Genomic DNA, 57,671 nt, shown 5'->3' on the forward strand with positions numbered 1-57,671 from the left:
GGACATCGACCAGATGGAGGGCCTCGACGTCGCACCCGGCGCAGAGACCTCGGATGCCGGATCCCGCCTCGCCGAGCTGGCCGACCGGGCAGAAGCACTGGAAGGCCCGGCGACCGACACCAAGCTGGCCGTCCTGATCACCCAGCTGAAGGCTCTGCTCAAAGAGGGCTACCACCCCATCGTCTTCTGCCGGTACATCCCGACCGCGGACTATCTCGCCGACCAGCTTGCCGGCAAGCTCGGTCGCAACGCGGTGATCCTGGCCGTGACCGGCGCTCAGTCGCCCCAGCAGCGTCTCGCCCGCATCGAGGAGATGGCGGAGGGTGCCGGGCAGGACCCGACGGCCCGACGCGTCCTCATCGCGACGGACTGCTTGTCCGAGGGCGTGAACCTGCAGCACCACTTCGACGCCGTCGTCCACTACGACCTGGCCTGGAACCCCACCCGCCACGACCAGCGCGAAGGCCGGGTGGACCGCTTCGGGCAGCGCCGGGACAAGGTCAAGGTCGTCACGGTCTACGGCAAGGACAACGTGATCGACGGCCGCGTGCTGGAGGTGCTAATCCGCAAGCACCGCCAGATCCGCAAGGACCTCGGGATCTCGGTCTCCGTCCCGGACGCCGCGGCCGCGGGCGTCACCGAGGCGATCGTCGAGTGGCTGCTGGAGCACCGCCGGATGCCGCAGCAGGAAGCCCTGTTCGGTACCGATGCACTCGACCTCGGCCCGCAGCAGATGACGTTGGACGAGGAGTGGAAGTCCGCTGCCGAGCGGGAGACGACCACGCGCACCCGGTACGCCCAGCGGTCGATCCACCCGGAGGAGGTGGCCAAGGAGGTCGCGGCGATCCGAGAGACGCTCGGACGAGCGGGGGAGATCCGGGAGTTCGTCGAGCACGCGCTCACCTCGCTGGAAGCCGTCCTCCAGCGAGACGACGACGGTTTCACAGCCGACCTCTCGGGCACCCCGGTGGGCCTGCGGGACGCCCTGTCGTCGACGCTCGGTCGATCCGTCGAGAAGGTCCCCGTGTCTTTCCGCGCCTCGGCCGCGGTCGCCCGCGGCGAGGCCGCCATGGTCCGCACGGACCCTGTGGTGGGCGCCTTGGCCGGGCATGTGCTGAACGCGGCGCTCGACGTCAAGGCCGGAGGGCCGAGACCCGCCCGACGCTGCGGAGTGGTGCGTACCGACGCGGTGACGGCGCGGACGACGCTGCTGCTGGTGCGGTACCGCTTCCACCTCACTCTGCCTTCGCGTGGCGGCACTAGGGAGCTTGTTGCCGAGGACGCCAGAATGCTCGCCTTCACCGGCTCGCCCGGCTCGGCGCAGTGGCAGACGCCGGAGGAGGCGCTCGCCCTGCTGGACGCGAAGGCGAGCGCCAACACCGACCCCGCCTTCGCCGAACGCACCTTGGACCGCATCCTCGGCGCGCTCGCCGAGACCACCGAGCACCTGGAGTCCTACGGCAAGCAGCTCGCCGCCGAGCTGCTCGCGTCGCACCGCCGGGTGCGGAGTGCCTCCGGTGAGATCGTCCGCGGCGTACAGGTCCGCGCGCAGGCTTGCCCTGACGTCCTCGGCACCTACGTCTACCTCCCGGCCTCGGGAGGGGCTGCCTGATGTCCGCTGTGAGCCGCACCCAGGTCTTCTCCGCCATCCACACGGTCGGCGGGCTGTTGCCCGCCGACATGCTGGTCCGCATCTCCGAGGGCAAGGACGTCCCGGGCTCGATGCCCGCCGAGTACCGAGTCATCGGCAAGCGTTCCGTCCGGGACGAGGCCGAGCGCCACTGGGACTACCTCCGCTCGGTGTGGAGCGAGCTCCGCGACCAGCTGCCCGTCGACGAGCTCCGCACCGACAGCACCGGAGTCGCGCGGTCGCAGTGGCTGCTTCCCCTCTTCAGCGTTCTCGGCTACGGCGAGCTGACCCAGCTCGGTTCGACCGGCGTCCCCTCGGACGACGGCACCACGACCTTCCCCGTCAGCCACCGCTGGACCCACGTCCCGATCCACCTCGCTCCCTGGCACAGCACGCTCGACAAGCGCTCCGGGGGCGAGATCCCCGTCCAGTCGCTCGTCCAGGAGTGCCTCAACCGGAGCGAGAGACACCTCTGGGGAATCGTCAGCAACGGTCGCCAACTGCGCCTGCTCCGCGACTCCAACGCCCTCGCCACCGCCGCCTATCTGGAGTTCGACCTCGAAGCGATCTTCGACGGAGAGCTGTTCAGCGAGTTCGTGCTGCTCTACCGGCTGCTGCACGTCAGCCGCCTCGCCGTCGCCGAGGGCGCGTCACCGTCCGGGTGCTGGCTGGAGCGCTGGCGCGGCGAGGCGATCACCTCCGGCGCGAGGGCACTCGCGCAGCTGCGCACCGGCGTGCAGGCCGCGATCACCACTCTGGGCACCGGATTCCTGCGCCATCCGGCGAACGGGGAACTGCGCGAGAACGTCGACGTCGGAACGTTGCACGGGGCCCTGCTGCGTCTGGTGTACCGGCTCCTGTTCGTGTTCGTCGCCGAGGATCGCGACGCCCTGTTCACCCCGACCAGCGATGCGGTCGCCCGCGGTCGATACCTCTCCTACTTTTCGATGGCTCGGCTTCGCGATCACGCGCTGCGCCGCCGGGGCACGGCCCACCACGACCTCTACGCGGCGTTGCGGATCGTGCTGGACGCCCTCGGCGACGAGCGGGGCCGTCCGGAACTGGGGCTACCCGGTCTGGGCGGCATCTTCGACCCGGCGCCGGCCGATGCGCCGCTGGACGGGCTGGCGCTGTCCAACGAGCACCTGCTGGAGGCGGTGCGGCACCTCGCCCGGGTCCGGGACACCGCGTCGACGCGCTGGCGCGCGGTCGACTACCGGCACCTGGGCGCGGAGGAGCTGGGCTCGATCTACGAGTCGTTGCTGGAACTCGTGCCGCGACACAGCGCGGTCGACCTGACCTTCGACCTGGTCGACTCGGCCGGCAACGCACGCAAGACCACCGGCTCCTACTACACGCCCGCGTCGTTGATCGAGCTCGTGCTGGACTCGGCGCTCGACCCGGTGATCGACCAGGCCGTGAAACGTGGCGAGCAGGCGGCGACCGGCCCGGACGCGACCGGGGCGATCGTCGGGGAGCTGCTGTCGCTGACGGTGTGCGACCCGGCCTGCGGGTCCGGGCACTTCCTGGTGGCTGCGGCCCGGCGCATCGCCAAGCGAGTGGCGGCTGTGCGGGAGGGCAACCCCGAGCCCACCGCACCCGCCGTGCGCACCGCACTGCACGAGGTGATCGCCCGCTGCATCTACGGCGTCGACCTCAACCCGATGGCCGTCGAGCTGGCCAAGGTGTCGCTGTGGCTGGAAGCCCTGGAACCCGGCAAGCCCCTCAGCTTCCTCGACGCCCACATCCAGTGCGGCAACGCGCTCATCGGCGTCACGCCCCGCCTGCTCAGTGCCGGGATCCCGGAGGCCGCGTTCACCCCGATCATCGGCGACGACGCGACCTTCGCCCGCGGACTGGCGAAGCAGTCCGCTAACGCGCAGATGTCGCTGCTGGACGCCGCGGCGGAGATCCCGACCGCGAACGTGGGGGTGGCCTACGGCCTGCGGACGATCTTCGACGCACCGGCCGACACCCTCGCCGAGGTGCACGAGCAGGCGGCCCGCTTCGCCGAACTGGAGGGCTCACCGGAGTTCCGGCGGGCCACCCTGGCCGCCGACGCCTGGTGCGCGGCGTTCCTGTGGCGCAAGACCCCCGACGCGCCGACCCCGATCACCCAGGACGTGTTCCTCGCGCTGCAGGACCCGGAGAACCCCGACCCGCTGACCGCGACCCGGGCGGAGATCGCCCGGCTGCGGGCGCAGTACCGCTTCCTGCACTGGCACCTGGCGTTCCCCGAGGTCTTCACCGTCACCAGCCGGGCCACCGAGGTCGACGAGAGCACCGGCTGGGCGGGCGGGTTCTCCTGTGTGCTCGGGAACCCGCCGTGGGAGCGAGTGAAGGTCCAGGACAAGGAGTTCTTCGCCCAGCACGGCCGCGCCGACATCGTCGAGGCGAAGACGGCGGCGATCCGCCGGACGATGATCCAGCAGCTGGCCGACGAGGGCTCTCCGCTCCACGACGCCTACATCGAGGCGCTGCGTACCTCCGACGGCACCAGCCACGTGCTGCACGACAGCGGCCGGTACCCGCTGACCGGGCACGGCGACATCAACACCTATAGCGTCTTCGCCGAGACCTTCCGCACGATCGTCGGGCCGGAAGGCGCGGCCGGGGTCATCACGCCGACGGGTCTGGCCACGGACAAGACGACGGCCCCGTTCTTCGCCGACACCCTGAGCGCGAACCGGTTGCTCGCGTTCTACGACTTCGAGAACGAAGCAAAGACCTTTCCCGGGGTCCACAACCAGTTCCGGTTCGCGGTCACCGCAGTCAGCGGCCGTCGGTGGACAGCGGACCGCAGCCGGTTCGCGTTCTACACGCGTCACGTCGAGGACGTCGTGGACCGCCGGTTCGACCTTGCTGCTGACGAGGTTCTGGCGCTCAACCCCAACACAGGTGGTTTGCCGGTGTTCCGCACCCGCGCCGACGCCGAGGTCACCCTCGGCGCCTACCGCCGGCATCCCGTCCTGATGCGGGACGCGGACGGACCGGACCCGTGGGGCCTGTCGTTTAGCACGTTGTTGCACATGTCGAACGACTCCGGGTCGTTCCAGCAGCCGGAGGCGTTGGCCGACGCCGACTTCGACGGCTGGTCCTTCCACCGTGGCCGGGACGAGTTCGTGCCGCTCTACGAGGCGAAGATGCTCGGCCACTTCGATCACCGTTTCTCCACCTACCGGGACGCGACGCAGGCCCAGATCAACAAGGGCACGCTGCCCCGGCCGACCGCCGAGCAGCACGACGATCCGGACATGGAGCCGCTCGCCCGCTACTGGGTCGCCCGCCCGGCCGTCACCAAAGCACTCAGCACCCCGACCCGCGAGCGCGGGACACTCGGCGGCCGGGACCGCCCCGGCGAGCACCGTCGTCCGCAGTCCTCGGCGAGGAGCCGGTGGGATCGGGGCTGGATGCTCGGCTGGCGAGACATCACCAACGCCAGCAACGAGCGCACCTTCGTGCCCTCGGTCCTGCCCACCAGCGCCGTTGGGCATGTCTTCCCCGTCGCATTTCTGGGCGATCCATCACAAGGCCCGGAGCTGCACGCTGTGTGGTCGTCTCTCCCCTTCGATTACCTCGCCCGTCAGAAGCTCAGCGGCACGCACATGACCTACTCGGTGCTCCAGCAGCTCGCCTGCCCCACCCCCGCCACCTTCGCCGCACCGGCCGCCTGGCAGTCCGACCGGTCACTGGCCGAGTGGGCCGTCCCATACGTCCTGGAGCTGTCCTACACCTCGTGGCGGCTGCAGCCCTACGCCCGCGAGATGCACGACGACGGTCCGCCCTTCCGCTGGGACCCCGGGCGCCGCGCCCTGCTGCGCGCCGACCTCGACGCCGCGTTCCTGCACGTCTACGGCCTGACCCGGCCGGAGGCCGAACACGTCCTCGACTCGTTCTTCGTGGTCCGGAAGTACGAGGAACGTGACCACGGTGAGTACCGCACCCGCCGCCTCGTCCTCGACGCCTACGACCGCATGGCCGCCGCCGTCGAGGCGGGCGGAACCGGCTGGACCCCGCTCGCTGACACCCCCGCCGGCGACGGCCCGCGCCATCCCGCCCCCACCAGGACGGCCTGATGGCACCGCGCTCCTCCCCGGCGACCCGCACCACCGTCTACCGGCTCGACGACGTCGCGGAGCTCGCCCTAGCGATCCGGGACAAGTACCGCGACAGCGACGCGTTCACCACCCGAGCGACGACGGTCGACGGCCGGGAGGCCCTACTCGTCTCGGGTGCGATGGTCACCGAGCGCGTGTCGTGGGCCTCTACCGTCCGCGCGCTCACCTCGCTCGACGTGACACTGGGCAACACCACCTCGGCGGCTGTGCTGCTCATCCGGCGCGGGGAGGACGGCGCCTGGGCGCTCAGCTACGGCATGGGCTTCCAGCTCCTCGACCAGAGCGTCGTCGACTCCGCGTTCGGCCAGCGCATCGCCGTGCGGGTCGCCGACCCGGCGAGCCTCAGCTCGTTGACCCGCACGACGCTGGACCAGCGGGCACGCACCGACCGCCTCTCCATTCCTGGCGGGGACCATCTGCGTGGTTTCGGAGCCGGCGACTTCGGTGAGCTCGTCACCCGCCTCGTCGCGGAAGCCGAGATCCCGGCCTTGACGGCCGGGGAGCAGCCGATCCGGATCCGTGGTGCGGCCGCGCTGAGTGTGCCGCTCGGCAAGCGCCCCGACCGTCTCGTCGTCGATCTCGACCGGTTGGACGAGATCCTGGATCTTCCGGCCGATCCACAGCTGGCGATGCTCGAACAGCTCGTCGCGATCAAGAACGCCCCGGAGCTCGTCGACGAGCTCGAACAGGCACTCGACGCGGCACTCGACGCACCGGCATCGGCGCGGCTCGGGCTGTCCTGGCCCCACGAGCGGATCGACGAGAACGGCACGCCGTCGTCGTTCCGCATCACCGGCCTGCGCCGCCGTCGGCCACCGGCGCAGGACGGCGTCCCGGACCTGGCGGCGGTCCTCGCGGCCGTCGGTGAGGGCGACCGGCCGCTTTCCCGACTCCGGAAGCTCCAGATCCAGCTGTTCGGCGACCCGGCCGGGGACGACGCGGTGAGCCCGGTGATCCCGGGTGACCGCTGGGTGTCGTTCGAGGTGGACCGGGACGGCAAGCGCTACTGCTTCCAGGACGGCCGCTGGTACCTCATGGATGAGCGGTACGCCGAGAAGCTGCGTCGGCAGGTCACCACGATCTTCGCCGGAGCGTCCCCGGTGGCACTTCCGGACTGGCCGGCCGGCCACGACGAGAAGGACTACAACGAGCTCGCCGCACGCGAGATCGGAGGGGTCTGCCTCGACCGTCGCCTCATCCGGACCGACACGCACCCGCGTGGCATCGAGGCCTGCGACGTCCTCGATCGGTCGGGGACGCTCGTCCACGTCAAGAACCTCGACGGGTCCGCCGCCGGAAGCCACCTGATCGGCCAGGCTCTGGTCTCCGCCGACGCGCTTCTCTACGACGAGCAGGCCCGCGCGGCTTTGCGCGCCCGCGTCATCGAGCGCGGCGGCGACCCGGACCACCTCCCGGACCGCGTGCACACGGTCGTGCTCGGACTGGCCCGAACCGGCAAGAAGGTGACCGCGGACAGCCTGTTCACCTTCACCCAGGTCACGCTCGCGCGCGGTGTCAACCAGCTGGAGGGACGCGGTGTCCGAGTCCTCATCGCGCCCATCGATCGCAGGACGGCCACCGATGCGCAGTGACGATGCTCCGACCCGGAACCGTCGTGTCGGTACCGGGGCACATTCGGCCTCCGGGATCTCACTCATCCCCTCCGCCAGGACGAGGGGACGAGGTCGGTCGTCGTGACGTCCTACAGTTTCGGGTGGCGTTGGGTCGGGATCACGGCGCTGCGGGAGCCACCCGCGGCCGAGCCTCTGCACCGGATGGCCCTCCGCCTCCGCGATGCTTCCCACAGCCCGGTGGTGAGCGTCGCGGGGAGCGACATCGGTGTCGACGAGCTGCTGCGGCTGCTCGGGAGCATCCGGTACCGGGCCGGGCTGAGCGGCTTTCCGGCGCGTGCTCAGGAGTGCCTCCGGATCGAACAGGCGATCCGGGCCGGGCGAAGCCCGAATCTCCGACCCTGGCTGCGAACCAAGATCGCAGAAGCGCAGGGACGCGCCGGTGCCCCGCGACGTCGCACGGCGCCGTCCGCCACTGCCCCACCGCGTAGCGGACCGGCGCAGGCCTCGACGCGGCCCGGGTCGGTACCGGCCGGCCCGGGTGCACAGCTGATCGAGACGAGCTGGGCCACCGCGTGTCCCGAAGCCCCGGATTCACCGTGGCTTCCGCCGATCGCCGAACGCCTGACGGCGGAGCTCGCGCGGCTGGGGCTTACCCACACCGGTGGGACGACGCGGTGGATCCGCTGGGCGTGTCTGCATTCCAGCTTCCTCTACGAGCAGGTCCTCGACCCGCCGGTCAGCAGCGGCGCACTCGATCTCCTGGCCGCGCTGGGCAAGGGATGGCTCCGCATCGCGATCCTCGACCGAGTCCGATCGCAGCGGGGCGATTTCGCCTCGAACCGTGAGGTCAGTCGCGTACTCGGCGTGGCGGAGGGGCATGCGCGATCGCTGATCGGGGAGTGGGTGGCCAGGCTCGATGCGGGTCTGTATGGACAGGGCGAGCGAGCTCAGCTCGAGGCAGGGCATCCCAGCAGGGCACCCGAAGCCGTCGGTCTGCAGATCCTCGGTGCCCTGTCTCTGGTGACCGGGTCCCAGGCACCGGTCGACGCGCTCCTGGAGACCCTGGCCTACGAGCCGCCGAGCCCAGAACCCGAATGGCAGGCCCTCCTGACAGCGGCATTGCGGCAGGAACCGACATACGAACTGATCGAGCATGGAGCAGACCACGAGAAGACGTTCACCGCCGTGGTCACCGCCGAGGGTCGATCGGCGCGGGCGAGCGGGAGATCGAAGAAGGCAGCTCGGAAAAGCGCTCAGAAAGAGTACGTCCTCCGCCACCTCCGGCGCACACTTCCCGATCCGACACCCGTCGAGGTCCACCGGCCGCTGCCCTATCCGGCGGCGCCTCCTGATCACACGCAAGCAGTTCGGTGGGCGGCACAGGCGTTCGAGACCTTCGATCTCGGACTGATGGCTCAGGCGCTGACTCACCGCTCCTGGGTCTACGAGAACCAGGAGCGCGTTTCGCACGCAGGACAGCGGGACTACGGGACGCTCGCGACCGAAGGCGCGGAGATCCTCACCACCCTCGTGCGACATGCGCACGCGCTACAGGTGCTCAACGCGACCACCACCCCCGACGCTCATCACGTCAATCCCAACGTCGACGGCGAGCACGTAGCACTCCTGTTCGACGCGATGCCCGTCTCCGCGGGCCTCCTGCGGTCGAGCGGTCTACGTACCCTGTCGACCGACGTCAGAGCGGACGTCGCGCAAGCCATCGTGGCCGCGGCGTGGAGGGCCAACGGGGACCGCCTCGCCGAGCGGCAACCCGCCGTGTTCGCGACGTGGCTCTCGGCGTTCCGACCGCCCGACGACCCGACCACCGAGCTGCAGGAGTACTGCGCACGGGCCCGGATCGCCTTCGACATCACCTACGAGCGGCGCGGCGTCGACCACCAGGCCGAGTTCCGGGCGACGTTCACCCTGCAGGTCGAGGGAACACCGTCCTGGCGTGGTGACTGGTCCACCGGCAAGACGCCCGCCAAACACTCGGCCGCGGCGACGGTGCTCGCCGCCGTCGTCGAGACACCTACCGTCGAACGACAGGGCGAACGGGTCGGGGGCGCCGACGCCGTGATCCGGCGAGCGTTCGTCGCGGAGCTGCGCGGACTCGACCCGACCAACGTTCTGGCCCGACGCGATCTGGCGACCGGCACCGCCGCCGTCGACAGGCTTGCCGTGGGCGACTACTCGGGTTTCACCCGGTGGGCGGCCGCACGGTCCAAAGTGCTGCGCGGGCCGGACGTGGAACCGACGGGCGTTCTCCTCCCGTTCTACGAGTCGGTGCTCCGGGCACACCGCCGCGACCTCGTCAGCACATGGATCATCGAACACAGTCCGGGTCGGGGCGGGCGCGTCGCCGACCCGGCGGAGCGGATCCGCGCCTGGTGGGCAGGACCGCAGCCGGGATACCTCGCGCTCGTCGGGGACCTGCTCGCAGCACTACGGAAACCGGATCGCCGGACGGCGGTGCTCGACTTCGTCCGGCGCCAGGCGGCGGTGGCAGCGGATGCGGCGCGTTCCCGGTTGGAGATCCAGTCCTCGACCGACGTCGCAGGGGTATCGATCAGCGTTCGAATCCCCGGGACGAATCTCGATGCAGCGTTCGATCCCGTGGTCCGCGTCGTCGACCTCGCAGGCCTCGGAGTCCGCTGGACCCGTGACGAGGACGCCGTCGCCGCCCTCGTGCCGGCCCTACCGGATGCCGTCGATGCGATCGCCGCCGCCGGACTTCGGGCCATCGGACAGGCGTTGGCCGACAGCTGGCTCGCAGATGTCGAGAACGCCCTCGGGCGCTTCCTCGCCGTGACCGAGGACGTGTTCGGCGCGCCGGGCGCGGTCCCGTCTCCGGCGCGAATGAACGAGCTCTCGCTGGCCGAGCTCGGTCTGATCCTTCACCTACGTGGCTCTGACGAGCGAGGAGTGTGACCGTGCTCGGCTACCGCACCTATTTCGAAGTCGCAGACCGCGCCGCAACGGTCGAGGTCTGCCTCGACGAGTTCCGTGCGTGGCTCCGCGGCAAGGGCTACGACCCCGATGCCATCGGCGATAGCCTGCCCGCCGAGATCGCCACCGGAGTCGAGGCGTCCCTTACCGGAACGACGGGACCGACGGCGACCATCCGTGGACAGGTCATCGAGCGGCAGACGACGGGCCTCTGGACGAGTGAGCTCACCGTCCACGTCCCCGAGGACATCACTCGGTCGGCGTCGGTCTTGCTCGACATCCACAGCCCGGCCACAGACGTCGCCGACCGCATTACCACCGGCGTCCCCCGTCTCGCCCGAAAACTCCTGACCAGGCTGGAGGCCAAAGACTCCCTCGCCCGCCTCGCCGACCGTCCGGAGCTGGTCCACTCGGATCAGGTCGACTCCCTTGCCGCAGCGATCCACGATCCGGATCGGCGTGGTCTTCTTTTCGTGGCAGGGAGTGCAGACTCGCTTCCGCTGAAAGCATGGGCCGACCTCGTTCGGAAGCTCCTCCGGCAGTCCGCCGGTATGGCCTCGGCCTACGTGCTCGACGCCGAGGCGACCCGTCTCCTGGAAGGGATCCTCGGGCCCGCACACGCCGTGGCCCCGGCACACTGCGGACATTCCACCCGGGCGTCGACAGCGGCAGCCATCTCGACGCTCGCCGCCACCGGATTCTCTCGACGACCAGGATCGTCAACGACCGGAGCGAATGGATCGCACAGATCCTCGGTCGGCGGGCTCGGGACAACGCCCTCGAAGCAGAGTTGCCGCCAGCGTTCTCAGCCATCGTCGAGGAGCTCATCACCTCGTCCGACGATGCACTTCTGACGAAGGCGGCACCGGCAGGACGAGCCCCCGCGTCGCCCGAGACCGGTTCGCAGGTCGTCTCCCCGGCCGACGAGGCGTTCCTCGCGGCGGCGGCGGTCATGAACGACGTCCTCGGAGTCTCGGATCCGTCGCTGGAGGACTGGGCGAGGCTCGCTGAGCTCGCGCGGTCCGGACTGCGGGCCGAGACCGCTCAGGCCGACGTCGCAGCCCGCGTCCGTCAACTCCGCGTGGAGCTGAGCGAAGCCACCCAAGAAAGACGCGCGCTGACTCGCCGGCTTGAGGACGAGCAGCTGGAGAACGCCGCGACCTACTCCGATCTTGTCATCGCCGACGACGAGCTACGCCGACTCCGCAAGGTGCTGCTGCGGACGGAGCGGGCCGCCGAGGTCTACGTGGCGCACGAGCGCACGGACTCAGAGGAGTCTCCGACCTCCTTCGTCGATCTGATCTCTCAGGTTCGGGACCTACCCGGTGTCGTCTTCACCGGTGACGAGGCGGTGACCGTCCGACTCGACGTCAACGATCCACTCGGTGTGTGGGCAAGCAAGACGTGGGGGATCCTCCTGGCACTCGTCGACTACGTCGAAGCGTCCCTCGACGGTCGGTGCGAGCGCGACGTGCATGGCTACCTCCAGAAGCTCCCCGACGGGTGCCGCGGCTACTCGGCGAACAAGCACGCCAGGAGCGAGTCCGAGGACGTACAGAACAACACCAGATTCGCCGCCGCGAGGATGTTTCCGGTTCCTAGCGCTGTGGACCCCGATGAGGTGATCTCCATGTTGGCCCACTTCCGGATCGCTCAGTCCGGCATGATGAGCCCCCGCCTGCACTACTTCGACGATGTCCGGCGGACGGGGAAGGTCTATGTCGGCTACATCGGGCCACACCTGCCGACAAAGATGACGAACTGACGGCGACGCGGGAGTGTCCGATCTACGCTGTAACCGGCTTTGATGGGTATCAGGTAGTCCCGGGGACGATACGGCCTTCGAAAGTGATCGCGAACGTGTTCGGCGCTGGCTTCCACCGCATCGACCATCGAGCCCGGCCTCTCCCGGTCGGGTCCAACGAGCGGGTGACCAGGTAGAGGCACGAGCAATGCTTGAGACCTGTGGATGAGCCGGGGTCGGGTCGTATCCTCCCGATCATCTTGAGGGCCCTCAAGCAAGGCCGGCACGCCAACGCCGGTCGGGAAGGCACGACCCGTGCTCACCGTAGTTCCTGGACCGGGGAACACCGAAGAGCCCCGTCCCGCGGACGGCCCGGCGTTGATCGACGAGTTCGCCCGCGAGAGTGCCCGCCGGATGCTCGCTCGTGCTGATCGAAGTCCGCTCTGACGGCCGGAAGGAGCTCGTCGCCCTGGCCGATGGCTACCGGGAGTCGGCCGAGTCCTGGGCGGACCTGCTGCGCGACTGCGCGCGGCGCGGCATGCACGCACCTGTGCTCGCGGTCGCCGACGGCGCTCTCGGGTTCCGGGGTGCGCTAGGGGAGATCTTCCCCGAGACCCGCGAGCAGCGTTGCTGGGTCCACAGAAGCCGTCAAGGATTAACCTGTCGGCGTGTCAGCGAGCAGTTCGGTGGCGGTGCGGTAGCGGACTGCGGCGGCGGCTGGCAGGTGGCCGTCTCGTTCGAGCAGCGGGCGGGTTTCGCGGACGACGGCACCGATCAAGGAGCGGCTGACGTCGCCCAGGGCTTCGGCGAGGGCGTCGAGGGTGGCCTGGTTACGCATGTAGAGCAGGGCCAGCAGTATCCGTTCGCTGTTGGGGATCTTCTGGGGGAACACGCCGCCGCGGGCGCCGGCCTGACGAGGCCCGCCGCGGCGCTGGTGAGCCAGCCGCTCGCCCTGGGCGGCTTGGCGGGGCGCAAGGCGCTCGATGAGCCGGCGTAGTTCGTCGCGGGGCATGCCGGTCAATGTGGGGTCGCTGAGCGCCTCGATGATCGCGGTGCGCCCCGGCGGGGTGTCGTGGTCGAGGAAGGCCAACAGCTCGGCGACGGTAGCGAACCGGACCGAGGCGAAGCCAGGGTCGTGTCCGTGGTCTTCGAGGACGTCGCGGGTCTCGTGGATCGGGGCGCCGATGGCGTATTGGCTGACTTCGAGCAGGTCGGCCAGCAGGCTCATCGAGCACACCTGCCGCTGGTAAAGCAGGGTGAGCAGCAGCCGGGCGGGATCGTCGAACAACGGCTTGCCCCGGAGTTTCCCGGTGGCGCGGCGGGCCCGGCCGCCGCGCTGCTCGCTGTAGCGCTGCTGCGCGCGGGCTGCCTGAGCTGGTGCCAGCGCGGCCGCGAGCACGTCGAGCTCGGCGGCGGTCATGCCGGTCAACCGTGGGTCGGCGAGCCGGGTGAGCATGTCCCGGCGGCGCTCGGCCGGTCCACCTTGCTCGCCGACCACGACCGCCGCGTCCGGGTCGAGAGGGTCGGGGCGCAGGGTGTAGTTCCAGGTCCCGTGGGTGGCGTGCCGGTGCAGGGGCAGGGCGGCGAAGCGCTCCTTGCTGATCGCAACGCCGGTCGGGTAGTCCCCGGTGTCCAGCGCAGCTTCGACGCGCAACCCGGTGCGGGTGCGGACCGCTTCGATGGTGTTGATGACGACTTCGTGGCTGGTCAGCGGACGAGCCCGCCAGTTATGGGTGATGTGGGAGAACAACCGGTGCTCGATTTTGTTCCATTTCGAGGTGCCCGGCGGAAAATGACATACCGTGATCGCCAAACCGGTTTCAGCGGCCAGCGCCGCGAGTTCGCTTTTCCAGACTCGGTAGCGGTAGCCGTTCGAGCCGCCGGCATCGGCGGTGATCAACAGCCGGGTGGCGGCCGGGTAATCGCGGCGGCCGCGGGCGCGCCACCAGCGGCGGATGGACTCCACGGCGAACACCGAGGTGTCGTGGTCAACCCCGACGTTGACCCAGCCGCTGTTGCGGGCGATGTCGTAGATGCCATACGGGATCGCCTGTTCCACATCCGGGCCGGTGAAGAAGAAGTGGTGGTCTTCGACCTCGACCGGCTCCCCGGCCGGACGCCATTCGCGCCCGGCCATCGGCAGCCGCCCGAGCTGTTCACGCTTCTTGGTGTCCACGCTGATCACCGGCTCACCCGCGGCCTGATGCTCTTTGGCCTGATCGTTGATGTAGCCGAACTGGGCGTCGCGATCGGGGTGCTGGGTGCCCTCGAGGGTCTTGGTGTTGGCCTGCAGGCTGAACCCCGCCGCGCCCAGCAACCGGCCCACCGTCGGCGCCGACACCTGATGTCCCTGGCGGGACAACTCATCGGCCAGGTGCCGCAACGACTTCGTCGTCCACCGCAGCGGCGATTCGGGGTCCCCGCGCTCGTCCGGCTCAATCAGTGCCAGCAGCGCCGCTGCCACGGCGGGATCGTTGTGCTCGACCGGCTTACGCCCGCCGCCCGACATGCGGACCCGGCCCTGCGGCAACGGGGCCTCGCCGGCCTCGAGCTCGGCCATCCCGCGCCGCACGGTGGTCTCGCTCATCCCCGCGGTCCGGGCCACTACTCGTACCCCACCGTGGCCGAGCAGCCGAGCCTCGGTGGCCGCCGCCAGCCGCCGCTGGCGCTCGTTCAGATGCGGCAACAACACCCCGAACCGGTCCCCGAGCTGGGAGACCACCGCCGCGTCGATCGCCATACCACACCAACGACGAGCAAGATCTAAAGCAACGAGTTGTTTCTTGACGGACCCACAAGACCGCCGACGTCCTCGCCGCGCTACCCAAGTCCGCGCATCCGGGGGAGAGGAAGGCCCTGGCCGAGATCTGGAACGCCGAGGACCGCCGCCACGCCCTGGACGCGCTCACCGCGTTCGAGGGCGCCTACGGGCGAAGTTCGCCAAGGCCGTCGCGAAGGTCCGTGGCAACCTCGACGAGCTGCTCGCCTTCTACGACTTCCCCGCCAAGCACTGGCAGCACCTGCGCACCTCTGACCTCCTCGCGAGCCGCTGCTCGCATGTGCGACGGCATCACCGACTCCCGATCGGGCTTGCTGACTCAGAGCTCGAGCGGGAAGCGGGCGATCACCTGGGCGGCGAGATCCTGCGTCCGTGCGTCGATGTCGGCAACAGTCCACGAGTCCTTCGCCCAGAGACCCGCATTGAGCGCCAGCCCGTTCCGGTAGCCGATCTCTCGGCCGTGGGAGTCCTTGCGGTCGCGCTTCTCGGCGAACGACTTGTTGCCGAGGGTGCTGTTGTACGCGGTGATCGTCAGGTTCCCGAGCCGGTGAGTATGGGCCTCTTGAGCGGCTGCGGCAGCCTCGGGGCCACCGAGCATCTGCACCCATGCCGGAGGGAGGTTCCGCCCTTGGGGCAGCACGTGCTCGATGGTGAAGGTGTAATGGCCCTTCTCCTGGATCCAGAGGTCACGCCACGTCTCCTTCGTCATTGCGTCCTCGGCCAGCGCCACGAGGATGAACCGGACGACGTCGGAGTTCTCGTCATAGACGGGGCCGTCCAGGCGATCGCGGAATTCGGCGTCGCCGGCGGAGACGCCCACCAGATCACGGGTGATCCTCGCGACGACGTCGTCCCCCGTCACGCCGTCGAGCTTCTCGACGATGGTCATGAAGAGCTTCGGAAGCGCGTAGGTCTGCGGGAACCCGGTCAGGTTGCGTCGGACGAAGAAGCTCGTGAGAAGTCGGACCACTCTGACCAGGTGTGCGTCCGAGACGGCGAGTTCTTGCCGCCTGGAGAGCAGCCACATCACGAGGATGTAGGACGGAGCACCTTGGGCACGCATCAGCTGGCGGAACGCCGTGTCGAGCGACGTCGGCTCGTCGAGCTCGGTCACGCAGGTGATGCGGCCGTACACGGCGCTCGCGGCGACGAGCTCTTCCATACGTGCCCGGATGTCGCCGGTTAGCAGCTTCTCGTAGATGCGGATCAGCTTGCTCTTGGTGGCGACCTGCGCGTTCGGCACCTCCGGAAGCTCGGCCTTGAAGGCGTTGTAGAAGTGCCGGAGGAACCGCTCCTGAATTGCATACGAGTCGCCCAGGTTGGTGAGCATCTCGTTCCACAGTTTGAAGGCGTCGTCGACGTCGAGGCCGTCCCCGGCGGAGGCTGCCAGGAGATGGTTCTTGATCAGGTCGACGGGGGTGAGTGCCATCCCGCGGTTGTTGAGCGACTCGAAGAGGACGAAGGCGTCGGCGTGGCTCTCCACCTCGATCTTGACGAGGATGGCCTGCTGCGTCGTCGTGAGTACCCGACGAGCGGCATCGACGGGGCCGACGGAGTCGGACTCGGCGAGTTCGCTGATGGCGGTGCGGAAGTACTGGTAGCACTTGTAGACCTTGCGCGCCTTGAAGTAGGGCTGCTGCTGAGAGTCGACGTCGAGGCCAGCGAGGGTCAGGACCCGACGGTAGTCGTCCAGGTTCTTACCCTGGGTCTGCGGGGTGACCCTCAAGCGACCGCCGTCGAGGACGAGTCGCTTTCCCAGACTGATCATCGCGAACTGGCCGTTCCCGTCCAGCTCGGCCTCGTGCTCTCGCAGGACAGAGTAGATGGCGGCGAGGAGCAATGAGAGGGTCGTGGCGCGCTGCTGGCCGTCGATCAGTTCGAGAACCGTGCTGTCGACGGCGTCCTTCGTCTGGTTCAGCGTGATGATCGTGCCGAGGAAGTGGGCGCCCTCGGCCTCCACGAGATCCTGGAACAGGTCCTCCCACTGCGCCTTCTGCCAGGAGTACTCCCGCTGGTAGCGCGGGATCCGGTAGACGATGTTGCTCTCCATGCTGAAGAGTGCGTGGATCGGGTACTGGTTGGCGGACTTGATCACAGTGGTGGTGTCCTCGGCTGCAGTGCGGTTGGGGAGCGTGAGTAGGTCAGCGTCGGTCTGTCATCCGGAGCCCTGGCCTCCCGACTCCGCATCACGGACGAGCGGGGCCACCTGGTCCAGCCGCGCCCGGATCACCGACCCCACCTGGCGGACGTCGAAGCGGGCGGCGGTGGCCCGGTAAACGGCGAGGGGATCACTCCATCCGAGACCGGCGGCCTCCTCGGCCATGACCGCTGCCAGCTCGGCGGGAGGGATCTGGTCGAAGTAGCGCACGCCGCGCGGGCGCACGCGGACCTCGGGTTGGTCGGGAAGGCGGAAGGTCGCGTGCTTGTGGCCCGCTTCGCCGAGGGGAGCATCCTTGACCAATCGTCCCTGACGGAGCGCAGTGCTCAGCGCCGAGTTCAGCGCCTTCGTGATCAGGGACCCGACCCGCTGTCCGTTCGCACCGTGGACGTAGGCCGTGTGCAGACGGGCTCCTACGACCGGACCCTCGACGGCCACCACGGCGACCAGGCCGTCCACTAGCTCCCGTGATGACGCGCCCTGGGCGGGCACCGTCGACCCGGTGAACTCCTCGTATCCGATCTCGACGGTTTGCGGTGTGCCCGATCCTCCGACTGGCCCGGGTTCTACAACGGCGCCCATGGGGACGGGACTCCCGACGGCCACCGGGTCCGACGGGATCAGCTCATCGACAGCCGGTCCTGACACACCAGGGGTAGGCACGACCGGACTCGACACGAGCCGCGCCGAGGCGGTCGATTCGGTCGTCAGCGGCGCGGGTTCCGGCAGATCAGTGGGCAGGGATGGGACTGTCTCGCTCACGAGCGGCTGGACCATCGGAAGTCCGAAGGCCGGGGTGACGGCCTCGCTGTCCGACTCGTCGTACACGTCGGCGGGTTCGTCCGTCGGGCCTGCCGTCATCCAGCCCACCGGGTGGATGTCCAGCTCGGCGAGCGTCGCCCATAGTGGCTCCAGCGCAGCCACCGGGTCCCGGTAGAACTCGGACTCCAGGATCCGGTGGAAGCGCCAGCCGCAGCGCTCCAGCTCCCGCTGTCGGCCCATGTCCCGCTGGTAGGCCTCCGGGCCGTGCCAGAAGTCGCCGTCACACTCGATCGCGAGCCGCCGCGTGGGGCCGACGGCGACGATGTCGATCGAGTAGCCGAGCGACTCGAACTGCGGGATGAGGGTGTAGCCGCGGCTTGCGATGCGGTTGTGCACCCGCTGCTCGAACAACGAGCCGAAGGGAGCCACCGGCATGTCCTCGGGGACGAGCCCGGTCGTCGCACCCTCGTGCTCTCCGACGCCGCGCGCGGCGATGCCGTAGCAGTAGTCCAGGAGCTGGTAGCGCATGTCCTCGGGGTTGGTGAGGGTCGCGCGATCCACCGAGTGGAACACCCAGAGCTGGTCCTTGGCGCGGGACGCGGCCACGTTGTAGCGCTGCACGTACATCGTCTGCGTCAAGGCCGTCAGCCGACGCTCGGGTCCCGGCGCCGCCACCATCGACAGGAAGACCACGTCCCGCTCGGAGCCCTGGAAGTCCGCCGCGTCGCCGCAGCGCAGGTCCCGCGCCGCCCACTCCTCCGGTGTGATCCGGTCGAGCAGCGCCTTCTCGATAGCGTTGGCCTGGCCCGTCCCGAGCAGCGAGATCACGCCGATGGTCCGTCCGTCGTAGGCCGGGTCGGCGATGCACTTCTCCACCTGCGCCACGATGGCGTCGACCTCGGCGGGATTCGTCCGGGTGCTTGAGGAGCCCTTCTCATAGCCGCCGGGAACGAACACCGGCTTCACGGGCTCGAGGCGGTCCGCCCCGAATTGACGGACGGGGATGAGGCGGACACCGTCCGGCTCGTAGGCGATCCGGTTCGAGAAGCCGATGATCTCCGGCACGCAGCGCCTGTGCTCGACGAGCGTGATCATCCCGCTGAAGCGCATCTTGGCCTCGTCGAACAGCGACCGCTGCGGGTCCTGCCACGTCGAGCGGAACTGGTCGTCGAAGAGGTACTGCGAGCCGAGGTCGCGCAGCTCCTGCTGGTCGACTCCGACGGCCGACGGCGAGACCTGACGGTCGTCGCCGATCACGACGATCTTGGGGGCCAGATACTGCAGGAACGAGGCCTCGATGCCCGCCTGGGAGGCCTCGTCGACGATGACGACGTCGAACATGTCGGGCTGCACGTCGAACTGGTCCGCGATCCGGTACAACGGCATGATCCACACCGGCACGGCGGGACGGCATCGATCCATGGCCGAGCGGATCTCGCGCCGCCGCTGCGCCGCGTACGTCCCGGTGCCCTTGCCCAGTCGCTTGACGAGCGCGGCGTACTGCTCGAGGGATGCCCGCGAGCCGCGGGTGAGCCTGCCCGGAGCGACTGCGTGGTCCCAGGCGCGGATCGCGGACAGCTCGGTGACGTGGCCCCGGATGCGCTCGTCGACGACGAGGATCTCGCGCTGTAGCGCGTTGACGTCCGCAGCATCCTGGGACGACAGCCAGCTCGACGCCACGGCGTGGCGCCACCCGTCCTCGATCTCCGGAATCCGCTCGTCCCACACGTGAGAGTCGGGCGTGCTTGCGACGGCGGCCGCGAGCCCAGGGGCACCCGCGATACGGGAACCGAGCTCGTCCCGGTGACGAAGCAGCTCACGAACGTCCCAGAGTCTGGCGAGACGTTGGTGCGCGGCCGCGTAGGCGCGGTCGTCGCGTGAGCGGGTCGCTCGAAGAAGGTTCGAGAGCACCGGTGCGGCATCTGACTCGCGCTCGGCCTCGACCAGCGCGGAGACGGCGTGATCGATGCGCGCCGTGGCCGAGGCGGCCTCCTCGGCCGTCTGGACGGCTGTGAGTACGGCGAGGTACCGCTCGACGGAGCCCGGGTTCAGCCAGGCCGGTCTGGGCAGATCGAGAGCCGCCACACGGCCGTCTTCGGCCATCAGACGGGCGTCCAGCCCGAGGAGCCTGCCGAGCGATTCCGCTTCGGCCCGGTGCCATTCGAGCCGCTCGGCCGGCGTGTCCTCTGGTGGGATCACGACGGACGCGGGCCAAGCGCGGTCCAGAGCATCCAGGACGTGATTCGCCTCGACCCAGAGCAGGAACGCACGAACCTGCGGTGCGGTGGTCGGCGCGAGGCCGTTCACCCGGACACGTGCGAAGAACGACTCGGCGGTCTTCACCGCGCGTGGCGTCAGCAAGCCCTGCTTGGGCAGCCCGTCCGCGCCCAGCTTGATCGTGTTCCCGGCATCGAGATGCGCGCCGACGCCGTGCGCGCCAGGGACGAGGAGACCGATGTCGTCACCCTGGACCGTCACCGTCGTGGCAGGCCCGAGGTCGGAGACCAGTCGGCCGGCCTGGTCGATCAGGCGGCCGAGCTCACTGTGCCGCCCTCCCCACACCGAGCCGCGACCGCGTGCGAGGTCGGTAGCGGCTTCCGGGATCCAGTCCTCGTGACCACCGAGGAGCTCGCGCGTGTCACGGAGCAGCACCTCGATGCGGTCGGCGAGCAGCCGCCGTGTCTCCGCGTCCAGGGCCGATGCGGGTGCGTACACGGCGTCCGTCCGCAGAGGGGCGTACGAATCGGCGACGCCACGAGCCTGGCGCTCGGCGTGGACCAGCGCTGCGAACGCCGCGGCATCGGGCAGGGCGTCGAGCGGAACGAGTCGGCGACCGGCCTCGGGCTCATCAGCGACGAGTTCCGTGTCGCGCAGATGACCGCGCCAGGCTGCGAGCTCCACCGCGGACAGCGGGGCCAGGCCGCTCGGGGCGTCGACCAGCTCGGCCAGCCAGCCGTGCCGCTCGTCGCCCGCGCGGACCTCCCGGGCGATGGCGGCCGGGGATCCCCGGTACCCGTCGAGATCGACCTCGACCACCTCGCGCTCGCGCGCCGACTGCAGGCGGTGGCCGAGCTCCGCACGCAGCCGACGGAGGTCATCGATGCCGTCGAGGTGCCGGCGGATGGAGTGCGCGGCGTCGCCGGCGTCATGCTCGGAGGCGGTCGCCGCGATCCGCTCCACCGCCACCCTCAGGTCCGACATGTCCTCCCGAGATGAACCGACGACAGCGACCGCCAGGGGCTGGATGGCCTCGGGCAGCTTCTCGCGCACCTCCTTGAGCGCGCGGTCGGTGTGCGCGGTGACCAGGATGCGCTTGCCCTGAGCGAGCAGGTGGGTGATGAGGACGGCGGCGGTGTGGGTCTTGCCGGTGCCGGGCGGTCCCTGGATGAGGGTCTGTGCCGTCGTGTCTACCCGACGCAGGATCTGCAGCTGACGGTCGTTGACGGGCAGTGGGAGGAACGGATCCTCCTCGACGTGAATCACCGCACCCGCGCCGTCGAAGCTGCCTTCGGTGCCGCTCGGCTCGTGATCGGCGTCGACCAGGGGTCGGATGCCGTCAGGCACTTCACCGGACTCACGCAGCTGCTCGACGATGTGTCTGAAGATCTCCAGCAGGCCCTTCTGCGAGCGTTTGCGCAGCAAGAGGGCGGGGGCGAAGGAGGTGACCGGGGTCGCAGCGGCGACCGTCTGGTCGTCCGCGTCGCGGTACTGGGCGTCGGCGGCGAGCTGGTGGGTGACCCTCCTGCCGAGCTCGCCCATCCTCTCGCGGTCAAGCGGGTGCGCCTCGGTCTCCCGGGCCCGGTCGCGCAGCTCGTTCACCAGACGGGGCTGTCCGATGAGGCCAGGGTCGAGCATGTCCAACTCAAGAGTCGCGCCCTCGACGGTCTCGTCCGCCAGGAGGGCCAACTGGCCGGTGTCCTCGTCGAACTCGATGCGGACCGCAGTGGTCAGCAGGTGTCGCCGAACCTTATTGCCGGCCGGCACTACCCAGGTGAGGAGGCTGGTCCCGAGGACGAGCTCGAGTTCCTCGGGATGCCCCGCAGCGGAGACATGGATGGAGAACAGCTCGTTGTAGTAGTCGCGGGCGGGCTGGTCGCGGAGCTCCTGCTCCGCCCACGCCTGCCAGTGGGGCAGGTAGGCGGCGAAGGCCTCGTCGATCTCTGGGCGCTCGCTGCGCTCCACTCGACGACGGGTGGTTCCGCCGTGATCATCGTCCACCTCGAGTGACCGGTACTCCCGCAGCACCGGCTCACGGCGCGGGTCGACGGGTGACTCGTCCAGCCAACCCGCGAGTGCGGTATCCGGCTCGGGAGCGGCGACCGTGGGGACGCGGTCGATCGTCAGCACGGCTGGGTCGCCCTCGACGTGGGCGTGGCGGACTCCACCGCTGACAGCGGGATGAGCCGGCGCGTCGGCCAGCCACAGCACCGCGCCCTCGCGCCGGTAGGTCTCGAGGTCCACGACGGACGTATTGCGCAGACGCTGGGCCTCGCCGAGGAAGGTGAAGAGGCGTACTGCCCGGCCGACGAGGGGATCGTCCGCCTTCTCCGGAGCGGTCGTCGTCTCGTCGTCCATGCCTCGTGCCTCGTGCTCCTGGGCGAACATGCGGTTCGCGGCCTCTCTGTCGTGCAGCTTGTCCGGCGTCTCACCGATGACCCGCGGGTACCAGTCCGGCACGGCGCGCTTCCCGGCCACCGCCATCACCTCATACGACCGAGGTGACTACGCTGAGAAGCCCAATCCATTGGGCTGTCGAGATGGCCGCGAATGGTGTTTCGCTCGGGGAGGTCCGATCATCATTTTCGATGATCGCGGCGAGGCCGGTCGTTCACGGTGTTGTCCATTCGCCTGGTTGCCGCTATCGGTCGGGGCAAGCTCAGCGGTGACACGTGAACGGGACGACGACAGGGTCCGTCGCAGCTCGTGAGCTGTGAGCGGAGCCGTCGACTCAAGCCCTCGGGCGACGGCGAGATCACACGATGAGCCCCCGCGCCTTCGCCGTCGTCATCGTCGCCGGTCCGCAGATCCACCGATCCGCCGACCCCTGACGGGTCGCCGTCCGCCGCTGTACCGAACGGCAGCGTCGCCACCATGTCCGTCGTGCACCTGATCGATGTGGTCGGCCCTGAACCGGTCTCCGGAACGGATGACATGACCCGCCAGCGGTAACCCCCCACCCCACCGGATGCAACACGCCGGGCAGATTCCCGGTCCGGACACGGGGGCCCCGAGCAGGAGGTGCGCGATGGGTGTCGGCCGCTACGTCCTGGCCGCGACCGTCGCCGCCGTGTTCACCGTCGCCGTCTGCACGGCCGCGCCCGGCGTGGACCGGTTCGCCGCCGCGTCGCAGCTCGAGCTCCCGGCGGCCGTCGCCACGACGGCGGCGAGCACGCCGTTCCGCGTCGACGCCGCTGCGGCCACCCTCGGCCGCGCGGTCGACGACGCGATCACCGCGACCCGCACGGAGCGGGACCGGGCCGCGGCGGCGAGGCGGTCGGTCGCGGTGCCAGTGCCGGCGGGCGACTGCGCGCAGCGGCGATGGCGGCCGGCCGATTCGACCCGTCGTGCCCGGCCTACCAGGGCTACCTCGACCCGGGCAGCTCCGCGGGGCGGGCCCCGACCAGCGGTGAGACCCAGCTGCAGTTCCTGTGTCAGAAGGGCCTGGTCCCGCGCAGCGAGTGCTGAAGCGGACCGGCGACCCAGCCGTCGACCTCGCGCGGTGACCGCAGCCGCACCACGGCCAGCGCCGGATGCTCCCGGGCGACCGCGGGCACCAGCGCCCGGTACTTGTGCCGGGTCGAGACGGCCCAGCGCAGGATGTTCTCCCGGTCGACGAACAGCCGGCGCAGTGGCGGCTCGACGTTGCCGTTCCACAGCACCTCGCGGTCGCGGCTGCGGCGCCACGTGCGGCGCAGCACCCGGGGGAAGGTGACCGTCCAGAACGGCAGGTCGAGCCACACGAGCAGGTCCGCGCGTGCGGAGAGCCGGGGACGCGCCGTGCCGTACTGCCATTCGGTGACCCAGGCGTCGGCGGCGGTGAGCCGCTCGACGTCGTCGAGGAACGACGGTCGCGGCACCCAGCCCGGCCCGTGGAACAGCGCGTCGATCTCGGTGTGCGGGGCGCACAGCAGCGGTGCGAGGCGGGCCGCGAGCGTCGTCTTCCCCACCCCCGACACCCCCGCGACGACGACCCGCCGCGGTCGGGCGGGCAACGGCTCGTCCCAGCGCAGCACCCCTCCACCGTAGGAACGGACGCCACCGCAATTCCCGCGACGGGGCGGTGCGGCCCGGCAGGCGTGCCCCCGGCCGTGCACCGGCCCGAGGAGGTGGGACCCGCGACCGCGGTTCCGACACGGGCGCTTCGCCCGGGCGACGGCAGGTCGTACCGCAGAGCTACGCGCACTCCCGCGCCCTGACGCGACGTGCCGCACGACGACGCCACGAGGAGGAGGCCCCGGACTCAGCGGGCGCCGGTGACCTCTCCCGAGGGGAGGACGAGCAGGTCCTCACTCACCGGGGTGCGGCCGCGGAGGCGGTCGTGCAGCCACTCGACCTGCAGCGTCCGCCACCCGGGCCCGAACGCGACCGACGAGGCCTCGGTCATCGAGTACCGGGCGCCGGTGTAGAGGGTGACCGAGGTCGGGGAGGGGGACCGGCGCGCCATCTCGTGGACCCAGGACGAGGGGGAGAGGTCGTCGGCCGTGCCCCCGACGATCTGCCACGGCACCGGCATCGCCTCGGCGTGCGGCCGCAGGTCGTACCGGGCGGCCATCGCGTCGAAGGCGTCCTCGTCGTCGTAGAGCCCGGCCATCCACATGTGGCGCGCCTTGAACGTCGGCGGGGCCTGCTCGAAGATCGTGTGGGCGCCGGGCTCGAAGCAGGGCAGGGCCACCGAGCAGCCGAGCAGGCCGGGCTGGGTGGAGGCGAGCTGGGACATCCAGAACGACCCGAAGCTGGTGCCGGTGGCCACGACCCGGGTGGCGTCGAGCTCGCGACGGCCGCGGATCCAGTCCATGACGGCGTCGCCGGCCTCCGCCCACGCGGTGGGGGTGACGTGGACGCCGCGGATCGCCGCCTCGCCCTGGCCGGGGCCGTCCAGGGCCAGCACGGCGACGCCGCGGGCGAGCCACGCGCTGCCGGTGCGGGCGACCAGCATCTCGCGGGGCGCGTCCATGCCCCCGACGGCCAGCACCGTGGGCAGCGGACCCTCGACGCCGCGGGGGAGATGGAGCCATCCGGGAAGCGCGGCGTCGCCGAACGGGACGTCGACCCGCTCGACGCGGTGTGCGGCGCTGCGGGCCCACGCCAGGTAGGCGGCGTTCTTGCGGTCGTCGAGCTCGTGGGCCAGCGCGTCGTCCTCCCAGACCGGCCAGCACGCGAGCGACCACATCTGGGCTGCGGCGAAGTGGTGCACCGCGGCACTGTCCGGGTGGCCACGTCGCTCGGCGTCCTCGGCCCGGCGCGTACGGCGCTCGGCGAACGACCGCACCACCGGGACGTAGTCGGCGAGCTTGCTGATCCCCGCCCGGAGGGCGGCCGTCTCGGCCGGCGCGAGCTCGTCGCCGACGGCGCCCAGGTGGTAGCCCAGGCGGGGCTGGTCGAACTCGACGTCGCGGACCCGCAGGGCCTCGTCGACCAGCCAGCGCTGCTCCCGGAACCGCCGTGGTCCCCGGCCTCGGGTCATCGTCGTCGTCCTCTCCTCGTGCGGTCTCCGTCGCCCGGCCCGCCCCCGGACGCCCGGTCCACGGCCTCGCGCACCGGCCCGCGGTGCACGGGGCCGTGTCCGGGCAGCAGCAGGTCGGCGTCCAGTCCGGCCAGGACGGTCAGTGCCGCCTGCATCTCGGCGTCGGTCCCGTGGTCGAACCACGCCGGGAGCAGCTGGGGCCCGGTGACCGGGGACAGGGCGTGCCCGGTGACGAGGCCGTCGCCGGTGATCACGGCGCCCGAGGCCGGGAGGTGGAAGGCGGTGTGGCCGGACGTGTGGCCGCCGGTCGGCACCGGCACCGGCGCACCGGGCAGGTCGAGGGCCTCCCCCGTCGGGAACGGTCGCGCGTGCGGGGCGGCGACGTCCCTGCCCGCCCCGGCCCGGGCGACGCGGACCGCCCAGGGCAGGACCCCCGGCCGCCACAGTGCGGCCACCACCCGGGCGGGCGCCAGCTGTTCCAGGTGCTCGCGGCGGGCGTGGGCGACCTCGACCGGGTGGAGGTGGACCGGGGTGCCGTAGCGGTCGTGGAAGGGGTTGACCGCCCCGAGGTGGTCGACATGGGCGTGGGTCACCAGGATGGCGACGACGTCCCGAGGGTGGAGGCCGAGGGTCGCGACGGAGTGCTCGACGGCCGGCACGTCGGCGGGGTAGCCGCCGTCGACCAGGGTGAGGGCGTCGCCCTCCCGCAGCAGGACCCAGTTGACGTTGGTCCCCGTCACGAGGAAGGTGCCCCGGTCGACCTGCTCCACCACCGGCGGGCCGGCGGGTCCCGACCTCACCGCCGGTCGGGGGCGCGGGCGCCGGGACGCGGTGCGGCCAGGGCCGCCACGCCGACGGCGATCCCGACCGCGTTCAGCCCCGCACCGAACCAGTTGCTCCCACTGCGCGGTGCACGCACGGCGGCGGCGAGGTGGTTGAGCCCGAACAGGGTCGACAGCACCGCGAAGCCGCGGACCTGCGCGCGGTCGGCCTCGGGCCCCAGCCCGGCCAGACCGGCCGCGGTGACGAGGGTCCCGACGTTCCAGACGGTGATCTCCCGCTGCCATCCGGCGTTGCGGCCCCAGGCGGTGCCCCGGGCGAACCGCCGCCCGAACACTCCCTGCAGCACCGCGGCGAGCGTGAAGCCGGCGACCCACACGTTCCGCGCGGTGCGGACCGACGGTCTGCGCATCGTCGCCCTCCGCCTGTCGTACCCACTTGTTGAATCGACGTACAACAGGCGGCGACGCTAGTAAGCTGCCCCTCCCATGTCAAACACCCCGTCCGGGCCGGCGTTCCGGCGGCTCGACACCGCGACCCGCCGGCAGCAGCTGCTCGCGACCGGGGCCGCGCTGTTCGCGACGCAGCCCTACGACGAGGTGTGGGTGGACGACGTCGCCCGCACGGCGGGCATCAGTCGCGGGCTGCTCTACCACTACTTCGGGAGCAAGCGCGGCTTCCTGTCCGCCGTGGTCGAGCAGGAGGCCGCGACGCTGCTCGCCGTCACCGAACCCGACGACCGGCTGCCGCCCCCGGAGCGCCTGCGGGCCGTCCTGGACGCCTACCTCGACTACGTCCGGGCCCACCCGCACGGCTACCGCGCCCTGTTCCGGGGAGCGCTCGGTGCCGACACCGCCATCCGGTCCATCGTGGACGGGAACCTGGCCCGCCAGCAGGAACGTGTGCTGCGGGCCGTGGTCGGCCCCGGCCCCGCACCGGAACCGGTGCGGCTGGCCGTGCGCGGCTGGCTGTCGTTCCTCGTCGCCGTCTGTCTGGACTGGCTGGAGAACCCCGTCCTGGACCGGACCGCGGTCCGCGAGCTCTGTGCGGACACGCTGACCGGGGCGCTCGGTGCGAGCGGCCACGGGGCGCCGCCCACTCCCGGGCCCGCGACGGACGCGGGCCACCGTGCCCCACCGCTCGACGAGGGCGGCGGGTAGGGCCGCCTCCCGTTCCGGCTTCCGGCGCCGGGGCCCGGGCCGCCCCCCCGCGCTCACCCGCCGGTCGCCGCCGGCGAGGTCGCGGGCAGCGACGCCAGCCAGGCCGCGGCGTCGTCGAGCCGGTCGTTGCCGAACACCCGCATCGGGAACGGCAGCAGCGCCCCCGCGAGGTGGGCGAGCTCGCGCACCCACCCGATGTCGCTCACCAGTGCGTAGCCCTGGACCAGGCGCGGCATCGTGGGGTGGTGGAGCCACATCCCGGTCTTCTCCCACGCCGCCCCGGCGGTGAAGCCCCCGTAGTCGGGGCCGAGCTGCAGCAGCAGCCGGAAGGGCCGGTGCAGCCGGATCGCCTCCTCGACGATCGGCTCGATCGTCGACGCGAAGTCCGCGCGGTCCAGCACGCCGACGGCGCGCAGGCCGACGACGCCCTCCGGGACGGTCGGGATCGTCTCCAGCATGGTCACTCCCCGGTCGGTGGTCCGGCCCGTCCGGCCGCTCCATCCAGCGTCGACCCCGACCGCGCAGGGCACGATGGCCGGACCGCCTGTGTCGCGGGGGCCGCTGGTCCCGGTCCGGGCACGCCGGGTGCGGACCGCACCGGCACCCCCGCTCAGCCCGCCGGCACCAGCGCCTGGCGCAGCCCCTCGGCCGCGACGGTGTCCGGGGCGGTCGCCGCGTGCGGCGGCCCCTAGACGAGCACCGTCACCACCACCGACGGGTCGTCGAACGGCGCGGCGGCGGTGATCCAGTTGTCGTACTCCTCGCCGGGCAGGCTGCCGTCCTGGGCCGTCCCGGTCTTGGCGCCGACCGGGAACGGCAGCCGGGCGAGCGCCGAACCGGTCCCGCCCGCCACCACGGCCCGCATCCCGTCCCGCACCGGACCGAGCGTCGCGGCGAACGGCAGCGGTCGCGGCGGCGGCGCGGGCACGGGGGAGAACCCGGTGGCGGCGCTGCCGGTGGCGACCGCCAGCCGGGGGGTGACGAGACGACCGGTCGCGATCGCGGCCGTCCACCGGGCGTTCTGCAGCGGGGTCACCTCGACCGGGCCCTGCCCGATGCCGAGCTGGACGGTGGTCCCGACGTACCACGGCTCGCCACCCGCCGACGGGGAGCCGACCTGCCCGCCGGACTCACCGGGCAGGTCGACGCCGGTCGGGGACCCCACGCCCAGCGCCCGCGCGGTCCCGACCAGCCGTTCGGGCCCGAGGGCCAGCGCCAGCTTGTAGAAGTACACGTCGTTCGACCAGGCCAGGGCCTCGGTCATGGCCATCGGCCCCATCGGCCGCCAGTTGTGGAAGGTGTGCCCGGCGACGGTCAGCTCGGCCCCGGTCGGGACGACCAGGCCGGGGTCCTGCACCCCCGGAGGCGGTGTCGGCGGCGGCCACCACCAGCTTGAACGTCGAGCCGGGCGGGACCGCGGACCGGGTGGCGTGCTGCAGCATCGGCCCGCCGGGCGCGCGTGCCAGCGCCGCCGCCGCGGCCGCGTCGGTCGGGGGTCCGAACACCGCGCCGTCGTAGGCGGGCAGGCTCACCATCGCGCGGACCTGGCCGGTCCGGGGGTCCAGCGCGACCGCGGAGGCGATCGCCCGCGGGTTGCGGGTCGTGTCCAGCGCGCGCTGCAGGCTGCGGGCGAGCCGGGTCTGGAGGGCGGTGTCGACCGCGAGGACGACGTCGGCGCCCCGGACGGGTGCGCGCCGCTCGGCGGGTGCGACGGGGGCCCCGGCCGGGGTCACGGAGAAGCACTGCTGCCCGTCGACACCGCGCAGCACCGCGTCGTACTGCGCCTCCAGACCGGCCCACCCCACGACGTCGTCGGCGGTCAGGGAGGAGTCGGTGCGCAGGTCGGCCGGGCCGGGCCGCCCGACGAAGCCGAGCAGCGGCCCGAACAGCGTGCCCGTCGGGTAGGCCCGCCGGACCGAGGGCCGGACCAGGACGCCTGCCGGTCCGGTGCGGTCGATCCGGTCGCCGAGCCCGGGGGCGACCTCGGCGACCGGCAGCGTCGGTGTCGTCGCGGGCACCGCGGCCAGCCGGGCGCGCAGCGCGGCCTGCGGCGTGCCCAGCAGGGCCGCGAGCCGGGCGAGCCCCGCCGGGTCGGCGAGCAGCATCGCCGGGACGGCGTCGACCCGCGACGGCGCGGTGCGCTCCGTCGCGCCGGCCAGCACCGCACCGCCGCGGTCGAGGATCGCCCCCGGGTCGCCGGGACCGGCACGCAGCGGGTCGACTGGTCGTGCGCGGTCGCGGCCAGGGCGGCCCCGCCGGCTCCCTGCAGGGTCGCCGCGGTGGCGACGAACCCCAGCAGCACCGCCACGACCCCGGCGGCCAGCACCCGGACCAGGCGCGGCCTGCGGCGCAGCGACGGCGGCGACCAGAGCGCCCGGCGGACGCCGTCGCGGCGCAGGCCGAACACCGACCCGATCGCGACGAGGTGCACCACGAGCGCCGTGCCACCGAAGCTGACCAGCGGGAACGGGACCCCGGCCAGCGGGAGCAGACCCAGGTTGCCGCCGGTCGAGACGACCACCTCGACGCCGAACAGCACCGCCATCCCGGCCGCGACGAGGCCGGCCTGCGGGGTCCGGCACTCCCGGGCGGCCACGGCCAGCCGCCACACCAGGACCCCGGCGGCGAGCGCCAGGACCGCACCGGCGACCGGCCCGAACTGCTGCATCACGCTGGCCGGGGCCAGGTCGGTGTCCCGTTCGGGAAGGTAGGAGGCGAGCAGACCGGCCAGCGGGTCACCGGCGTGGCCCCACATCGGTGCGGAGCCGACCGCGACCCGGGCCTGCTCGACCGCCCAGCCCGCCCCGCCCGGGTCCTGGCCCGACCCGCCGAGGAATGCGGCCAGCCGCTCGGCCTGGTACGGCCGCAGCAGCCCGACGGCCAGCGGCGCGGCGACGACGGCGGCACCCACCAGGCCCGCGACGGCCCGCACCGACACCCGGCTGGTGACCAGCACGGCGACGGCGGCCAGCGCGAGCAGCGTCGCCGTGCTGAGGTCGGGCTGCAGCGCGGTCAGCGCGACCGGCACCGCGGCGACCACCAGCGCCACCGGCAGGCGCTGCCACTCCGGCCGGCCCGAGCCCAGCACGACCGCGAGCAGGAGCAGCACGCCGGCCTTGGCCAGCTCCGACGGCTGCACGGTGAGCGGCCCGACCGCGATCCAGCGGGTCGCGCCGTTCGCCGACACCCCCGCCACTCGGACGACGACGAGCCCGGCGACCGCGACCGCGTACACCCCGACGGCGACGACGGTCAGCGCCTCGGCGCGCAGCCGCCGCGCGAGGACCATCAGCGCCAGCCCCACGACCGCCACCGCCGCCTGCTTCCCGGCCGGGGTGACGCCGTCGACGGCCAGCAGGTTCGCCAGGCCCAGCAGCACCAGCACCCCCGCGGCGACCGGACCCGCCGCACCGGCGACCCCGCCCCCACCGGTGGGGCGGACGCTCCCCGGCCGGGCGGCCGGCCGCGGGGCGGCGGCCCCCGCCGGCCGTCCACGCGGGACGGGTCGCAGCAGCCGGCGCGCCCGGCGCAGGCGGCCCGTCAGCCGGCGCAGGGCCCGCGCCCTCCGCCCGGCCCGGCCGGTCACCGGCCCGCGCCCACGGTGCACTCCGGCCGGGCCGGGAGCAGCATCGGCGCCCCGACCGCCACGGCCGGGGCCGTGACGAGCGGCGAGACGGCCAGTGCCGCGCCGCGGGGCAGCACCACGTCGGTCACGACGTCGAGGCGGCCGCCGGGGCCCGCCGGCACCGGCAGCCGCCGGTCGGGGGACTCGGTCCGCGCCCCCGTGCACAGGTCCTCGACGCGGACCCGCCAGGTCACCTGGGCCGGTCCCGGCCCGGTCAGCCGCACCTGCAGCCGTACCGGGCAGGTCGCCCCGTCCCGGCAGGTGTCCAGCGGCCGCAGGTCCACACCGGCCACGGTCCCGCTCGCCGCGGGCTCCGCCGGCGGGCTCGGAGCCCGCGCCGCGACGACGGCCTGCGCCGGTGCGTCCGGCGCGCCGCCGGTGATCCGCCGGAGGTCGGCGGCGATGCGGTCGCCCAGCAGCACGGTCTCGAGGACCAGTACCGCGACCACCGCCAGCACACCGAGCGCCATCCGGCCGTAGCGCACCCACGGCCCGTTCCCGGCGGGCGTCCCCCCGTCCATCCGCGCCTCCCGTCCCGGTCCTCCCGCCGATCGTGGACGGTCGCGCGGACGGGCGGCAGGGCCGTTGGTCATCCGGGCACGAGCCGGTGCGCGGTGCCCGCGGCGGCGGGACCTCCGGCCCGTCCCGGCCGGCGCCGGACCGGTCAGCATCGGGCCCACCGGAACGCACCCGGAGGAGGACGGACATGGGGCCGATGTCGACGGTGCGGGCGTCGCTGCCCCGGCTCGGGGAGCTGGTCCGGCGGTTCAACCGCCGGTGGCTGAACCCGGCGATGCTCCGCCGCGCGGGGGACCGGCACTGGTACGCCGGGTTCGTCGAGCACCGCGGCCGCCGGAGCGGGCGGATCCGCCGGACGCCGATCGTCGCCCACCCGGTGGAGGGCGGGTTCGCGGTCGCGTTGCCCTACGGGCCCCGGGTGGACTGGCTGCGCAACCTGCAGGCGTCGGGGTCGGGGCGGCTGCGCAGCCACGACCGGTGGTACCGGGTGGACACACCGAGGGTGGTCCCGATCTCCGAGGTCCCGCCCGGCCTCCCCACGGTCACCCGCCGGATCGCGGAGAGGTCGGCGGCACCGTGGCTGCTGCTGGCCGCACACCCGCTCGACCCGTCCGACGCGACCCGGGGGTGACGCGGGTCAGGGGTGCCGTCCGAGGAAGGCGGCGAGCCGGTCGGGCGCCGTCGCCCCGGTGGTGGTCGCCACCTCCGGCCCGAACATCCCGGGCATCCGCATCTGTGGGGTGATCATCGCGTGCGCGACCCCGTCGGCCACGGCGACGGCCCGCTCGTCGAGGGTCGCGGGCCTGCCCAGCGCACGGGCGAGGTCCCAGCCGTGACCGGCCTGCTCGACGACGAGGAAGCCGACGAGCTGTCCGCCGGTCGTGTCGCCCCAGGGCATCGCGAAGACCTCGTCGAGCCGCCCCGGGACCGACCACGCGGAGACGGCCGCCCGGGCGGCCTCGCGGTAGGTGCCCGCCGCGGCCGGCCGGTCGACGGCCGGTCCGTCGAAGGCCGGGCCGCCCTCGTGGCGGGCGACCCGGGTGAACCCGTCGAGACCGCCGACGAGGTGCCCGACGAGATCCCGGACGGGCAGGTCCGGGCAGGGCGAGGCGGCCTGCCACGTCTCGTCGTCGACGGTGTCGACGAGGGCGGCGACGTCGTCGACGAGCCGGCGGAGCGCGTCCAGGGTGGTGGTGCCGGGCAGGAGGTCCTGGTCAGGGGTGGTCATGTCCCGAGCCCACACCCGGTTCCCCGAGGTCACCAGGACCGTTGGTCCCGTCCGGGCCGGCGAGGGCGTCGAGCTCGGCCCGCACGTCGGCGACCTGCCGGTCCGGGGCCGGCGCCGGGGCGCCGGCCGGTCGCACCGACGGTGCCGTCCCCGGCCGGCCCGGACACGGGCCCTCCGACCCGGTCCGGGCGGACCGAGGGCCACTGCCCGGCGGACCGGGCCGGCGGCACGCTGGCCCGGGACCGGGAGGTGGACGTGGGAGTTCCGGAGGGTGCGGTCGTCGTCGGCGTCGACAGCGGCCCCGTGAGCCTGGAGGCCGTGGACTGGGCGGTCCTGGAGGCCGTGCACCGGGCCGCCCCGCTGTACCTGCTGCACGCGACGGGCGCGGACACCGGCCCGTGGGCCCTTCCGGCGTCGCCGAGCGGGATGCGGGCGCGGGGGCGGACGCTCCTGCGGCGGGCCGTCGGGCGGGTCGGCGCGGCGCGGCGGGAGGTCCCGGTCCCGGTCGACGTCGACGTCGACGACCGGCCGCCGGGCCCGGCTCTGCGGGCGGCGTCGGCGCGGGCCTACCTGGTCGTCGTCGGGGCCGTCGGGCACGGATGGGTCCACGACATGACGGTCGGTTCGGTGAGCCTCGAGCTGTGCTACCGGGCCGACTCCGACGTCGTCGTCGTGCGCCGGCAGGAGGGCCCGGGCGCGCGGCGGGTGGTGGTCGGGGTGGACGGCTCCGACGGCGGTGACCGTGCCCCGGTGTTCGCGGCCGGGATCGCCACGCGGCGGTCGGCGCCGCTGACCGTGCTGCACTGCTGGAGCGCGCACCGCCCCTCCGACCTGGCGGTGGCCGCGGCCGACGTCGGTACGGGTGCCGAGTCCCACGAGCGGCTGCTCCGTGCGGTCGTCGACCGGTGCGTCCCGCCGTCGGCGGTGCAGCCCGACCGGCAGCTCGCCGCGGTGCGTCCGGGCTCGGCGCTGGTCGAGGCCTCCCGGCACGCGGCCCTGCTGGTGGTCGGTGCGCGGGGGACCGGCGGTGTCGCCGGGCTGCACCTGGGCTCGGTGGTCCGGTCGGTGCTGCACGACGCGCGGTGCCCGGTCGCGGTCGTGCGCCGCTGAGGGCCGCGGGGAGCGAGGGCGTGGACCGGCTGCTGCGGATCCGGACGGCGCGCTCGCCCTCGCGGCGGCGACGGCCGTGGGCACCCGGGCCACTCGCTGCTCGGGTTCGGCCCGGTCGACGCGCTGCAGGAGACGGTCACGACGATCACCACGGTCGGCCTCCGCGAGGTCGACCCGCTCGGTGCCGGCGGCACGGTGTCCACGACGGCGCTGATCCTCACCGGGGTCGGCACCGTGCTCTCCGCGTCCGGCCCCTCCGGCGCCGGGACCCGGCTGAGCCCCGGGCGCAGCCGGGCGAGGGCCGCCCGTCGTGACGGTCAGCCGACCCGGGGGATCCCCAGGATCCGGCGGCGCAGCGCGTCCCGGTCGCCCTCGGCCGGTGCGGTCCCGTCGACGAAGTCCCGCAGCAGCCCCACGAACCGGTCCGGCTGCTCGGCGTGCGGGAAGTGCCCCGCACCGTCGAAGACCTCCAGCCGGCTGTCGGGCAGCCGGTCGTGCGCGGCGAGGGTGTGGGCGAGCGGGATGACCCGGTCGCGGTTCCCCCCGACCAGGAGCACGGGCACCTCCTCGAGCAGGTGCAGGCGTTGCGCCCCGTCGAGGCGCTGGCCGGACGGCTCCAGGGCACCCCGCGCGGTCTGGACGAACGCGCCGCGGGTGCCGCGGTCGGCGAAGGTCTCCAGCGCGGTGTGCACACCGTCGATGTCCGAGCGCGGTGCGGCGCCGACCCGGTGGGCCAGCCGGTGCGCGGCGCGGCGCATCCACGGCGGGGTCAGCGACGCCGCCGAGCGGAGCACCAGCTCGGTGCCCGGCAGGCTCGCCGCGCGCAGCGCGAGGGTCAGGTCGTGGCCGAGACCGCCGGAGGACACGAGCACGACCCGCTCGGTGAACTCGGGGAACTGGTGCGCGAACTGCATCGCGATGCCGCCGCCGAACGAGTGCCCCACGATCGTCGCCCGCTCGACGTCGAGCGCGGCCAGCAGGTCCCGCAGCCCGGTCGCGTAGCCGCCGAGGGAGTAGTCGCCGCTGCGCGGGGCCTCGCTGGCACCGTGGCCGAGCAGGTCCGGCGCGATCACGTGCAGCCCGCCGCCCAGCGCGTCGAACACCGGGGCCCAGGTGCGTGAGCTCGCGGCGAGACCGTGCACGAGCAGGACCGTCGGGCCCTCGCCGCGGCCGGTCTCGCGGTAGCTCACACGTTGTCCGTGCAGCAGGATCTCGCGCTCCTGGGGGGACTGGTCCGCCACTGGGCACCTCCGTACGTCGACGTCTCCATGATCCCCTCCGGACGGGCCCGCGGCGGTGGGGTGCGCCGGTGTCCTGGAGGCGTCGGCGAGGGGGGTTGTCAGGGGGTGGCCGCGCCGTCGAAGGACACCCCGGCCCGCTGCTGCGACAGGTCCCACACCCGGCGGGCGGCGTCGGCGTCGCGCAGTGGGCGGTAGAGCTCCTGCTCGGCGGGTGGTCCGCCCACCCGGCCGGGACCCTTCGGCCCGTAGAACACGGCGTGCCCGGCGTCCGGTGCGGTCGCGGCGAGCAGCGCGGGCAGCCCCGCCGAGTCGGCGGTCCCGACCAGCAGACCGGCCCGGGACAGCGCCCCGATCACCCGTCGCCCGGCGGACCGCCGTTCCCGGCCGAGATCGGGCCGGGCGTTCAGGAGGTTGGTCGGCGCGACTCCCGGGTGCGACAGGTTCGCGGTGATGCCCCAGCCCGCGGCGCGGCTGCGCCGGTCCAGCTCCAGGCCGAACAGCCCGAACGCGATCTTCGAGTGCCGGTAGGCGGCCATGCCGTCGTAGGAGCGCTCGGAGTCCGGGTCGTCCCACAGGACCGTGCCGCGGGCCGCGGCGACGCTGATCTGGCAGACCACCCGGGCGTGGCCCTCGCGCAGCAGCGGCAGCAGGTGCGCGACGAGCGCGACGTGGCCGAGGTGGTTGGTGCCGAACTGCAGCTCGAACCCGTCGGCGGTGGTGCGCCGCTCCGGCGGGGTCATCACACCGGCGTTGTTGATCAGCAGGTGGACGGGGCGTCCCTCCGCGCGCAGGGTCTCCCCGAGCGCGGCGACCGAGGACAGCGAGGACAGGTCGAGCTCGCGCAGCGAGACGGCGGCACCGGGGCACCGGTCGCGGATCCGGTCGGCGGCGGCGGCGCCCTTCGCGGCGTTGCGGACGGGCAGCACGACCTCGGCACCGGCGGCGGCGAGCCGGTCGGCGATGCCGAGCCCGACGCCGTCGCTGCCGCCGGTGACGACGGCGCGGCGCCCGGTCAGGTCGGGGAGGGTGAGGTCAGGGGTGCGTGGCATGGGTCCAGCCTGGCCGGGTCGTGGCGCGGTAACCACGGATCGTCGATCCGTGGTTGCGGGCGCGGTGCGCACGGTAGGACCGTCGGGGAGCCGCGGTCGCTGTCGGTGGCCGGGGACCCGCGCGACACCGCGCTGCGCCCCCGACCGTTCGCAGCCGCGAACGTCGGCAGATCCCTCCCGGAACGCCGCGCGGACCCGCGGTACCCCGTCGTCACCTGCGGCAACACCTGTGGCGACAGGAGTCACACGTTAGGTGTGTGATCATGTCCCCCGATCGACGTGATACCGGCAACGGCGGTTGCAGAGGGTCCCCGCCTCGGTAGCGTTCGGACCGTGTCCACTCCGATCAGCCCGCGCAGCCGTCGTCGCGTCCTGCATCCCGTCGCGAGGACGGCGACGTCGCTGTTCGTCGTCGGCGCGGTCGCCGCGGCCGGGTGCGTGGGTGCGGTGGGGGCCACGGCCACGCCGGTCGCACCCGTCGCCTACACGTCGGTCCCGGCGGCGGGCCTGTCCGTCGCGGCGACGGTGACCATCGACGGTACGCAGTACCCGAACCCGCTGCGCATGCTCGACGGCACCGGCGTCACCGACGTCGCCCAGTGGGAGGGGACCCGGCGCGCGGAGCTGCTGGCGGCGTTCCGCGAGAACGTCTACGGCCAGCCGCTGCCCAAGCCGACCAAGCAGACCTTCGACGTGCGGACCAGCGACGACGGCGACGTCACCCTCAAGAAGGTCACGATCGGCATCACCGGGCCGGAGGGCACCGGGAAGTTCACGCTGCGGCTGTTCGTCCCGAAGGGCCAGACCCCGCGCGGCACCTTCCTGATGATCGACCACCGGGGCTCGGTCTCCGACGACCCGGGGCAGTCCTCGGACTACGCACCGGTCTCGACGATCACGAAGGCCGGGTACGCCTTCGCCCAGATCGACGCCAACGACATCGCCCCGGACGACAGCGGCAGCTACCGCAGCAAGATGATCAACCTGTTCCACCCGTCCGGGAGCGACCTGCCCGACGACGCCGGCCGGGCCGTCGCCGCCTGGGCCTGGGGCGCGAGCCGGGCGATGGACTATCTCCAGACCGACAAGGACATCGACCCCTCGAAGGTCGCGGTCATCGGGCACTCCCGCAGCGGCAAGGCCGCGCTCTGGGCGGGCGCCCAGGACCCGCGCTTCGCCGCGGTCATCTCCAACAACTCGGGGTCGACCGGCGCGAAGCTCGCCCGCCGCGGCGACGGGGGAGTGGGTGCCGAGACGGTGTCGCGGGTCAACAGCTCCTTCCCGTACTGGTTCCCGAAGACCTACCAGGCCTACGGGAACAAGGTCGACGAGCTGCCCGTCGACCAGCACGAGCTGATGGGGCTGGTCGCGCCGCGCAAGCTGGTGATCGCCAGCGCCAGCGACGACTCCAACGCCGATCCCGAGGGCGAGTTCCTCGCCTACGAGGCGGCGAGCAAGATCTACGACCTCTACGGCCTCGGCGACAACGGACTGGGCACGACGGGCTGGAAGCCCGCCACCGACACGGCCTTCTCCGGGCCGGCGATGAGCTACCACCTGCGTTCCGGTGGGCACGGCCTCAAGGCGGCCGACTGGAACATCTATCTGAAGGGCGATCTGTTCACGCAGGCGTCGCCGCGCTGACCGCCCACGATTGGTACGGCCGTACTCGAATGACCGTTTCAGGCGATCTTCCTGAAATGCACACGTCGAGCGTTTGACGTCCCGGGGAAGTGTGCCGTCGTCCCCGGAGGCGGGGACGGTCGGGCCGCGATCCCGCGGTCCCGCAGGTGGAGCGCACGCCGGCGGCGTCCGTGCCCCAATTCCGATGCGGTTCCGGTCCCTTGTCCGGAATTGCCGGACAATGGGTCGGCGCGGTGCCGGAGTGGGTGTGCCGGGACTTGGGCGGTTACCGTCGTGATCGCGACGGCAATTCTGCGGGAAAGCCTTCGGGAATGGTGTGCGGAGCGCGGTTTCCCGTCCGACAAGTACTCCCGCGACGTGGGGAGCGGGTTCCACCTCGTGGGACGGCGCGCGTCTCGTCGTCCGGTGTCAGTGCCCCTGTGGCAGGTGCTGTCGCTGCTCACGGGCTCAGACTGACTGCCGGATGTGGCACTGGTCACACGACTGACCAGGTAATTGCGATGCGCAATGCAATGTTGCATAGCGGAAGAATGCACCGGAATGCGTCCGACCTGCGCCGATGTGTTTTCCGTGAGGATCGGGCCGGACGGGACGTCGCGATCCGCTCACCGACCGTCGCGTGCAATTCCGTGTTGCTCGGCGCAATGGCGGCGGACGCAATGGATTCGTAACCGGAGAACCGCGATGCTGTGGTTACCGTGCGACCCACCACCGAACCGCACCGGCCGCCTGCACACCACGCGGGGAGCGGCCGTCCCGGACAGACAGGACTCTGATGCGATCACCTCGAGTCGCGGCGCTGCTCGCGCTCTCCCTGACCTCCGCGCTGGTGCTCAGCGCCTGTGGCGGCGGGGGGGGCGGCACCACGGGCGACGCCCAGGGCGCCCCCACGATCTCGGTCTACGGCACCGAGCCGGAGAACGCACTGCTGCCGGGCAACACCCGTGAGGTCGGCGGCAGCAAGATCCTCGACGCGCTGTGGTCCGGCCTGGTCGACTACAACCAGCAGGGCGAGCCGGAGAACAAGGTCGCCGAGTCCATCGAGTCGACCGACTCGCAGAACTGGACGATCCGCCTGAAGGAGGGCTGGACCTTCCACGACGGCACGCCCGTCACGGCGAAGAGCTTCGTCGACGCGTGGAACTACGTCGCCCTGAAGACCAACGCGCAGTCCAGCTCGGAGTTCTTCTCCAACATCGCCGGGTTCGACCAGGTCAACCCGGACGAGGGTGAGCCCACGGCGCAGGCGATGTCGGGTCTGCAGGTCGTCGACGACCGCACCTTCACCGTCGCGCTGACCGCGCCGTCGCCGATCTTCGTGAACACCCTCGGCGACGTGGCGTTCTACCCGATGCCCGAGTCGTTCTTCGCCGACCCGGCGGCCTTCGAGGCGAACCCCGTCGGCAACGGCCCGTTCCGCTACGAGTCCCGCGTCCCCGACCAGAACGTGACCGTCACCCGCTACGAGCAGTGGGGCGGCGAGCAGCCGGTCTCCGTCGGCGGCGTCGAGTTCCGCTTCTACGCCGACAGCGAGGCCGCCTATCAGGACGTCGTCAGCGGCAACCTGGACTTCCTCGAGTCGATCCCGGGCTCGTTCCTGATCGACAACCTGTACCAGCAGGACCTGGCCGACCGGAACGGCAACCAGCCCTACGCCGGCATCAACACGATGACCTTCCCGATCTACGACCAGCGCTACGCCGACCCACAGCTGCGGCAGGCGATCTCCATGGCCGTCGACCGGCAGGCGATCATCGACAACGTCTACAACGGACTCGTCCAGCCGGCCACCGGGTTCATCCCGGAGGGCGTGCCCGGCAAGGTCGACGACCAGTGCGGTGAGCTGTGCACCTCCTCCCCCGAGCGGGCCAAGCAGCAGTTCGACGCCTCCGGCTTCACCGGCCCGATCGAGCTGATCTCGAACGTCGACTCGGCGATCAACCGCGAGTGGATGCAGGCCGCCTGCGTCAGCATCAGCAACACCCTCGGCGTGCCCTGCAACTTCGTCCCGGTCCCGACCTTCTCGGAGTTCCTGGACCAGCGCCGGGCCGAGAACCTGACCGGGATCTTCCGCTCCGGCTGGGTCGCCTCGACCCCGACCATGGAGTACGTGCTGCGCCCGCAGTACACGACGGGAGCGGCGAACAACAACAGCGGCTACACCAACCCGCGCTTCGACGCCCTGGTGAACCAGGGGTCGACCGCGGCCACCGCCGAGGAGGCCTACGCGCTGTGGGCCGAGGCCGAGCGCGTCCTCATCCAGGACATGCCCGCCGTCGCGATCAACGACCAGTCCGCGCAGTTCGGCTGGTCGCCGCGTCTGCAGAACGTCGAGCTGACCTACGGTCGTGAGCTGGACCTGGAGAGCGTGACCGTCCAGGAGTGACGCCGTCCCACCACCACACCGGCGGCCGGGCGACCCCCGGCCGCCGGTGCACGTGCCCGGCGCGAACCGCCGGACCCCGAACCCGGAGGTGACCCGTGGGGCGCTATGTCCTGCGACGACTCCTGCAACTCGTGCCGGTGTTCCTCGGCACCACGTTCCTCATCTACTTCATGGTCTGGGCGCTGCCCGGCGACCCGCTCGCCGGCAAGTGCGGTGACCAGGCCTGCCCGCCCGCGTTCATCGAGCGCATGCGCGAGGAGTACGGGCTCGACCAGTCGATCTTCGTCCAGTACGTCACGTACCTGGGCAACCTGCTGCAGGGCGACTTCGGCGAGAACTTCCGCGGCCAGGAGGTCGCGACGCTGATCGCGAACGCCTACCCGGTCACGATCAAGCTCGCGGTCGTCGCGCTGGTCATCCAGGCGATCATCGGCCTGACCGCGGGCGTGCTCACCGGGCTGCGGCCCGGCGGGTTCCTCGACAACGTCGTGCTCACCGCGACCCTGTTCCTGGTCGCCGTGCCCGTCTTCGTCACCGGCTACGTGCTGCAGTCGGTCCTCGGGCTGCGGCTGGGCCTGATCCCGCCGACCGTCCCGGCGAACCCCGGGTTCCTGGACCTGGTCGTGCCCGGTTACGTGCTCGGCAGCCTGTCGCTGGCCTACGTGGCCCGGCTGACCCGGACGTCGATCGCGGAGAACCTGCGCGCCGACTACGTCCGCACCGCGACCGCGAAGGGCCTGACCCGGCGTCGTGTCGTCGGGGTCCACCTGACCCGCAACTCGGCGATCCCGGTGATCACCTTCCTCGGCGCGGACTTCGGCACGCTCATGGGCGGGGCGATCGTCACCGAGGGCATCTTCAACATCCGCGGGATCGGTGGGCTCATCTTCGGCTCCATCCAACGGCTCGACGGGGTGGTCGTCACCGGCGTCGTCGTCCTGCTGGTGATCGTCTACCTGCTCGCGAACCTCGTCGTGGACGTCACCTACGCGCTGCTCGACCCGAGGATCCGCCTTGACTGACCCCACCACCGCCACCGCCGAAACGCCCGTCGCCACCGCCGGCCGCGCCGAGGCGACGGCCCGCACCCGCAGCCTCAGCGGCGACGCCTGGCACGACCTGCGTCGTCGCCCGCTGTTCCTCGTCGCGGCGGGCCTCATCACGTTCCTGCTGGTCATGGCCGCGTTCCCGCAGCTGTTCACCTCGGTCGACCCCACCCTCGGCGACCTGTCCCGGGCCCGCGAGGACCCGTCGGCCCAGGCCTGGTTCGGCTACGACCACCTCGGCCGCGACGTCTACGCGCGCACCGTCTACGGCACCCGCGTCTCGATCGTCGTCGGGGTGCTGGCGACGACGGCGGTCGTAGTAGTCGGCGCCGTCATGGGCCTGATCGCCGGGTTCGCCGGCGGCTGGGTCGACTCGCTGCTCGCCCGCGTCGCCGACGTCTTCTTCGGCGTGCCGTTCATCCTCGGCGCGATCGTCGTGCTCTCCACCTTCCGGGCGTCGGTCGGGCAGAGCGTGATCGGCATCAGCGGCCTGGTGATCGGCACGATCGGGCTGCTGTCCTGGCCGATCGTCATGCGGATCATGCGGTCCGCCGCGATCGCCGCCCGCAGCCAGGACTATGTCAAGGCCGCCCGCGCGCTCGGTGCGAGCCCGTGGCGGATCATCCGGCGGCACATGCTGCCCAACACCATCGCCCCGGTGATGGTGTATGCGACGATCGCGCTCGGTGCGTTCATCGGGGCCGAGGCTACGTTGTCGTTCCTCGGCGTCGGCCTGCGCGACCCCGTCGTCTCGTGGGGCGTGATGATCAGCGAGGCGCAGAGCTACCTGCGGACCTCGCCGCACCTGCTCCTGTTCCCCGGCGCGTTCCTCGTCGTCACCGTGCTGGCCTTCGTGCTGCTCGGCGACGCCGTGCGCGACGCGTTCGACCCGAAGGGCCGGTCATGACCCCGCTGCTCGAGGTGGAGGACCTGCACGTCGAGTTCCGCACCCGCGACGGCGTCGCCCGGGTGCTGAACGGCGTCGGCTACCAGGTGCACGCGGGGGAGACCCTCGCCGTCCTGGGGGAGTCGGGGTCGGGCAAGTCGGTCACCGCGAACACGGTGATGGGCATCCTGCCGACCCCGCCCGCGACCGTCACCGCGGGCTCGGTCCGCTACCGCGGCGAGGAGCTGCTCACCGCGACCGAGGAACGGCGCCGCGAGCTGCGCGGCGAGAACGTCGCGATGATCTTCCAGGACGCGCTGTCGGCGTTGAACCCGGTGTTCACCGTCGGGTTCCAGATCGGGGAGCAGCTGCGGACGCGGCGTGGGATGAGCAAGCGCGACGCGCGGGCCCGCGCCGTCGAGCTGCTCGACCTCGTCGGGATCCCCGGGGCGGCGCAGCGGGTCACGAACTTCCCGCACGAGTTCTCCGGCGGGATGCGCCAGCGCGTCATGATCGCGATGTCGCTGGCGCTGGACCCGGACGTGCTCATCGCCGACGAGCCGACGACCGCGCTCGACGTCACCGTGCAGGCCCAGATCATGGACCTGCTCGCCGAGATCCAGCGCGAACGGGAGATGGGGCTGGTCCTCATCACCCACGACCTCGGCGTCGTCGCGGAGGTCGCCGACCGGATCGCGGTGATGTACGCGGGCCGAATCGTCGAGCAGGGCGACGTGCACCAGCTCTTCGCGAACCCGGCCCACCCGTACACCGAGGCGCTGCTCGCGTCGATCCCGCGGCTCGACAGCAAGGGCACCGAGCTGCGGGCGATCACCGGGCTCCCGCCGACGCTCACCGCCATCCCCGACGGCTGCCCGTTCCACCCGCGCTGCCCGCGCGCGGTGGAGCGCTGCCTCGGCACCGACCCGCCGCTGATCCCGCTGCCCGGAGCGCGGGCGTCGGCGTGCCTGTTCGCGGAGGACCTCGTATGAGCGAGCCCGTTCTCGAGGTCGACGACCTCGTCAAGCACTTCCCGGTGAAGGTCGGCGCGGTCGTCAAGCGCACCGTCGGCCACGTGCGCGCCGTCGACGGCGTCTCGTTCGCGCTGAACAAGGGCGAGACGCTGGGCATCGTCGGCGAGTCCGGCTGCGGGAAGTCGACCCTGGCCCAGGTGCTGATGCGGCTGGAGCCGCCGACGTCGGGCTCGGTGCGCTTCCACGGCGAGGACATCTTCGCCCGCCGCGGAGCGGAGCTGCGGGCGCTGCGCCGGCAGATGCAGATCGTGCTGCAGGACCCGTACACGTCGCTGAACCCGCGGATGACGGTCGCCGACATCGTCGGGGAGCCGTTCGAGATCCACCCCGAGGTCGCGCCGAAGGGGGAGCGACGGGCGAAGGTGCAGGAGCTGCTCGACGTCGTCGGGCTCAACCCCGACTTCGTCAACCGCTACCCGCACCAGTTCTCCGGCGGGCAGCGGCAGCGCATCGGGATCGCCCGCGCGCTCGCGCTGCGCCCGGAGATCATCGTGTGCGACGAGCCGGTGTCCGCGCTCGACGTGTCCATCCAGGCGCAGGTGATGAACCTGCTCGGGAACCTGCAGCGCGAGTTCGGGCTGTCCTACATCTTCATCGCCCACGACCTGTCCGTCGTGCGGCACCTGTCGGACCGGGTCGGCGTGATGTACCTGGGCAAGATGGTGGAGCTCGGGACCGAGCAGGAGATCTACACCCGGGCGTCGCACCCGTACACCCAGGCGCTGCTCTCCGCGGTGCCGGTGCCCGACCCGTCGGTCCGGGAGGGGCGCAAGCGGATCCGGCTCACCGGTGACGTCCCGAGCCCGGTGGACCCGCCGAGCGGCTGCCGGTTCCGGACGCGCTGCTGGAAGGCCACCGACATCTGCGCGACCGAGGAGCCGCCCCTGGTGACGCGGCCGGGTGGGCACCATCCGAGCGCGTGCCACCACGCCAGCGAGGAGTACCTGCTGCCGACCTGAGGCGCCTCGTGTCCGCCCGGTGCCGCGGACACCGGGCCGGCACCGGGTACGCCGCGATCAGTCCGGACCGCGGTAGGTGTGCCCGGTCGGAGTGGTGGTGACGACGGCCCCGTCGGGGGCCCGAGCCACGTGCCAGCCGGGTTGTTCGCGGACGTGGTTGTGGAACTCGCACACCCCGCGCCCGTTGTCCAGTTCGGTGCGCCCGCCGTCGGCATCTCGCTGGATGTGGTCGAGGTGGCGGACGGGAGCGTCACAGTAGGGCTCGGTGCACCGGTTCCCGGCGCGTGCCTTGACCAGGGTGGCGAGCAGGCCGGTGAAGGTGCGCTGTCGGGAGTCGCCGCCGATGACGATGCCCTGGTCGGTGAGCAGTCTGCGCAGGGACTTGGTGCCCTCGGAGGTGGCGAGCAGGTCGGCCGGGACCGGTCCGAGGCCGGGGATCTCGGCGGGGAGCGGGGAGGTGGGGTTGAGCAGTGCCTGCACGGGCACGGTGACCTGGACTTCGAGGTTCACCGCGGTCGCGGTGGCCTGGCCGGTGACCCGCTCGACGAGGGTGTCGGCCATGACCTGTCCGCGGGTGCGGGGCAGGGGTTCGGGGTCGATCTGGATCTCGACGAAGGTCTTCTGCAGCGCGGCCAGGCACGCGGCGCCCTGTTCGACCGGCACGTAGGCGGTCAGATAGCTCATCGCATCCGGCGCCGGGCGCAGGGTGACCCGGCGTTCGGCCTTGGCGGCGTGGACGCGGACGCGGAATCGGTCGGGGGCGATCTCGGCGACCAGACGCCGCGTCATCGCCCGCAGGCGCCCGATCCCGTACCGGGTCAGGTCGCGGACGGCGGCGAGCCGGGAGTCGACCCGCGCCCGCTGAGCTGTGTTGAGGTCGCGGCACTCGACAGCGATCGCGGAGACCTTCGCTGCGCTGAGTTCACCGGCGATGTGCAGGCCGCGGATCCGGTCGAGCCCGGAGTGCAGGTCACGGGCGTCGGCCACCCGGGTGCGGGCCTCGGTGGTGGAGACCCGGCAGGCGAGCTGGATCTGGGCGACGACGCTGCGGTGGATCTTGTCGAAGTCGGTCCGGTCGTCGACGCGGTGGCTGTCGACATGCGCCTGGGCGAAGCCACGGATCCGCGTTGACTGCAGTGCGGAGAGGGAGGCCTGGAGCGATTCGACCTCCTGGATCTGGTCGATCAACTCCGACTCGGACAACGCGCAGGTGTCGGCGCTGAGGGCTTGTTCGACGTGGAACCGGAGCAGGGTGAGGTCACCGGAGGGGAACCCGTCGCCGGGCACGCCGGTGGCATGGGCGGGTGGCTCCTGAATCGCGGTCACGCCACCCATGGTACTCGAACTGATGTTCGAGCACCAAGTTTCCGTTCGCAATTGCGAACTCCCGAGCTGCGACGACGGTCCTGCCTCGGGTTGCGGCCTCGGTGTGGACGGCTGACGACCGGGCCGGCCCGCGGATCTCGCAACGGGACCGCTGCCGGGTCCAGGTGGGCGAGTGGTGCTGCGTCTCGCCTACCGGTGGACGGGCCCCTCGCTGTCGCCTCGGACGTGGACCGCCGGCGTGAGGCGCGTGTGACCGGCGGACAGCGTGTCGACCGGTGCGTCCACCCGTGCGGCCGGATGCGGAGCGGCATGGCGGTAGAGGAGTGCCGCACTGCCGCGGGGGAGGGCGCTCCTCAGACCCGCGCGCCGTGCCGACGGGCGTCGTCGCGGGACAGGGTCCGTCCCGCCCCGCACACGGGACACCGCATCTCGTAGCGGCTGCGCAGCGGCAGCACCGGCACGAAGAACAGCGTGAACCGGGTCCTCCGGTGCACCGCGGGCTGCGGACCCGCGTGACCGCAGGTCCCGCAGCCCAGCGCGACCAGGCCCAGCGGGCGCTCCTTGCGGGACAGCCCGAAGATGACCAGCACGCCCCCAGGTTAGAGGCGTGCCACCTCCCGCAGCGCGGCGAGCGCCCCGGCCTCGACGAGGTCGGCGTTGATCGCGGCCCCCGCGAACGCCCCCGCGGCCGCCGCGGCCCCCACCTGCGCGCTCAGGTCGGTGATGTTGCCCGCGACCCACACGCCCTCGACCGTGCTGCGGCCCGTCGCGTCGGCGACGAGGTGCTGCCCCATCCCGCTCGGGTGCTCGGCCGGGACCAGGCCCAGCTCGGCGAGGAAGCCGGCGCGGGCCTCCATCCGGGGCGCCACCGCGACGACCTCGCGCGCCAGCACGCCGGTCGGCGTGACCAGCCCGGTGATCGCGCCGCCGGACCGCACGACCTCGCTCACCGGCCCGTCGACGACGGCGATGCCGAGCGCGTCGAAGCGTTCCCGCTGCTCCGTGGTCGGTCCCGTCGAGTGCGACACGTAGACCACGTCCGCGCTGAGCTGCCGGAACAGCAGCGCCTGGTGCGCGGAGCCGGGGGAGGTCCCGAGCACCGCGATCGGGCGGTCGCGCACCTCGTAGCCGTGGCAGTAGGGGCAGTGGACGACGTCGGCGCCCCACCCCTGCGCGAGTCCCGGCACGTCGGGCAGCACGTCGACCAGTCCGGTCGTGACGAGCAGTCGCCGGGCGTCGAGGGTGGCGCCGTCGGCGAGGGTCACGGTGAAGCCGTCCCCGGTGCGGCGGGCGCCGACGACCTCGCCGTCGACGAGCGTGCCGCCGTAGCGGCAGACCTCCCCGCGGCCGGTCGCGAGCAGCTCGGCCGGGGCGACGCCGTCGCGGGCGAACAGGCCGTGCGCGGCGGCGGCCGGGGCGTTGCGGGGCGAGCCGGAGTCGACGACGACCACCGACCGCAGGGAGCGGGCGAGCATCATGGCCCCGTTGAGTCCGGCCGGGCCGCCACCGATCACGACGACGTCGTGGCGCTGTGCTGTGTCCATGTCCCCAGCCTGACGAGCGACCGCACGTAACGGCAAGTTCCCTTGCCGAACCGGCAAACGTGCAGAATGGGTGCATGTCCCTGTACGTGCACCACGCCGGCGACCCCGCCGGGCCGCCGGTCCTCGCGGTCCACGGCGTGACCGGCCACGGTCTGCGCTGGCGGCCGCTGTTCGCGGCGCTGCCCCGGCTGCGCTGGATCGCCGTCGACGTCCGCGGGCACGGGCGGTCGCCGTGGGCGCCGCCGTGGAACCTGGAACGCCACGTCGCCGACCTGGTGGAGGTGCTGGACGCCGAGGGCGTCGGGCGCGCCGCCGTCGTCGGGCACTCCTTCGGCGGCGCCGTCGCCACGCACCTCGCGCGCACCGCTCCCGACCGCGTCGACCGGCTCGCGCTGCTCGACCCCGCACTCGGGCTGGACCCGCAGGACATGCTCGACGCGGCCGAGGACACCCGCGCCGACGTCACGTTCCCGACCCGCGACGCCGCACGCGCGGCCAAGGCCGGGAGCTGGGCCGACGTCCCCGGCGCGCTCGTCGACGCCGAGGTGGACGAGCACCTCGAACAGCGCGACGGCGCCTGGCGCTGGCGCCTGAGCCAGGCGTCCCTGGTGGCCGCGTGGGCGGAGATGGCGCGCCCGGCGGTCGTCCCACCGGCGGGTCTGCCGACGCTGGTCGTCCCCGCCGGCCGGGCCGACTACGTCTCCGACGACTGGCTCGCCGCCTGCCGCGCCGCGCTCGGCGCGGACCTGACCGTCGCCCCCGTCGACGCGGGCCACATGGTCTACCTGGAACGCCCGGCCGAGGTGGCGGCGCTGCTGCGGGAGTTCCTCGGGTGAGCGACCGCGACGACGGGCACCTGCGCGAGCTCGTCCGGCTCCGCCGGGTCCGGGACCGGATCGACCGCGAGTACGCGCGTCCGCTCGACGTCGCCGAGCTCGCCCGCGCCGAGCACGTGTCGGCCGGGCACCTGTCGCGGGCGTTCCGCAGGGCCTACGGCGAGTCGCCCTACAGCTACCTCATGACCCGGCGGATCGAACGTGCGATGGCGCTGCTGCGACGCGGCGACCTCACCGTCACCGAGGTCTGCTTCGCCGTCGGCTGCTCCTCGCTCGGCACGTTCAGCACCCGCTTCACCGAGCTCGTCGGGATGCCGCCGTCGGCGTACAAGCGCGCCGCCCGGGACGGCACACCGGGGCTCCCGGCGTGCGTCGCCAAACAGGTCACCCGACCGGTCAGGAATCGAGAAGCACCGGGACCCGCGACCTCCCTAGCGTGAGCGTCATGACCGAACCCGCCATCACCATCCACGCCGGATTCCTCCCGCACACCGACCCCGAGGCCTCCCTCGCCTTCTACCGCGACGGCCTGGGCTTCGAGGTCCGCCTCGACGTCGGCCAGGGCACCATGCGCTGGCTCACCGTCGGTCCGCCCGGGCAGCCCGACGTCTCGATCGTCCTCGCCCCGCCCGCGGTGGACCCCGGCGTCACCGACGACGAGCGCCGCACCATCACCGAGATGATGGCCAAGGGCACCTACACCGCCGTGCTGCTCGCCAGTAACGACCTCGACGCCGCGTTCGACAGGCTCCAGGCGAGCGGGGCCGAGGTCGTCCAGGAACCGGTCGACCAGCCTTACGGGGTGCGCGACTGTGCCTTCCGCGACCCCGCGGGCACGATGGTCCGCATCCAGCAGCGGCCCTGAGACGGGCCGGACGGGGGATCCACCATGCACGCAGCCGACAGCCACGACCTCATCCGCGTGCACGGAGCGCGCGAGAACAACCTGCGCGACATCTCCGTCGAGCTGCCCAAGCGGCGGCTCACGGTGTTCACCGGGGTGTCCGGCTCGGGCAAGAGCTCCCTGGTGTTCTCGACGATCGCCGCCGAGTCCCAGCGGATGATCAACGAGACCTACAGCGCGTTCGTCCAGGGCTTCATGCCGAACCTCGGCCGCCCCGACGTCGACGTCCTCGACGGCCTCACCACCGCGATCATCGTCGACCAGGAGCGCATGGGCGGGGACGTGCGCTCCACCGTCGGCACCGCCACCGACGTCGGGGCGCTGCTGCGGATCCTGTTCAGCCGGCTCGGGAAGCCCTACGCCGGCCCGGCGAAGGCGTTCTCGTTCAACGTCGCGACGATCAGCGGCTCCGGCGCGGTGACCGTCCGCAAGAACGGCCGGCAGGTCAAGGAGCGTCGCGAGTTCGAGATCGTCGGCGGTGCCTGCCCGCGGTGCGAGGGCCGCGGCTCGGTGTCCGACTTCGACCTCACGGCCCTGTACGACGAGTCGAAGTCGATCGTCGAGGGCGCCCTGACGATCCCGAACTACTCCGTCGACGGCTGGTACGGCCGGATCTTCGCCAACTCCGGCTTCTTCCCCGGCGACAAGCCGATCAGCAGCTTCACGAAGCCCCAGCTGAACGCACTGCTCCACAAGGAGCCCACCCGGATCAAGGTCGACGGCATCAACGTCACCTTCGAGGGGCTGATCCCGCGGATCCAGAAGTCGTTCCTGGCCAAGGAGCGCGAGGCGATGCAGCCGCACATCCGGGCGTTCGTCGACCGGGCCATCGTGTTCCAGCGCTGCCCGGACTGCGACGGGACGCGGCTGTCCGAGCTCGCCCGCTCCTCGAAGGTCCGGGGCATCTCCATCGCCGACGCCTGCGCGATGCAGATCTCCGACCTCGCCGACTGGGTCCGGCAGCTCGACGAGCCCGCGGTCGCGCCCTTGCTCGGCTCGCTGCGCCACACACTCGACTCGTTCGTCGAGATCGGGCTCGGCTACCTGTCGCTGGACCGGCCGTCCGGGTCGCTGTCCGGCGGCGAGGCCCAGCGCACCAAGATGATCAAGCATCTGGGGTCGTCGCTGACCGACGTCACCTACGTCTTCGACGAGCCGACCATCGGCCTGCACCCGCACGACATCGCCCGCATGAACGACCTGCTGCTGCGCCTGCGCGACAAGGGCAACACCGTGCTCGTCGTCGAGCACAAGCCGGAGACGATCGCGATCGCCGACCACGTCGTCGACCTGGGGCCGCGGGCGGGCGCCGACGGCGGGCACGTCGTCTACACCGGCGACCTCGACGGGCTGCGGGCCTCGGGCACGCTGACCGGCCGGCACCTGGAGTACCGGGCGTCGCTCAAGCCGTCGGTGCGGACCCCGAGCGGGTACCTGGAGATCCGCGGGGCGGACCGGCACAACCTGCGCGGAGTCGACGTCGACGTCCCGCTCGGGGTGCTCACCGTCGTCACCGGGGTCGCCGGGTCGGGCAAGAGCTCGCTGATCCACGGCTCGATCGCCGGACGCGACGGCGTGGTCGTCGTCGACCAGGGGGCGATCAAGGGGTCGCGGCGCAGCAACCCCGCCACCTACACCGGGCTGCTCGAACCGATCCGCAAGGCCTTCGCCAAGGCCAACGGCGTCAAGCCGGCCCTGTTCAGCGCCAACAGCGAGGGCGCCTGCCCGAACTGCAACGGCGCCGGCGTCGTCTACACCGACCTGGCGATGATGGCCGGCGTCGCCACCACCTGCGACGTCTGCGACGGCCGCCGCTTCGACGCCTCGGTGCTCGGCTACACCTTCGGCGGGCGCGACATCAGCGAGGTCCTCGCCATGCCGGTGGCCGAGGCGGAGAAGTTCTTCGGTGCGGGCGAGGCCCGCACCCCGGCGGCGCACAGGATCCTGGAGCGCCTCGCCGACGTCGGGCTGGGCTACCTCACCCTGGGCCAGCCGCTGACCACCCTGTCCGGCGGCGAGCGCCAGCGGCTCAAGCTGGCGGTGCACCTGGGGGAGTCCGGCGGGACGTTCGTCCTCGACGAGCCGACGACCGGGCTGCACCTGGCCGACGTCGAGCAGCTCCTCGCGCTGCTCGACCGGATCGTCGACGGCGGCCGCTCGGTGATCGTCATCGAGCACCACCAGGCCGTGATGGCCCACGCCGACCGGATCATCGACCTGGGCCCCGGTGCCGGGCACGACGGCGGCGCGGTCGTCTTCGAGGGGACGCCCGCCGAGCTCGTCGCGGACCGGTCGACGCTGACGGGCGAGCACCTGGCGGCCTATGTCGGCGCCTGAGGACACCCCGCGGCACGAGGTCGCGGTGCTGGTCCGCCCCGGGGTGCGGCCGATGGAGCTCGGCCTGGTGCACCAGATCCTCGGCGGTGCCCGGTCGGCCGACGGGGATCCGCTCTACCGGGTGCGCACCTGCGCGCTGCACCCCGGGACGGTGCCGACCGACGCGGACTTCCGTGTCGTGGTCGAGCACGGGCCGGAGCTGCTGGCCCGGGCCGACACCGTGGTCGTGCTCGCGACGCAGGACGACCACGAGCCGTCGGTCGTCGCCGACCCCGGTCTCGGCACGGCCCTCGCGTCGCTGCGTCCCGGCACCCGGCTGGCGTCGATCTGCACGGCCGCGTTCCCGCTGGCGGAGGCCGGGCTGCTCGACGGTCGTCGCGCCACCACGCACTGGCTGTCCGCGGAGGCGTTCCGGTGCCGGTTCCCGCGGGTCGACCTGGACCCCGCGGTGCTTTACGTCGACGAGGGCGAGGTGCTCACCGCGGCCGGCGAGGCGTCGGGCATCGACCTGTGCCTCTACCTGGTCCGGCGCGATTTCGGCGCCGCCGTCGCCAACGACGTCGCCCGCCGGACCGTGGTCCCGCCCTACCGGGAGGGCGGCCAGGCGCAGTACATCGCCCGGCCGGTCGCGGACGACGGACCCGGCACCGGCACCGCCGCGGCCCGCGAGCGGATGCTCGCCGACCTGGCCCGGCCCTGGACGCTGGCCGAGCTGGCCGCATCGCTGCACGTCGGCGTGCGGACACTGACCCGCCGGTTCCGGGAGGAGACCGGGCAGAGCCCGCTCGGGTGGCTGCTGCGCCGGCGCGTCGAGCGGGCCCGGGAGCTGCTCGAGACGACCGACCTCCCGGTCGGCCGGATCGCCGACGAGGTCGGGTTCGGCACGGCGACGGCGCTGCGCCGCCACGTGTGCCGCGAGCTCGGCGTGCCCCCGCTGCACTACCGGCGGACCTTCCGCGGCGGCTGAGCCCGCCGGACGAGCAGGGGTGCGGCGAGCAGCGCCGCGGCGACGACCGCGGCGACCAGCGGCACCGCGCCGGGTCCCAGGGCGGCCGCGGCGACGAGCGGCCCGCCGAGGAGCGCGACGGCGACCGCGGCGGCCCGCACCGCGACCGTCCGCGGCGGCACGGTCAGCGCGAGCGGCCCCACGAGCCGGGCCGCCCCGATTGCGACGGCGACGGCCACCGCACCGACGACCAGCGCGGCGGTCGGCGGGACGTTCACGATGACGAGCAGCGCGCCGACCGCGACGACGACGGCGGCACAGGGGAAGGTCGGAGAGGACATGCCCCGATGCTCGGCCGGGCCCGGCCGGACCGGGAGTGGCCCGCGGGCCAGCTCGCGAACGGATCGGGCCGTCCGGGATCAGCCCCCGGTGCGTGCCCCGTTCCCCAACGCGTCCCGGATCTCGCGCAGCACCGCGGTCTGTTCCTGCACCGCGGAGATCAGCACCGCGAGCTGGTCGTCGCCGTGGCGCATCTCCTGGTAGAGCGCGCTCACCGCGTAGGCGGTGGCGGCGGTGTGGCCGTCGGTCGCCTGGGGGTAGTCCTGCGCCTTGTCGGCCGCCTCGAGGAGGTCGAGCGCGTGCTCGATGACGTGCTGCCCGCTCTCGCGGTGGCTGTGCGGTTCCGGCATGTCCGAATCGTACTCATTCCGGGTGACGCGGCCCGGCGACTTCGGTCGCGGTGCGCACGACCTTCGACGGGTGCGCCACCGTCGCGCCGCCCGGCAGGCTGACGGTCGATCCCGGGGGGTCGGGAGACGGGAGGGGACCGGTGGCCGTCCCGTTCGAGCGGAAACCTGCTGGACGGCGCCGGTCCGCCCCCTATGGTCGACGTGTGCCGGTCCGCCCCGCCGTGATCTCCGCCGTGCTGGTGGTCGCGGTGCTCGCCGCCGGGCTCACCGTCGCCGAGACCCACGCCACCGCCGGGGTGCTGCAGTGGACGCTGCTCGTCGTCGGGCTCGCGATGATCGGTTCGATCGCGGTGCGCTACCGGGCGCCGCGGGTGTTCGCGGTGCTGGCCGTACTCGGCCCGCTCGTCTCGCCCGTCGCCACCTACCTGCCGCTGGTCGGGGTGTTCGTGATCGCGACCCGGCGCCGCGCGGTCGAGACGCTGCCGGTGCTGGCCCTGGCGGTCGGGACCGCCGCGGTCACGCTGTACCGCAACGTCCCCGACGGGCCGACGGTGCTCGTGCTGCTCGGCGGGGCCGTCGCGTTCCAGGCCATCTCGGTGACCGCGGGCCTGCTGACCGGGATCCGCCGCGCGATGGTCGACGACCTGCGCGAGCGGCTCGCCCGCGCCGAGGCCGAGCGCGTGGTGCGCGAGGAGCAGGCCCGCGCCGACGAGCGGCGCCGGATCGCCGGGGAGATGCACGACCGGCTCGGGCACCGGCTGTCGTTGCTGTCGGTGCACGCCGGGGCGCTGGCGCTGCGCGGGGACCTGCCCGCCCGCACCGTCCGCGAGACCGCGCGGGTGCTGCGCGACACCACCCACCGTGCGATGGAGGACCTGCGCACGATCGTCCAGGTGCTGCACGAGCCCACCGGCGACGTACCCGACGAGGTCGACGACCTCGGTGCGGTCGAGGAGCTCGTCGCCGAGGCCCGCGCGGTCGGCGCGGACGTCCGCCTCCGGTCGACGGCGCTGCTGACGGTGTCCCCGCCGGGGCGCCCGCTGGCCGGCGTCGTGCACCGGGTGGTGCGCGAGGGTCTGACCAACGCCGCCCGGCACGCACCCGGGGCCCGGGTCGAGGTCGCCCTCGACGGGCGGCCCGGCCGGGACCTCACCGTCACCGTCACCTCCGGGCCGTCCGCGGCCGGTCCGACGCCCGAGGGTGCCGGGACCGGCCTGGTCGGGCTGCGCGAGCGGGTCGAGACCCTCGCCGGCGGGACGCTGACCCACGGCCCGACGCCGTCGGGGCACCTGCTGCGCGCGGTGCTGCCGTGGCGGGAGGAGACGGGATGACCGCGGCCGCGATCCGGGTGCTGCTCGTCGACGACGACCCGCTCGTCCGCTCCGGGCTGCGGGTGATGCTCGACGGGCACGCGCTGCCCGGCGACGCTACCGGACCGGTACGGCGCATCCAGGTGGTCGGCGACGCCGGTGACGGTGACGAGGTGCCCGCCGCCGTCGCCGCGGGGCGGCCGCACGTGGTGCTGATGGACCTGCGGATGCGCCGCGTCGACGGCGTCGCCGCGACCCGGGAGGTGACCTCGCGGCCCGACGCCCCGACCGTCGTCGTGCTGACCACGTTCGACGCCGACGAGCACGTCGTGCGGGCGCTGCGCGCCGGGGCGAGCGGGTTCCTGCTCAAGGACGCCGCGCCCGAGGGGATCGTCGAGGCCGTCCGCGCCGCCGCCGACGGCGACGCCGTGCTGTCCCCGGCGATCACCCGGCGGCTGATCGGCATCGTCCGCGGCGACGGCGCCGGGCCGGTCGACCGCCGGCGCGCCGCCCGGGCCCGGCTCGACCGGCTCGCCGACCGCGAGCGCGACGTCGCCGAGGCCGTCGCCCGCGGCGGCTCCAACGCCGACATCGCCGCCGAGCTGCACATGTCGGTGGCGACGGTGAAGTCCTACGTGTCCCGGCTGCTGCGCGAGCTGGGCCTGGACAACCGGGTGCAGATCGCGCTGCTCGTCCGCGACGCGGCGGACTGACCCGCCCGGCGGACTAGCGTGGCCGGTGTGACGACGAGCGAGACGGTCGCCGCGGCGATGGCGGACGCGGCCGCGGCCTGGCTGGACACCCTGGACGACGACCGGCTCGCGACCGCCCGCGGCGACGGCCCGTCCGGCGACGCCGGGTCCGACGCCGAGCGTCGTCGCTGGTTCTACACCCCCACCGACCACGGCGGGCTGACGCTGCACGCGCAGACCCCGGTCCAGCAGCAGCGCGCGATGCGGCTGGTCGCCTCGGGGCTGTCCGAGGCCGGCTACGCCACCGTGGCGACGGTCATGGGGCTGGAGAACGTCCTGGACCGGGCGCAGGACTGGCCCACCCGGCCGCACCGGGAGCGGTTCCGGGACCCGGCGCTCTACCACCTGCGGGTCTTCGGTGACCCGGGCGCGCCCACCTGGGGCTGGCGCTTCGGCGGGCACCACGTGTCGGTGAACGCACTCGTCGTCGACGGGCGGGTGGCCGCGGCCACGCCGTGCTTCCTCGGCGCGAACCCGGCGACGACGCCACTGCTCGGCGGGGGTGTCGCGCGCCCGCTCGGGCCGACCGAGGACCTGGCCCGGGAGATCGTCCGCGGGCTCCCGCCCGAGCTCGCCGGGGTCGCGGTCCTGTCCGCCGGGGCGCCGCCGGACCTGGTGACGGCGAACCGGCCGCTGGTCGCGCCGGGCGACCGGCCGCTGCCGACCTCGGCGATCCGGCGGGAGAGCCCGCCCGGGCCGGTGGACCCGGTCGAGGGCACCGAGGCCGTCGCGCTCACCGGCGCGCCGCGCGGTGTCCCGGCGAGCGCGCTCGACGACCGCGGCCGCGACCTGCTGCGCCGCCTGCTCTCGGCCTACCTGGACCGGGCACCGGCCGGGGTCTCACCCGCCGGCCGCTACGACGACGACGCCGCCCTCGACGAGGTGCACCTGGCCTGGGCGGGGTCGCCGGAGGCGGGGGAGCCGCACTACCACCGGCTGCAGGGGCCGCGGCTGCTGCTGGAGTGGGACAACACCCAGGACGGCGCGGACCACGCCCACTCGGTGTGGCGTGACCCGGAGAACGACTTCGGCGTGGACCTGCTCGACGACCACCACCGGGCCTTCGCCCACCGGTGAGTCCCCTCACGACGGCCTGTGCCGCAGGGGATCGGGCGGCGAGGATCGGGGCATGTACCCGCCCCCGCCCGAGCTCGCCGCGCACGCCAACGTCACCGCTGCGGCCTACGACGAGGCCGCCGCCGACCCGGAGGCGTTCTGGTGCGCGCAGGCCCGGCGCCTGGAGTGGGACCGCGCCCCCGCGCAGGGCTACGACGGCAGCCGCTGGCCCGAGGTCACCTGGTTCGCCGACGGCACGCTGAACGTCGCGCGCAACTGCGTCGACCGGCACGTCGAGGCCGGTGCCGGGGAGAAGGTCGCCCTGCACTGGGAGGGCGAGCCGGGGGACCGGCGCACCGTCACCTACGCCGACCTGCAGCGCGAGGTCGCCCGCTGCGCGCATGCGCTCACCGCGCTCGGGGTGGGGCGCGGCGACGTCGTCGTCGTGTACCTGCCGGTGCTGGTCGAGACCGTCGTCGTGATGCTGGCCTGCGCCCGGATCGGGGCGGTCCACTCGCTGGTCTTCGGCGGGTTCTCCGCCTCGGCACTGCGGTTCCGGCTCACCGACGGGTCGGCGAAGCTGCTCGTCACCACCGACGGCCAGTACCGGCGCGGAAAGGCCGTCCCGGTCAAGGTCAACGCCGACGAGGCCGCGTCCGGTGTGGACTCGCTGGAGCACGTGCTGGTCATCCGGCGGACCGGCTCGGAGGTCGACTGGACCCCCGGCCGCGACGTGTGGTGGCACGACGTCGTCGACACCGCGCCCGAGGTCCACGAGGCGCAGGCGCACCCCGCCGAGAGCCCGCTCATGCTCGTCTACACCTCCGGCACCACCGGGACGCCCAAGGGCCTGCTGCACACCATGGGCGGCTACCTCACCCAGGCGTCGTGGACGGCGTGGGCCTGCTTCGACCACAAGCCCGACGACGTCTACTGGTGCACCGCCGACCTCGCCTGGGTGACCGCGCACACCTACGAGGTCTACGGGCCGCTGTCCAACGGCGTCACGCGGGTGATCTACGAGGGCACCCCGGACACCCCCGAGCCGGGCCGGCACTTCGAGATCATCGCCCGGTACGGCGTCACCGTGTACTACACCGCGCCCACCCTGGTCCGGTCGTACATGAAGTGGGGCCCGCAGGTGCCCGCGGCACACGACCTGTCGTCGCTGCGGCTGCTCGGCACGGTCGGTGAGGCGATCAACCCCGAGGCGTGGCGCTGGTTCCACACCGAGATCGGCGGCGGCCGCTGCCCGATCGTCGACACCTGGTGGCAGTCCGAGACCGGCGCGGCGATCTGCGCGCCGCTGCCCGGGGTGACGCCGCTGGTCCCGGGCTCGGCGACCCGGCCGCTACCGGGCCTGTCGGTGCGGGTCGTCGACCGCGACGGGCGGACCTGCGACCCCGGCGAGGGCGGCATCCTCGTGATCGACCGGCCGTGGCCGTCGATGGCACGGACCGTGTGGGGCGACCCGGAGCGGTTCCGCGCGTCGTACTTCGCCGACTACGCCGAGCAGGGCTGGTACAAGGCGGGCGACGGCGCCGTCGTCGACGAGCACGGGTACGTGACGCTGCAGGGCCGGATCGACGACGTCATGAACGTGTCCGGGCACCGGCTCGGCTCGATCGAGCTGGAGTCGGCGCTGGTGTCGCACCCGCGGGTCGCCGAGGCGGGCGTGGTCGGGGCACCGGACGCGACGACCGGGCAGGCCGTCGTCGCGTTCGTGACGGTCACCGACGGCCCGACCGAGGGCCTCGCCGACCAGCTGCGGGCACACGTGGCGCGCGAGATGGGGCCGGTCGCCCGGCCCCGTGAGGTCGTGCTCGTCGCGGAGCTGCCGAAGACCCGCTCGGGCAAGATCATGCGACGGCTGCTGCTCGACGTGACCGCCGGGCGGGAGCCCGGC

Annotated in this window: 43 protein-coding genes and 4 pseudogenes (2 of these 47 only partly in view); 26 read left to right on the forward strand and 21 right to left on the reverse strand. The window is 72.7% G+C overall.

The window, feature by feature from the left end:
• The 6 genes from AC0GKK_RS25540 to AC0GKK_RS25565 all read left to right on the forward strand — a co-directional run.
• Positions 1–1,612, forward strand: the 3' portion of a protein-coding gene (locus AC0GKK_RS25540; protein WP_489882735.1) for a DEAD/DEAH box helicase. It extends 1,280 nt beyond the left edge of the window; only the last 1,612 of its 2,892 coding nucleotides appear in the window; its start codon lies beyond the left edge, outside the window; the stop codon is at positions 1,610–1,612.
• Entirely contained in the window at positions 1,612–5,706 is a 4,095-nt protein-coding gene (locus AC0GKK_RS25545) for an Eco57I restriction-modification methylase domain-containing protein (protein ID WP_489882736.1), read from the forward strand. Before AC0GKK_RS25540 ends, AC0GKK_RS25545 begins: the two co-directional genes overlap by 1 nt.
• Positions 5,706–7,340 carry a DUF6119 family protein gene (locus AC0GKK_RS25550; protein ID WP_489882737.1) on the forward strand — a complete coding sequence of 545 codons (1,635 nt, stop codon included), beginning with the start codon at positions 5,706–5,708 and terminating at the stop codon, positions 7,338–7,340. Before AC0GKK_RS25545 ends, AC0GKK_RS25550 begins: the two co-directional genes overlap by 1 nt.
• Positions 7,341–7,442: 102 nt before the next feature.
• Entirely contained in the window at positions 7,443–10,253 is a 2,811-nt protein-coding gene (locus AC0GKK_RS25555; RefSeq protein ID WP_489882738.1) for a putative dsRNA-binding protein, read from the forward strand.
• Positions 10,254–10,255: 2 nt separating this feature from the next.
• Entirely contained in the window at positions 10,256–11,125 is an 870-nt protein-coding gene (locus AC0GKK_RS25560) for a hypothetical protein (protein ID WP_489882739.1), read from the forward strand.
• A complete protein-coding gene (locus AC0GKK_RS25565) occupies positions 11,062–12,036 on the forward strand; it encodes a hypothetical protein (RefSeq protein WP_489882740.1) in 975 nt (324 codons plus the stop codon). The genes AC0GKK_RS25560 and AC0GKK_RS25565 overlap by 64 nt, the downstream gene beginning before the upstream one ends.
• A gap of 49 nt (positions 12,037–12,085) precedes the next feature.
• On the opposite strand, the pseudogene AC0GKK_RS25570 reads toward AC0GKK_RS25565, so the two are convergent.
• Positions 12,086–12,217, reverse strand: a pseudogene (locus AC0GKK_RS25570) (IS256 family transposase); the annotation flags it as partial.
• 213 nt (positions 12,218–12,430) lie between these two features.
• Here AC0GKK_RS25570 and AC0GKK_RS25575 point away from each other — a divergent pair.
• Positions 12,431–12,658, forward strand: a pseudogene (locus AC0GKK_RS25575) (transposase); the annotation flags it as partial.
• Positions 12,659–12,670: 12 nt separating this feature from the next.
• Here the strand turns inward: AC0GKK_RS25575 and AC0GKK_RS25580 are convergent.
• The 3 genes from AC0GKK_RS25580 to AC0GKK_RS25590 all read right to left on the reverse strand — a co-directional run bounded on the left by AC0GKK_RS25580 (position 12,671) and on the right by AC0GKK_RS25590 (position 22,409).
• On the reverse strand, positions 12,671–14,755 hold the full coding sequence (locus AC0GKK_RS25580; RefSeq protein WP_489882741.1) for an ISAzo13 family transposase: 2,085 nt from the start codon (positions 14,753–14,755) through the stop codon (positions 12,671–12,673).
• 358 nt (positions 14,756–15,113) lie between these two features.
• Complete coding sequence (locus tag AC0GKK_RS25585; RefSeq protein WP_489882742.1) at positions 15,114–16,844, reverse strand: DUF262 domain-containing protein; 1,731 nt, start codon at positions 16,842–16,844, stop codon at positions 15,114–15,116.
• 105 nt (positions 16,845–16,949) lie between these two features.
• Positions 16,950–22,409 carry an AAA domain-containing protein gene (locus AC0GKK_RS25590; RefSeq protein ID WP_489882743.1) on the reverse strand — a complete coding sequence of 1,820 codons (5,460 nt, stop codon included), beginning with the start codon at positions 22,407–22,409 and terminating at the stop codon, positions 16,950–16,952.
• 843 nt (positions 22,410–23,252) lie between these two features.
• Here AC0GKK_RS25590 and AC0GKK_RS25595 point away from each other — a divergent pair.
• Positions 23,253–23,399, forward strand: coding sequence for a hypothetical protein (locus tag AC0GKK_RS25595; protein ID WP_489882744.1), 147 nt, complete (start codon positions 23,253–23,255; stop codon positions 23,397–23,399).
• Here AC0GKK_RS25595 and AC0GKK_RS25600 read toward each other — a convergent pair.
• The 4 genes from AC0GKK_RS25600 to AC0GKK_RS25615 all read right to left on the reverse strand — a co-directional run bounded on the left by AC0GKK_RS25600 (position 23,366) and on the right by AC0GKK_RS25615 (position 26,590).
• On the reverse strand, positions 23,366–23,947 hold the full coding sequence (locus tag AC0GKK_RS25600; protein WP_489882745.1) for a P-loop NTPase family protein: 582 nt from the start codon (positions 23,945–23,947) through the stop codon (positions 23,366–23,368). The genes AC0GKK_RS25595 and AC0GKK_RS25600 overlap by 34 nt on opposite strands.
• Before the next feature lie 227 nt (positions 23,948–24,174).
• Positions 24,175–25,398, reverse strand: coding sequence for an alpha/beta hydrolase family protein (locus AC0GKK_RS25605; RefSeq protein ID WP_489882746.1), 1,224 nt, complete (start codon positions 25,396–25,398; stop codon positions 24,175–24,177).
• Entirely contained in the window at positions 25,395–26,198 is an 804-nt protein-coding gene (locus AC0GKK_RS25610) for an MBL fold metallo-hydrolase (RefSeq protein WP_489882747.1), read from the reverse strand. The genes AC0GKK_RS25605 and AC0GKK_RS25610 overlap by 4 nt, the downstream gene beginning before the upstream one ends.
• On the reverse strand, positions 26,195–26,590 hold the full coding sequence (locus AC0GKK_RS25615) for a hypothetical protein (RefSeq protein ID WP_489882748.1): 396 nt from the start codon (positions 26,588–26,590) through the stop codon (positions 26,195–26,197). Before AC0GKK_RS25615 ends, AC0GKK_RS25610 begins: the two co-directional genes overlap by 4 nt.
• Before the next feature lie 76 nt (positions 26,591–26,666).
• Here AC0GKK_RS25615 and AC0GKK_RS25620 point away from each other — a divergent pair, with 76 nt between their 5' ends.
• A complete protein-coding gene (locus tag AC0GKK_RS25620; protein WP_489882749.1) occupies positions 26,667–27,338 on the forward strand; it encodes a TetR/AcrR family transcriptional regulator in 672 nt (223 codons plus the stop codon).
• A 53-nt stretch (positions 27,339–27,391) separates the two neighbouring features.
• On the opposite strand, the gene AC0GKK_RS25625 is transcribed toward AC0GKK_RS25620, so the two are convergent.
• The 5 genes and pseudogenes from AC0GKK_RS25625 to AC0GKK_RS25645 form a co-directional block, all read right to left on the reverse strand.
• Positions 27,392–27,796, reverse strand: a complete 405-nt coding sequence (locus tag AC0GKK_RS25625) for a SpoIIAA family protein (protein ID WP_489882750.1) — start codon at positions 27,794–27,796, stop codon at positions 27,392–27,394.
• Between the two features lie 230 nt (positions 27,797–28,026).
• A complete protein-coding gene (locus AC0GKK_RS25630; protein WP_489882751.1) occupies positions 28,027–28,695 on the reverse strand; it encodes a penicillin-binding transpeptidase domain-containing protein in 669 nt (222 codons plus the stop codon).
• Positions 28,696–28,771: 76 nt separating this feature from the next.
• Positions 28,772–29,500: pseudogene (locus tag AC0GKK_RS25635) on the reverse strand (FtsW/RodA/SpoVE family cell cycle protein); the annotation flags it as partial.
• A 299-nt stretch (positions 29,501–29,799) separates the two neighbouring features.
• Positions 29,800–30,627: pseudogene (locus AC0GKK_RS25640) on the reverse strand (FtsW/RodA/SpoVE family cell cycle protein); the annotation flags it as partial.
• Positions 30,628–30,920: 293 nt separating this feature from the next.
• Positions 30,921–31,484 (reverse strand): hypothetical protein, encoded by a 564-nt coding sequence (locus AC0GKK_RS25645; protein WP_489882752.1) that lies wholly within the window; start codon positions 31,482–31,484, stop codon positions 30,921–30,923.
• A 185-nt stretch (positions 31,485–31,669) separates the two neighbouring features.
• Here AC0GKK_RS25645 and AC0GKK_RS25650 point away from each other — a divergent pair, with 185 nt between their 5' ends.
• The gene (locus AC0GKK_RS25650) at positions 31,670–32,113 is read left to right on the forward strand and encodes a nitroreductase family deazaflavin-dependent oxidoreductase (protein ID WP_251784964.1); all 444 of its coding nucleotides are present in this window, start codon (positions 31,670–31,672) and stop codon (positions 32,111–32,113) included.
• A gap of 6 nt (positions 32,114–32,119) precedes the next feature.
• Here AC0GKK_RS25650 and AC0GKK_RS25655 read toward each other — a convergent pair whose 3' ends face one another.
• The gene (locus AC0GKK_RS25655; protein ID WP_489882753.1) at positions 32,120–32,710 is read right to left on the reverse strand and encodes a TIGR03086 family metal-binding protein; all 591 of its coding nucleotides are present in this window, start codon (positions 32,708–32,710) and stop codon (positions 32,120–32,122) included.
• 255 nt (positions 32,711–32,965) lie between these two features.
• On the opposite strand from AC0GKK_RS25655, the gene AC0GKK_RS25660 reads away from it, so the two are divergent.
• Positions 32,966–33,820 (forward strand): universal stress protein, encoded by an 855-nt coding sequence (locus AC0GKK_RS25660; protein WP_489882754.1) that lies wholly within the window; start codon positions 32,966–32,968, stop codon positions 33,818–33,820.
• A gap of 317 nt (positions 33,821–34,137) precedes the next feature.
• On the opposite strand, the gene AC0GKK_RS25665 is transcribed toward AC0GKK_RS25660, so the two are convergent.
• Both AC0GKK_RS25665 and AC0GKK_RS25670 read right to left on the reverse strand, forming a co-directional pair.
• The gene (locus AC0GKK_RS25665) at positions 34,138–35,061 is read right to left on the reverse strand and encodes an alpha/beta fold hydrolase (protein WP_251784960.1); all 924 of its coding nucleotides are present in this window, start codon (positions 35,059–35,061) and stop codon (positions 34,138–34,140) included.
• 98 nt (positions 35,062–35,159) lie between these two features.
• On the reverse strand, positions 35,160–36,110 hold the full coding sequence (locus AC0GKK_RS25670) for an SDR family oxidoreductase (protein ID WP_489882755.1): 951 nt from the start codon (positions 36,108–36,110) through the stop codon (positions 35,160–35,162).
• Positions 36,111–36,443: 333 nt separating this feature from the next.
• Here AC0GKK_RS25670 and AC0GKK_RS25675 point away from each other — a divergent pair, with 333 nt between their 5' ends.
• The 6 genes from AC0GKK_RS25675 to AC0GKK_RS25700 all read left to right on the forward strand — a co-directional run bounded on the left by AC0GKK_RS25675 (position 36,444) and on the right by AC0GKK_RS25700 (position 44,065).
• Positions 36,444–37,754 (forward strand): dienelactone hydrolase family protein, encoded by a 1,311-nt coding sequence (locus tag AC0GKK_RS25675; RefSeq protein ID WP_489882756.1) that lies wholly within the window; start codon positions 36,444–36,446, stop codon positions 37,752–37,754.
• 775 nt (positions 37,755–38,529) lie between these two features.
• Positions 38,530–40,140, forward strand: coding sequence for a peptide ABC transporter substrate-binding protein (locus tag AC0GKK_RS25680; RefSeq protein WP_489882757.1), 1,611 nt, complete (start codon positions 38,530–38,532; stop codon positions 40,138–40,140).
• Positions 40,141–40,235: 95 nt separating this feature from the next.
• Positions 40,236–41,162 carry an ABC transporter permease gene (locus AC0GKK_RS25685; RefSeq protein ID WP_489882758.1) on the forward strand — a complete coding sequence of 309 codons (927 nt, stop codon included), beginning with the start codon at positions 40,236–40,238 and terminating at the stop codon, positions 41,160–41,162.
• The gene (locus AC0GKK_RS25690) at positions 41,155–42,093 is read left to right on the forward strand and encodes an ABC transporter permease (protein ID WP_489882759.1); all 939 of its coding nucleotides are present in this window, start codon (positions 41,155–41,157) and stop codon (positions 42,091–42,093) included. Before AC0GKK_RS25685 ends, AC0GKK_RS25690 begins: the two co-directional genes overlap by 8 nt.
• Positions 42,090–43,064 (forward strand): ABC transporter ATP-binding protein, encoded by a 975-nt coding sequence (locus AC0GKK_RS25695; RefSeq protein WP_062395892.1) that lies wholly within the window; start codon positions 42,090–42,092, stop codon positions 43,062–43,064. Before AC0GKK_RS25690 ends, AC0GKK_RS25695 begins: the two co-directional genes overlap by 4 nt.
• Complete coding sequence (locus AC0GKK_RS25700; RefSeq protein WP_062395891.1) at positions 43,061–44,065, forward strand: ABC transporter ATP-binding protein; 1,005 nt, start codon at positions 43,061–43,063, stop codon at positions 44,063–44,065. Before AC0GKK_RS25695 ends, AC0GKK_RS25700 begins: the two co-directional genes overlap by 4 nt.
• Before the next feature lie 57 nt (positions 44,066–44,122).
• Here the strand turns inward: AC0GKK_RS25700 and AC0GKK_RS25705 are convergent, their stop codons facing one another.
• From AC0GKK_RS25705 to AC0GKK_RS25715, 3 genes are all read right to left on the reverse strand, one after another.
• Complete coding sequence (locus AC0GKK_RS25705; protein ID WP_405416592.1) at positions 44,123–45,391, reverse strand: HNH endonuclease; 1,269 nt, start codon at positions 45,389–45,391, stop codon at positions 44,123–44,125.
• Positions 45,392–45,744: 353 nt separating this feature from the next.
• The gene (locus tag AC0GKK_RS25710; RefSeq protein WP_178373496.1) at positions 45,745–45,981 is read right to left on the reverse strand and encodes a zinc ribbon domain-containing protein; all 237 of its coding nucleotides are present in this window, start codon (positions 45,979–45,981) and stop codon (positions 45,745–45,747) included.
• A 9-nt stretch (positions 45,982–45,990) separates the two neighbouring features.
• Positions 45,991–46,935, reverse strand: coding sequence for an NAD(P)/FAD-dependent oxidoreductase (locus AC0GKK_RS25715; RefSeq protein ID WP_489882760.1), 945 nt, complete (start codon positions 46,933–46,935; stop codon positions 45,991–45,993).
• 74 nt (positions 46,936–47,009) lie between these two features.
• Between AC0GKK_RS25715 and AC0GKK_RS25720 the strand changes: the two genes are divergently transcribed.
• The 5 genes from AC0GKK_RS25720 to AC0GKK_RS25740 are packed head-to-tail and all read left to right on the forward strand — an operon-like array spanning position 47,010 to position 51,979.
• Complete coding sequence (locus tag AC0GKK_RS25720; protein WP_208820030.1) at positions 47,010–47,771, forward strand: alpha/beta hydrolase; 762 nt, start codon at positions 47,010–47,012, stop codon at positions 47,769–47,771.
• Positions 47,768–48,211: a helix-turn-helix transcriptional regulator gene (locus tag AC0GKK_RS25725; RefSeq protein ID WP_073574476.1), complete on the forward strand. Its 444-nt coding sequence runs from the start codon at positions 47,768–47,770 to the stop codon at positions 48,209–48,211. Before AC0GKK_RS25720 ends, AC0GKK_RS25725 begins: the two co-directional genes overlap by 4 nt.
• 5 nt (positions 48,212–48,216) lie before the next feature.
• Positions 48,217–48,636 carry a VOC family protein gene (locus tag AC0GKK_RS25730; RefSeq protein WP_208820032.1) on the forward strand — a complete coding sequence of 140 codons (420 nt, stop codon included), beginning with the start codon at positions 48,217–48,219 and terminating at the stop codon, positions 48,634–48,636.
• A gap of 24 nt (positions 48,637–48,660) precedes the next feature.
• Complete coding sequence (locus AC0GKK_RS25735; RefSeq protein ID WP_224402182.1) at positions 48,661–51,012, forward strand: ATP-binding cassette domain-containing protein; 2,352 nt, start codon at positions 48,661–48,663, stop codon at positions 51,010–51,012.
• A complete protein-coding gene (locus tag AC0GKK_RS25740; protein WP_489882761.1) occupies positions 50,999–51,979 on the forward strand; it encodes a GlxA family transcriptional regulator in 981 nt (326 codons plus the stop codon). The genes AC0GKK_RS25735 and AC0GKK_RS25740 overlap by 14 nt, the downstream gene beginning before the upstream one ends.
• On the opposite strand, the gene AC0GKK_RS25745 is transcribed toward AC0GKK_RS25740, so the two are convergent.
• Complete coding sequence (locus tag AC0GKK_RS25745; protein ID WP_489882762.1) at positions 51,952–52,299, reverse strand: hypothetical protein; 348 nt, start codon at positions 52,297–52,299, stop codon at positions 51,952–51,954. The two genes, AC0GKK_RS25740 and AC0GKK_RS25745, sit on opposite strands and share 28 nt — an antisense overlap.
• Positions 52,300–52,377: 78 nt before the next feature.
• Positions 52,378–52,647, reverse strand: a complete 270-nt coding sequence (locus AC0GKK_RS25750; RefSeq protein ID WP_073574478.1) for a hypothetical protein — start codon at positions 52,645–52,647, stop codon at positions 52,378–52,380.
• A gap of 203 nt (positions 52,648–52,850) precedes the next feature.
• Here AC0GKK_RS25750 and AC0GKK_RS25755 point away from each other — a divergent pair, with 203 nt between their 5' ends.
• The 4 genes in view from AC0GKK_RS25755 to acs are tightly spaced (at most 52 nt apart) and all read left to right on the forward strand, a layout consistent with a single transcriptional unit that may run on beyond the window.
• Positions 52,851–53,978, forward strand: coding sequence for a sensor histidine kinase (locus AC0GKK_RS25755; RefSeq protein ID WP_405416598.1), 1,128 nt, complete (start codon positions 52,851–52,853; stop codon positions 53,976–53,978).
• Positions 53,975–54,670 (forward strand): response regulator, encoded by a 696-nt coding sequence (locus AC0GKK_RS25760; RefSeq protein ID WP_489882763.1) that lies wholly within the window; start codon positions 53,975–53,977, stop codon positions 54,668–54,670. Before AC0GKK_RS25755 ends, AC0GKK_RS25760 begins: the two co-directional genes overlap by 4 nt.
• Positions 54,671–54,697: 27 nt before the next feature.
• Entirely contained in the window at positions 54,698–55,786 is a 1,089-nt protein-coding gene (locus tag AC0GKK_RS25765) for a DUF3500 domain-containing protein (protein ID WP_489882764.1), read from the forward strand.
• 52 nt (positions 55,787–55,838) lie between these two features.
• Positions 55,839–57,671: the 5' portion of an acetate--CoA ligase gene (gene acs / locus AC0GKK_RS25770; RefSeq protein ID WP_489882765.1), read on the forward strand. The gene runs 66 nt beyond the window's last position; the window shows 1,833 of its 1,899 coding nt (coding positions 1–1,833); it begins with the start codon at positions 55,839–55,841; its stop codon lies off the right edge, out of view.

Source organism: Pseudonocardia sp. P-1, assembly GCF_058111925.1.

Excerpts from the sequence above, each read along its gene's own strand:
- AC0GKK_RS25545 (WP_489882736.1), top strand. The coding sequence starts at position 1,612 with ATGTCCGCTGTGAGCCGCACCCAGGTCTTCTCCGCCATCCACACGGTC.
- AC0GKK_RS25550 (WP_489882737.1), top strand. The coding sequence starts at position 5,706 with ATGGCACCGCGCTCCTCCCCGGCGACCCGCACCACCGTCTACCGGCTC.
- AC0GKK_RS25580 (WP_489882741.1), bottom strand. The coding sequence starts at position 14,755 with ATGGCGATCGACGCGGCGGTGGTCTCCCAGCTCGGGGACCGGTTCGGG.
- AC0GKK_RS25585 (WP_489882742.1), bottom strand. The coding sequence starts at position 16,844 with ATGGAGAGCAACATCGTCTACCGGATCCCGCGCTACCAGCGGGAGTAC.
- AC0GKK_RS25595 (WP_489882744.1), top strand. The coding sequence starts at position 23,253 with ATGGCGGCCGGCCGATTCGACCCGTCGTGCCCGGCCTACCAGGGCTAC.
- AC0GKK_RS25605 (WP_489882746.1), bottom strand. The coding sequence starts at position 25,398 with ATGACCCGAGGCCGGGGACCACGGCGGTTCCGGGAGCAGCGCTGGCTG.
- AC0GKK_RS25615 (WP_489882748.1), bottom strand. The coding sequence starts at position 26,590 with ATGCGCAGACCGTCGGTCCGCACCGCGCGGAACGTGTGGGTCGCCGGC.
- AC0GKK_RS25620 (WP_489882749.1), top strand. The coding sequence starts at position 26,667 with ATGTCAAACACCCCGTCCGGGCCGGCGTTCCGGCGGCTCGACACCGCG.
- AC0GKK_RS25625 (WP_489882750.1), bottom strand. The coding sequence starts at position 27,796 with ATGCTGGAGACGATCCCGACCGTCCCGGAGGGCGTCGTCGGCCTGCGC.
- AC0GKK_RS25645 (WP_489882752.1), bottom strand. The coding sequence starts at position 31,484 with ATGGACGGGGGGACGCCCGCCGGGAACGGGCCGTGGGTGCGCTACGGC.
- AC0GKK_RS25650 (WP_251784964.1), top strand. The coding sequence starts at position 31,670 with ATGGGGCCGATGTCGACGGTGCGGGCGTCGCTGCCCCGGCTCGGGGAG.
- AC0GKK_RS25655 (WP_489882753.1), bottom strand. The coding sequence starts at position 32,710 with ATGACCACCCCTGACCAGGACCTCCTGCCCGGCACCACCACCCTGGAC.
- AC0GKK_RS25670 (WP_489882755.1), bottom strand. The coding sequence starts at position 36,110 with ATGCCACGCACCCCTGACCTCACCCTCCCCGACCTGACCGGGCGCCGC.
- AC0GKK_RS25680 (WP_489882757.1), top strand. The coding sequence starts at position 38,530 with ATGCGATCACCTCGAGTCGCGGCGCTGCTCGCGCTCTCCCTGACCTCC.
- AC0GKK_RS25695 (WP_062395892.1), top strand. The coding sequence starts at position 42,090 with ATGACCCCGCTGCTCGAGGTGGAGGACCTGCACGTCGAGTTCCGCACC.
- AC0GKK_RS25700 (WP_062395891.1), top strand. The coding sequence starts at position 43,061 with ATGAGCGAGCCCGTTCTCGAGGTCGACGACCTCGTCAAGCACTTCCCG.
- AC0GKK_RS25715 (WP_489882760.1), bottom strand. The coding sequence starts at position 46,935 with ATGGACACAGCACAGCGCCACGACGTCGTCGTGATCGGTGGCGGCCCG.
- AC0GKK_RS25720 (WP_208820030.1), top strand. The coding sequence starts at position 47,010 with ATGTCCCTGTACGTGCACCACGCCGGCGACCCCGCCGGGCCGCCGGTC.
- AC0GKK_RS25730 (WP_208820032.1), top strand. The coding sequence starts at position 48,217 with ATGACCGAACCCGCCATCACCATCCACGCCGGATTCCTCCCGCACACC.
- AC0GKK_RS25735 (WP_224402182.1), top strand. The coding sequence starts at position 48,661 with ATGCACGCAGCCGACAGCCACGACCTCATCCGCGTGCACGGAGCGCGC.
- AC0GKK_RS25740 (WP_489882761.1), top strand. The coding sequence starts at position 50,999 with ATGTCGGCGCCTGAGGACACCCCGCGGCACGAGGTCGCGGTGCTGGTC.
- AC0GKK_RS25745 (WP_489882762.1), bottom strand. The coding sequence starts at position 52,299 with ATGTCCTCTCCGACCTTCCCCTGTGCCGCCGTCGTCGTCGCGGTCGGC.
- AC0GKK_RS25750 (WP_073574478.1), bottom strand. The coding sequence starts at position 52,647 with ATGCCGGAACCGCACAGCCACCGCGAGAGCGGGCAGCACGTCATCGAG.
- AC0GKK_RS25760 (WP_489882763.1), top strand. The coding sequence starts at position 53,975 with ATGACCGCGGCCGCGATCCGGGTGCTGCTCGTCGACGACGACCCGCTC.